Source organism: Bradyrhizobium sp. T-12, from assembly GCF_058314695.1.
In genome coordinates, this window is sequence record NZ_CM177756.1 from 3,670,519 (window position 1) to 3,726,762 (window position 56,244).

Annotated in this window: 51 protein-coding genes, 1 tRNA gene and 1 pseudogene (2 of these 53 cut by a window edge); 40 read left to right on the forward strand and 13 right to left on the reverse strand. The window is 64.5% G+C overall.

Annotated features, from left to right (window positions below):
* The 9 genes and pseudogenes from AC0WRY_RS17255 to AC0WRY_RS17295 form a co-directional block, all read left to right on the forward strand.
* A protein-coding gene (locus AC0WRY_RS17255; RefSeq protein WP_491120063.1) for an ABC transporter substrate-binding protein crosses the window boundary here: on the forward strand, positions 1-837 show its 3' portion. 801 nt of this gene lie to the left of the window's left edge; only the last 837 of its 1,638 coding nucleotides appear in the window; its start codon lies beyond the left edge, outside the window; it ends in the stop codon at positions 835-837.
* Between the two features lie 3 nt (positions 838-840).
* The gene (locus AC0WRY_RS17260) at positions 841-1,824 is read left to right on the forward strand and encodes an ABC transporter ATP-binding protein (protein ID WP_491120065.1); all 984 of its coding nucleotides are present in this window, start codon (positions 841-843) and stop codon (positions 1,822-1,824) included.
* On the forward strand, positions 1,821-2,807 hold the full coding sequence (locus AC0WRY_RS17265; protein WP_491120067.1) for an ABC transporter ATP-binding protein: 987 nt from the start codon (positions 1,821-1,823) through the stop codon (positions 2,805-2,807). Before AC0WRY_RS17260 ends, AC0WRY_RS17265 begins: the two co-directional genes overlap by 4 nt.
* A pseudogene (locus tag AC0WRY_RS17270) lies at positions 2,807-3,737 on the forward strand (ABC transporter permease). The gene AC0WRY_RS17265 and the pseudogene AC0WRY_RS17270 overlap by 1 nt, the downstream one beginning before the upstream one ends.
* Positions 3,734-4,594: an ABC transporter permease gene (locus AC0WRY_RS17275; protein ID WP_491120070.1), complete on the forward strand. Its 861-nt coding sequence runs from the start codon at positions 3,734-3,736 to the stop codon at positions 4,592-4,594. Before AC0WRY_RS17270 ends, AC0WRY_RS17275 begins: the two are co-directional and overlap by 4 nt.
* Positions 4,595-4,869: 275 nt before the next feature.
* Positions 4,870-6,720, forward strand: coding sequence for a dihydroxy-acid dehydratase (ilvD, locus tag AC0WRY_RS17280; RefSeq protein WP_194402041.1), 1,851 nt, complete (start codon positions 4,870-4,872; stop codon positions 6,718-6,720).
* 221 nt (positions 6,721-6,941) lie between these two features.
* Positions 6,942-7,265, forward strand: a complete 324-nt coding sequence (locus AC0WRY_RS17285; protein WP_194408298.1) for a hypothetical protein — start codon at positions 6,942-6,944, stop codon at positions 7,263-7,265.
* 308 nt (positions 7,266-7,573) lie between these two features.
* A tRNA-Ser gene (locus tag AC0WRY_RS17290) sits at positions 7,574-7,663 on the forward strand.
* Between the two features lie 466 nt (positions 7,664-8,129).
* The gene (locus AC0WRY_RS17295) at positions 8,130-8,585 is read left to right on the forward strand and encodes a potassium channel family protein (protein WP_194402042.1); all 456 of its coding nucleotides are present in this window, start codon (positions 8,130-8,132) and stop codon (positions 8,583-8,585) included.
* A gap of 29 nt (positions 8,586-8,614) precedes the next feature.
* On the opposite strand, the gene AC0WRY_RS17300 is transcribed toward AC0WRY_RS17295, so the two are convergent.
* On the reverse strand, positions 8,615-9,298 hold the full coding sequence (locus AC0WRY_RS17300) for a helix-turn-helix domain-containing protein (protein WP_491120073.1): 684 nt from the start codon (positions 9,296-9,298) through the stop codon (positions 8,615-8,617).
* A 303-nt stretch (positions 9,299-9,601) separates the two neighbouring features.
* Between AC0WRY_RS17300 and AC0WRY_RS17305 the strand changes: the two genes are divergently transcribed.
* Entirely contained in the window at positions 9,602-10,225 is a 624-nt protein-coding gene (locus AC0WRY_RS17305; protein WP_491120075.1) for a response regulator transcription factor, read from the forward strand.
* A 234-nt stretch (positions 10,226-10,459) separates the two neighbouring features.
* A complete protein-coding gene (locus tag AC0WRY_RS17310; RefSeq protein WP_491120077.1) occupies positions 10,460-10,783 on the forward strand; it encodes a response regulator transcription factor in 324 nt (107 codons plus the stop codon).
* A gap of 12 nt (positions 10,784-10,795) precedes the next feature.
* Here AC0WRY_RS17310 and AC0WRY_RS17315 read toward each other — a convergent pair whose 3' ends face one another.
* From AC0WRY_RS17315 to AC0WRY_RS17325, 3 genes are read right to left on the reverse strand one after another with little or no spacing between them, the layout of a single operon-like run.
* Complete coding sequence (locus AC0WRY_RS17315; protein WP_194402046.1) at positions 10,796-11,380, reverse strand: invasion associated locus B family protein; 585 nt, start codon at positions 11,378-11,380, stop codon at positions 10,796-10,798.
* A 23-nt stretch (positions 11,381-11,403) separates the two neighbouring features.
* Positions 11,404-12,291, reverse strand: coding sequence for an alpha/beta hydrolase family protein (locus AC0WRY_RS17320; protein ID WP_491120080.1), 888 nt, complete (start codon positions 12,289-12,291; stop codon positions 11,404-11,406).
* A gap of 10 nt (positions 12,292-12,301) precedes the next feature.
* Positions 12,302-13,990 carry an aspartate:alanine exchanger family transporter gene (locus AC0WRY_RS17325; protein WP_491120082.1) on the reverse strand — a complete coding sequence of 563 codons (1,689 nt, stop codon included), beginning with the start codon at positions 13,988-13,990 and terminating at the stop codon, positions 12,302-12,304.
* A 137-nt stretch (positions 13,991-14,127) separates the two neighbouring features.
* Between AC0WRY_RS17325 and AC0WRY_RS17330 the strand changes: the two genes are divergently transcribed.
* The 5 genes from AC0WRY_RS17330 (at position 14,128) to AC0WRY_RS17350 (ending at position 21,568) form a co-directional block, all read left to right on the forward strand.
* A complete protein-coding gene (locus tag AC0WRY_RS17330; protein WP_491123479.1) occupies positions 14,128-14,808 on the forward strand; it encodes a YoaK family protein in 681 nt (226 codons plus the stop codon).
* A complete protein-coding gene (locus tag AC0WRY_RS17335; RefSeq protein ID WP_491120084.1) occupies positions 14,805-16,508 on the forward strand; it encodes a SulP family inorganic anion transporter in 1,704 nt (567 codons plus the stop codon). Before AC0WRY_RS17330 ends, AC0WRY_RS17335 begins: the two co-directional genes overlap by 4 nt.
* 135 nt (positions 16,509-16,643) lie before the next feature.
* Positions 16,644-19,397 carry a decarboxylase gene (locus tag AC0WRY_RS17340; protein WP_491120086.1) on the forward strand — a complete coding sequence of 918 codons (2,754 nt, stop codon included), beginning with the start codon at positions 16,644-16,646 and terminating at the stop codon, positions 19,395-19,397.
* 15 nt (positions 19,398-19,412) lie between these two features.
* Entirely contained in the window at positions 19,413-21,113 is a 1,701-nt protein-coding gene (locus tag AC0WRY_RS17345) for an aspartate:alanine exchanger family transporter (RefSeq protein WP_491120088.1), read from the forward strand.
* 20 nt (positions 21,114-21,133) lie between these two features.
* Complete coding sequence (locus tag AC0WRY_RS17350; RefSeq protein ID WP_194402052.1) at positions 21,134-21,568, forward strand: hypothetical protein; 435 nt, start codon at positions 21,134-21,136, stop codon at positions 21,566-21,568.
* A 71-nt stretch (positions 21,569-21,639) separates the two neighbouring features.
* On the opposite strand, the gene ppk2 is transcribed toward AC0WRY_RS17350, so the two are convergent.
* Both ppk2 and AC0WRY_RS17360 read right to left on the reverse strand, forming a co-directional pair.
* Positions 21,640-22,440, reverse strand: a complete 801-nt coding sequence (ppk2, locus tag AC0WRY_RS17355) for a polyphosphate kinase 2 (RefSeq protein WP_194402053.1) — start codon at positions 22,438-22,440, stop codon at positions 21,640-21,642.
* A 21-nt stretch (positions 22,441-22,461) separates the two neighbouring features.
* Positions 22,462-22,914: a hypothetical protein gene (locus tag AC0WRY_RS17360; protein ID WP_194402054.1), complete on the reverse strand. Its 453-nt coding sequence runs from the start codon at positions 22,912-22,914 to the stop codon at positions 22,462-22,464.
* Positions 22,915-23,080: 166 nt separating this feature from the next.
* Between AC0WRY_RS17360 and AC0WRY_RS17365 the strand changes: the two genes are divergently transcribed.
* The 11 genes from AC0WRY_RS17365 to AC0WRY_RS17415 all read left to right on the forward strand — a co-directional run bounded on the left by AC0WRY_RS17365 (position 23,081) and on the right by AC0WRY_RS17415 (position 33,958).
* Positions 23,081-23,506 carry a hypothetical protein gene (locus AC0WRY_RS17365; protein WP_491123480.1) on the forward strand — a complete coding sequence of 142 codons (426 nt, stop codon included), beginning with the start codon at positions 23,081-23,083 and terminating at the stop codon, positions 23,504-23,506.
* Entirely contained in the window at positions 23,499-24,731 is a 1,233-nt protein-coding gene (locus tag AC0WRY_RS17370) for an HlyD family secretion protein (protein WP_491120091.1), read from the forward strand. Before AC0WRY_RS17365 ends, AC0WRY_RS17370 begins: the two co-directional genes overlap by 8 nt.
* Before the next feature lie 104 nt (positions 24,732-24,835).
* Positions 24,836-25,696: a hypothetical protein gene (locus AC0WRY_RS17375; RefSeq protein WP_491120092.1), complete on the forward strand. Its 861-nt coding sequence runs from the start codon at positions 24,836-24,838 to the stop codon at positions 25,694-25,696.
* Positions 25,687-26,718 (forward strand): sensor histidine kinase, encoded by a 1,032-nt coding sequence (locus tag AC0WRY_RS17380; protein ID WP_491120094.1) that lies wholly within the window; start codon positions 25,687-25,689, stop codon positions 26,716-26,718. Before AC0WRY_RS17375 ends, AC0WRY_RS17380 begins: the two co-directional genes overlap by 10 nt.
* 249 nt (positions 26,719-26,967) lie before the next feature.
* Positions 26,968-28,647 (forward strand): DUF3300 domain-containing protein, encoded by a 1,680-nt coding sequence (locus tag AC0WRY_RS17385; protein WP_491120096.1) that lies wholly within the window; start codon positions 26,968-26,970, stop codon positions 28,645-28,647.
* Positions 28,644-29,561: a DUF2950 domain-containing protein gene (locus AC0WRY_RS17390; protein ID WP_491120098.1), complete on the forward strand. Its 918-nt coding sequence runs from the start codon at positions 28,644-28,646 to the stop codon at positions 29,559-29,561. Before AC0WRY_RS17385 ends, AC0WRY_RS17390 begins: the two co-directional genes overlap by 4 nt.
* Positions 29,545-30,009, forward strand: a complete 465-nt coding sequence (locus AC0WRY_RS17395; protein WP_491120100.1) for a hypothetical protein — start codon at positions 29,545-29,547, stop codon at positions 30,007-30,009. The genes AC0WRY_RS17390 and AC0WRY_RS17395 overlap by 17 nt, the downstream gene beginning before the upstream one ends.
* A gap of 171 nt (positions 30,010-30,180) precedes the next feature.
* Complete coding sequence (locus AC0WRY_RS17400) at positions 30,181-30,351, forward strand: hypothetical protein (RefSeq protein WP_194402060.1); 171 nt, start codon at positions 30,181-30,183, stop codon at positions 30,349-30,351.
* Between the two features lie 431 nt (positions 30,352-30,782).
* Positions 30,783-32,975 carry a VTT domain-containing protein gene (locus tag AC0WRY_RS17405; RefSeq protein WP_491120102.1) on the forward strand — a complete coding sequence of 731 codons (2,193 nt, stop codon included), beginning with the start codon at positions 30,783-30,785 and terminating at the stop codon, positions 32,973-32,975.
* 47 nt (positions 32,976-33,022) lie between these two features.
* Positions 33,023-33,640: an endonuclease/exonuclease/phosphatase family protein gene (locus AC0WRY_RS17410; RefSeq protein ID WP_491120104.1), complete on the forward strand. Its 618-nt coding sequence runs from the start codon at positions 33,023-33,025 to the stop codon at positions 33,638-33,640.
* Between the two features lie 126 nt (positions 33,641-33,766).
* The gene (locus AC0WRY_RS17415) at positions 33,767-33,958 is read left to right on the forward strand and encodes a hypothetical protein (protein WP_194402062.1); all 192 of its coding nucleotides are present in this window, start codon (positions 33,767-33,769) and stop codon (positions 33,956-33,958) included.
* A gap of 54 nt (positions 33,959-34,012) precedes the next feature.
* Here AC0WRY_RS17415 and AC0WRY_RS17420 read toward each other — a convergent pair whose 3' ends face one another.
* Positions 34,013-34,237, reverse strand: coding sequence for a hypothetical protein (locus AC0WRY_RS17420; protein ID WP_491120106.1), 225 nt, complete (start codon positions 34,235-34,237; stop codon positions 34,013-34,015).
* 256 nt (positions 34,238-34,493) lie between these two features.
* Between AC0WRY_RS17420 and AC0WRY_RS17425 the strand changes: the two genes are divergently transcribed.
* Entirely contained in the window at positions 34,494-34,811 is a 318-nt protein-coding gene (locus AC0WRY_RS17425; RefSeq protein ID WP_491120108.1) for a DUF1476 domain-containing protein, read from the forward strand.
* A gap of 15 nt (positions 34,812-34,826) precedes the next feature.
* Here AC0WRY_RS17425 and AC0WRY_RS17430 read toward each other — a convergent pair whose 3' ends face one another.
* A complete protein-coding gene (locus AC0WRY_RS17430) occupies positions 34,827-35,417 on the reverse strand; it encodes a TIGR00645 family protein (RefSeq protein WP_491120110.1) in 591 nt (196 codons plus the stop codon).
* A gap of 211 nt (positions 35,418-35,628) precedes the next feature.
* Here AC0WRY_RS17430 and AC0WRY_RS17435 point away from each other — a divergent pair, with 211 nt between their 5' ends.
* A complete protein-coding gene (locus tag AC0WRY_RS17435; protein ID WP_371746362.1) occupies positions 35,629-35,862 on the forward strand; it encodes a hypothetical protein in 234 nt (77 codons plus the stop codon).
* Between the two features lie 751 nt (positions 35,863-36,613).
* On the forward strand, positions 36,614-37,540 hold the full coding sequence (locus tag AC0WRY_RS17440; protein ID WP_194402067.1) for a septal ring lytic transglycosylase RlpA family protein: 927 nt from the start codon (positions 36,614-36,616) through the stop codon (positions 37,538-37,540).
* Here the strand turns inward: AC0WRY_RS17440 and AC0WRY_RS17445 are convergent.
* Complete coding sequence (locus tag AC0WRY_RS17445; RefSeq protein WP_491120112.1) at positions 37,537-38,490, reverse strand: alpha/beta fold hydrolase; 954 nt, start codon at positions 38,488-38,490, stop codon at positions 37,537-37,539. The two genes, AC0WRY_RS17440 and AC0WRY_RS17445, sit on opposite strands and share 4 nt — an antisense overlap.
* Positions 38,491-38,643: 153 nt before the next feature.
* Between AC0WRY_RS17445 and AC0WRY_RS17450 the strand changes: the two genes are divergently transcribed.
* From AC0WRY_RS17450 to AC0WRY_RS17490, 9 genes are all read left to right on the forward strand, one after another.
* Positions 38,644-39,906, forward strand: a complete 1,263-nt coding sequence (locus AC0WRY_RS17450; RefSeq protein ID WP_491120114.1) for a D-alanyl-D-alanine carboxypeptidase family protein — start codon at positions 38,644-38,646, stop codon at positions 39,904-39,906.
* Positions 39,907-39,908: 2 nt separating this feature from the next.
* Positions 39,909-40,595, forward strand: a complete 687-nt coding sequence (gene tmk / locus AC0WRY_RS17455; RefSeq protein WP_194402070.1) for a dTMP kinase — start codon at positions 39,909-39,911, stop codon at positions 40,593-40,595.
* Positions 40,592-41,638 carry a DNA polymerase III subunit delta' gene (locus AC0WRY_RS17460; protein WP_194402071.1) on the forward strand — a complete coding sequence of 349 codons (1,047 nt, stop codon included), beginning with the start codon at positions 40,592-40,594 and terminating at the stop codon, positions 41,636-41,638. Before tmk ends, AC0WRY_RS17460 begins: the two co-directional genes overlap by 4 nt.
* A gap of 107 nt (positions 41,639-41,745) precedes the next feature.
* Positions 41,746-43,764: a methionine--tRNA ligase gene (metG, locus tag AC0WRY_RS17465; RefSeq protein ID WP_491120117.1), complete on the forward strand. Its 2,019-nt coding sequence runs from the start codon at positions 41,746-41,748 to the stop codon at positions 43,762-43,764.
* An 11-nt stretch (positions 43,765-43,775) separates the two neighbouring features.
* The gene (locus tag AC0WRY_RS17470) at positions 43,776-44,552 is read left to right on the forward strand and encodes a TatD family hydrolase (RefSeq protein ID WP_491120119.1); all 777 of its coding nucleotides are present in this window, start codon (positions 43,776-43,778) and stop codon (positions 44,550-44,552) included.
* A gap of 13 nt (positions 44,553-44,565) precedes the next feature.
* Complete coding sequence (locus tag AC0WRY_RS17475) at positions 44,566-45,363, forward strand: MBL fold metallo-hydrolase (protein ID WP_491120121.1); 798 nt, start codon at positions 44,566-44,568, stop codon at positions 45,361-45,363.
* Positions 45,364-45,541: 178 nt separating this feature from the next.
* Entirely contained in the window at positions 45,542-46,123 is a 582-nt protein-coding gene (locus tag AC0WRY_RS17480; protein ID WP_194402075.1) for a TRAP transporter small permease, read from the forward strand.
* A 2-nt stretch (positions 46,124-46,125) separates the two neighbouring features.
* Positions 46,126-47,439 carry a TRAP transporter large permease gene (locus AC0WRY_RS17485; RefSeq protein ID WP_194402076.1) on the forward strand — a complete coding sequence of 438 codons (1,314 nt, stop codon included), beginning with the start codon at positions 46,126-46,128 and terminating at the stop codon, positions 47,437-47,439.
* Between the two features lie 39 nt (positions 47,440-47,478).
* A complete protein-coding gene (locus AC0WRY_RS17490; RefSeq protein WP_491120123.1) occupies positions 47,479-48,456 on the forward strand; it encodes a TRAP transporter substrate-binding protein in 978 nt (325 codons plus the stop codon).
* A gap of 70 nt (positions 48,457-48,526) precedes the next feature.
* On the opposite strand, the gene AC0WRY_RS17495 is transcribed toward AC0WRY_RS17490, so the two are convergent.
* The 4 genes from AC0WRY_RS17495 to AC0WRY_RS17510 all read right to left on the reverse strand — a co-directional run bounded on the left by AC0WRY_RS17495 (position 48,527) and on the right by AC0WRY_RS17510 (position 54,742).
* Positions 48,527-49,885, reverse strand: coding sequence for an autotransporter outer membrane beta-barrel domain-containing protein (locus AC0WRY_RS17495; RefSeq protein ID WP_491120125.1), 1,359 nt, complete (start codon positions 49,883-49,885; stop codon positions 48,527-48,529).
* 249 nt (positions 49,886-50,134) lie between these two features.
* Complete coding sequence (locus tag AC0WRY_RS17500) at positions 50,135-51,784, reverse strand: acyl-CoA synthetase (RefSeq protein ID WP_491120127.1); 1,650 nt, start codon at positions 51,782-51,784, stop codon at positions 50,135-50,137.
* A 21-nt stretch (positions 51,785-51,805) separates the two neighbouring features.
* Positions 51,806-53,695: a TRAP transporter large permease gene (locus AC0WRY_RS17505; RefSeq protein WP_491120129.1), complete on the reverse strand. Its 1,890-nt coding sequence runs from the start codon at positions 53,693-53,695 to the stop codon at positions 51,806-51,808.
* Positions 53,696-53,710: 15 nt separating this feature from the next.
* Positions 53,711-54,742: a TRAP transporter substrate-binding protein gene (locus AC0WRY_RS17510; RefSeq protein WP_194402081.1), complete on the reverse strand. Its 1,032-nt coding sequence runs from the start codon at positions 54,740-54,742 to the stop codon at positions 53,711-53,713.
* Between the two features lie 466 nt (positions 54,743-55,208).
* On the opposite strand from AC0WRY_RS17510, the gene AC0WRY_RS17515 reads away from it, so the two are divergent.
* On the forward strand, positions 55,209-56,244 hold the 5' portion of the coding sequence (locus tag AC0WRY_RS17515; RefSeq protein WP_491120131.1) for a M24 family metallopeptidase. It continues 161 nt past the right edge of the window; 1,036 of the gene's 1,197 nt are visible here — the first part of the coding sequence; its start codon is at positions 55,209-55,211; the stop codon falls past the right edge of the window.

Sequence of the window (56,244 nt, forward strand, 5' to 3'; positions counted from 1 at the left end):
CGCATCAACGGGCTCTTGTCGGGCGAATACCAGTTCGCCTGCGACATCCCGCCGGACCAGATCGCCGGCATTGAGAAGAATGCCGCGTTCGAAGTGCAGGGCGGCACCATCCTCAATCACCGCCTGACCGTGTTCGACAAGAACCACGCCGTACTCGCCAATCCGCTCGTCAGGCGCGCCTTCACCCACGCGATCGACCGCCAGGCCATCGTGGACAGCCTGTGGGCCGGCCGCACCCGCGTGCCGAAAGGCCTGCAGTGGGAGTTCTACGGCGACATGTTCAACGCCGACTGGAGCGTGCCGGCTTACGATCCGAAGCTCGCGCAGGATCTGTTGAAGCAGGCCAATTACAAGGGAGATCCGATTCCGTATCGCCTGCTCAACAACTACTACACCAATCAGGTCGCGACCGCGCAGGTGCTGGTCGAGATGTGGAAATCGGTCGGCCTCAACGTCCAGATCGAGACCAAGGAGAACTGGTCGCAGATCATGGAGCGTGCGCCGACACGCGCCGTGCGCGACTGGTCGAACTCGGCGGCCTTCAACGATCCGGTCTCCTCGCTGGTCGCCCAGCACGGCCCGAACGGCCAGCAGCAGCAGATCGGCGAATGGACCAATGCCGAGCTGAACAAGCTCTCGGAGTTCCTGGAGACCTCGACCGACCGCGCGGCGCGCAAGAAGGCGTTCCGTCGCATGCTGGAGATCGCCGAGCGCGAGGACCCCGCCTTCACGGTGCTGCACCAGAACGCGACCTTCACGGCCAAGCCGAAATCGATCAAGTGGAAGGCATCGCCGGCCTTCGCGATGGATTTCCGCGCTGGCAATTTCGAGGCCTAGGCCGTGACACCACTGGTCAGCATTCAGGATCTGCGCGTCGCCTTTGGCAGCGTGCCGGTCCTGCGCGGGATCGATCTCGCGCTCGGCAAGGGCGAGGCCGTCGGCCTCGTCGGCGAGTCCGGCTCCGGCAAGTCGGTCACTTGGCTTGCCGCCCTCGGGCTTCTGCCACGGCATGCGCAGGTCTCCGGCTCGGTGCGGCTCGAGGGGCGCGAGATCCTCGGCGCGCCCGCGGCTGCGCTTGACCAGGTCAGGGGCGGGCGCATTGCCATGATCTTCCAGGATCCGGCGAGCGCGCTCAACCCGGTGCTGACCATCCGCAGGCAGCTCTGCGAAGCATTGGCGCTGCATCGCGATCTCCAAGGCAATGCCGTGAAGGCGGAAGCGCGGCGGCTGCTCGATCTTGTCGGCATCCCCGATGCAGGCCGGCGGCTGGAAGCCTATCCGCACGAATTCTCCGGCGGCCAGGTCCAGCGCATCATGATCGCGATGGCGCTCGCCGGAAATCCGGACCTCCTGATCGCGGACGAGCCGACCACCGCCCTCGATGCCACCATCCAGGCGCAGATCCTGGAGTTGCTGTCGACAGTCCGCCGCGAATTCGGCATGGCAATGGTCCTGATTAGCCACGATCTTGGCGTCGTCGCGGAGAACTGCGACCGCGTCGCGGTGATGTATGCCGGCCGCATCGTCGAGCAGGCCCCCAGCAACCAGCTCTTCGCCGATCCCGTGCATCCCTATGCGCAGGGCCTGATCGGCGCGCTGCCGCCGCTCGACGGACCCCGCCGGCGCCTCACCGCCATTCCAGGCACGGTGCCTGATCCCGCGAAGATGCCGTCCGGTTGCGCCTTTGCGCCGCGTTGCACGTTGGCCGTAGAGTCGTGCGGCCTTGCGGCACCAACCCTTGCACCGATCGCGAATGACCGCAGCGTTGCCTGCATCCGCGCCGAGGCCTCGCGCCGCGCGCTGCTCGGGATCGCTGCCGAATGAGCGCGCCGCTCGTTGAGGTGTCTGCGATCTCGCGCAGCTACGCGATGCGCTCCGGCATGTTCGGCCGCGCTACGGCCGTGCACGCCGTCGACGGCGTATCGCTGACGATTGCCAGGGGCGAGACGCTCGGTCTCGTGGGCGAGTCCGGCTCGGGCAAGTCGACCACCGGCCGCATCGTGCTCGGCCTCGAGCCGCCCGATCGCGGCGAGGTGCACTTCGACGGCAAGCCGATGGCCGTGCAGGGAACGGCCGCGTGGCGTGCGCAGCGGGCACGCATGCAGATGATCTTTCAGGACCCGCTCGGCGCGCTCGACCGGCGCCTGCCGGTCGCGGCGCAAATCTGCGAGCCCCTCGACATTCACGGCGTCGGCACGCTGGCGATGCGCGACGAGCGTGTCCGCGAGCTCCTGCGCGCGGTCGAGCTGACGCCCGCGCATGGCGCGCGCTATCCCGGCGCGCTGTCCGGCGGCCAGCGTCAGCGCATCGTGCTGGCGCGGGCGCTCGCCACGAAGCCCGATTTCTTGGTCTGCGACGAGCCGGTCAGCGCGCTCGACGTCTCGATCCAGGCCCAGGTGGTGAACCTGCTCTGCGATCTCCAGGCCGAGCTGTCGCTGACGCTGCTGTTCATCAGCCACGATCTGCGCGTCGTCAGGCAAATCAGCGATGTCGTCGCCGTGATGTATCTCGGCCGCATCGTCGAGATCGGCAGCGCCGATGATCTCTTTGCTCGTCCCGAGCACCCCTACACCCAGGCGCTCGTCTCGGCATCGCCGGCGCCGGGTCGCCGCAGCGCCGGCCGCGTCGTGCTTTCAGGCGATCCGCCGAATCCGGCGGCGCGGCCGCAAGGCTGCGCTTTCCATCCGCGCTGCCCGCGCGCCATCGCACGCTGCGCAAGCGAGGTGCCGGCGCTGTCTGCCGTCGGCGGTGACAGGCAGGTGGCCTGCCATCTCGTGACGAGCGCTCAAACGCAGGACGCCGCGTGATGGGACGCTATGTCGCCATTCGCGTTGGACGGGCCGCGCTCACGATCGTGCTTGTCGTCACCTTCGCCTTCGTCGTGCTGCGGCTGTCAGGCGATCCCGCGCTGATGATCCTGGGGCCCGAGGCGCCGCCCGAGGTGCTCGCTGCGTTCCGCAAGGCCTGGGGCCTCGATGATCCCATCTGGTTTCAATATCTCGATTATTTCGGCGCCATCGCCAAGGGCGAGCTTGGCCGCTCCATGCGTGATGGCCGGCCCGCGATCGAGCTGGTGCTGGAACGGATCCCGGCGACGCTGGCGCTGACGCTGCCGGCGTTCTTCTTCAAGGTCGCGCTCGGCGTTCCCGCCGGCATCTACGCCGCGCTGCACCGGGGCTCCGCCATCGACCGAGCCGTGATGACGACGGCGGTTGCGGGCTTTACCGTGCCGAGCTTCGTGCTCGCGCTGATCCTGGTGCTCGTCTTCTCCGTGCAACTCGGCTGGCTGCCCTCGGGCGGGCAGGACAGCTGGCGTCACGCCATCCTGCCGATCGCGACACTGAGCCTGGGGGGCGCCGCCGTGCTGGCGCGCTTTACCCGCAGCGCGATGCTGGAGGTGCTGGGCCAGCCCTATATCCGCACCGCATCTGCCAAGGGCGTGCCGTGGCGCAACGTGGTGACGTCGCACGCGTTGCCGAATGCAGCGATCCCGACCGTGACCATTTTGGGATTCATGGTGGGCACCCTGATCGCGGGCGCGGTGGTGGTGGAGAGCGTGTTCGCTTGGCCGGGAGTAGGGCGGCTGCTCGTCGTTGCGGTTGCCAACCGTGACCTCGCCGTCGTGCAATGCATCCTCTTGCTGGTCGCGATGACCATGGTCACCTCGAACCTGGTCGTCGATTTCCTCTATGGCTTCCTCCGATCCGCGCCTGCGCGCCAAGGGGGCGCACGCATGACCGACGCCACGTTGAAGGACGCAGGCGTACGTCGCCGCATCAGCCTGCCGGCGATCCCGGTCTCGGTTGCGCTCGCCATCACCTGGATCGTTGCGATGCTGGTGATCGCGGCCTTCGCCGAGAAGATCGCGCCCTACGGCTATACCCAGCTCGATTTGCGCAACCGGCTGGCCGCGCCCGGCAATTTCGCGCACTGGCTTGGCACCGACGAGCTCGGCCGCGACGTGCTGTCGCGTCTGCTCGTCTCGATCCGCATCTCGCTGCTGATCGCGTTCGGCGCCACCGCGATCTCGGCCGTGGTCGGCACCATGCTTGGCTTCCTCGCCGCGCATTTCCGCGGGGTTGTCGAGCAGCTCGTGCTGATGCTGACCGACTTCCAGGCCAGCATGCCCTTTCTGATCATGGCGCTGGCCGTGCTCGCCTTCTTCGGCAATTCGCTGCCGCTCTTGATCGGCCTGATGGGATTGTTCGGCTGGGAGCGCTACGCCCGCATCGCGCGCGGCCTTGCCATCTCCGCCAACGCGCAAGGCTACGCCGCCGCGGTCCGCCAGCTGGGCGCGACACCGCCGCGGATTTACCTTCGCCACATCCTGCCCAACATCGCCTCCACCCTGATCGTCTCGACGACGCTGGTCTTTCCCGAGGTGATCCTGATGGAATCGGGCTTGTCCTTCCTCGGCCTCGGCGTGCAGCCGCCGATGACCAGCCTCGGCAACATGGTCGGCTATGGCCGGGAATACTTGACGAGGGCGCCCTGGATCATGCTGGCCCCGGCGACCACGATCGTGGTCACGACGCTGGCCGTCTCCGTCATCGGCGACTGGCTGCGCGACCGGCTGGACCCGACCTTGCATTAGGTCTCGTGTCCCGGACGCGGTGCGGCGCGTAGTGCCGCTCCGCAGAGCCGGGACCCGTGCCTCCGCGAGATTCTGGGCCCCGGCTCAGCAGCGCACCGTCGAAGTGACGCTGCGCTGCGTCCGGGGCACGACAGAGAGCCCGCGCCGGGAGCAGGGGAGCCCTGTCATGCCCAAGTTCCCGTTGCGCGCGTTCCCCGGCTGCGCTATCCGGCCACAAAGGCCTGAGGCGGCTTCCATTTTCCCGCTCAGGCACCAACCCGAGGACGGAAACCGCCATGCCAGCCTATCGCTCCCGCACCACCACCCACGGCCGCAACATGGCGGGCGCCCGCGGCCTCTGGCGCGCGACCGGCATGAAGGATGCGGATTTCGGCAAGCCGATCATCGCGGTCGTCAACTCCTTCACCCAGTTCGTGCCCGGCCACGTCCATCTCAAGGACCTCGGCCAGCTCGTCGCCCGCGAGATCGAGCAGGCCGGCGGCGTGGCCAAGGAGTTCAACACCATCGCGGTCGACGACGGTATCGCCATGGGTCATGACGGCATGCTCTACAGCCTGCCGTCGCGCGAGCTGATCGCCGACAGCGTCGAGTACATGGCCAATGCGCATTGCGCCGACGGCCTCGTCTGCATCTCCAATTGCGACAAGATCACCCCGGGCATGCTGATGGCAGCGCTGCGGCTCAACATCCCCGCCGTGTTCGTCTCGGGCGGCCCGATGGAGGCCGGCAAGGTCAAGCTGGCCGGCAAGACCAAGGCCGTCGACCTCATCGACGCCATGGTGGCCGCCGCGGACTCCAAGGTCAGCGACGAGGACGTCAAGGTTATCGAGCGCTCGGCGTGTCCGACCTGCGGCTCCTGCTCGGGCATGTTCACCGCCAATTCGATGAACTGCCTGACCGAAGCGCTCGGCCTGGCGCTCCCTGGCAACGGCACGGTCGTCGCGACCCATGCCGACCGCAAGCGCCTGTTCGTCGAGGCCGGCCACACCATCGTCGATCTGGTCCGCCGCTATTACGAGCAGGACGACGCATCCGTGCTGCCGCGCAACGTCGCGAACTTCAGGGCGTTCGAGAACGCGATGACGCTCGACATCGCGATGGGCGGCTCGACCAACACCGTGCTGCATCTGCTCGCCGCCGCCCACGAAGGCGAGGTGAAGTTCTCCATGCAGGACATCGATCGTCTCTCGCGCCGCGTGCCCGTGCTCTGCAAGGTCGCGCCCTCGGTCGCCGACGTGCATGTCGAGGACGTGCATCGCGCCGGCGGCATCATGGGCATTCTGGGCGAACTCGATCGCGCCGGCCTGATCGACACCTCGGTCTCGACCGTGCATGCGCCGACCATGAACGATGCGCTGGAGCGCTGGGACATCAAGCGCACCAAGAGCGATGCGGTGCGCACCTTCTTCCGCGCCTCGCCCGGCGGGATCCCGACCCAGGTCGCCTTCAGCCAGGAGCGCCGCTACGACGAGCTCGATGCCGACCGCGAGAAGGGCGTCGTGCGCGATCTCGAGCACGCCTTCAGCAAGGACGGCGGTCTCGCCGTGCTCTACGGCAACCTCGCGCAGGACGGCTGCATCGTGAAGACCGCGGGCGTCGACGCCTCGATTCTGAAGTTCTCCGGCCCCGCGCGCGTGTTCGAAAGCCAGGACGCAGCGGTGGAGGGCATTCTCGGCGGCAAGGTCGTCGCCGGCGAGGTCGTGGTCATCATCTACGAGGGGCCGCGCGGCGGCCCCGGCATGCAGGAGATGCTCTATCCCACGAGCTACCTGAAATCGATGGGCCTCGGCAAAGCCTGCGCGCTCGTCACTGACGGCCGTTTCTCCGGCGGCTCGTCGGGCCTCTCAATCGGCCACCTGTCGCCTGAAGCGGCCGAAGGTGGCAACATCGGTCTCGTCCGCACCGGCGACGTCATCGCGATCGACATCCCGAACCGCAGCATCAGCCTGGAGGTCTCCGACGAGGAGCTCGCCAAGCGCCGCGCGGCGGAAGAGGCGAAGGGCGATGCGGCCTGGCAGGCGCAGGGGCGCAAGCGCAACGTCTCGACCGCGTTGCAGGCTTACGCCGCGCTCACCACCAGCGCCGCGCGCGGCGCGGTACGCGAGGTAAAGCGTCGCTCGAAGTAAGCTTCGCATCATCCGCGCAGTCTGCGGATGGTCAACAAGTCCTGAACGGCCGGCGCAAGCCGGCCGTTCGCGTTAAGGATGCCCCGATGAACTTCGGCGGCCCTGGATTTTGCGGCGTATAATGCGGCCACCTTCGCAAATCCATTTCGGGCAACTGGGGCACCATCGCAATGTCTCGTACTCTCGCCGTTGTTTTCTCGACCGCAGTCGCAGCAATTTCCATGACGGGCGCGGCTTCCGCCGGCTGCTACAATTGCTACGCGCCGCCGCCGTGCCAGACCTGCTATCAGCAGCAATACGTCGCGCCGCAATACCGCACCGTCGACGAGACCGTGATGGTCTCGCCGGGCTCCGTCGTCGCGCACCGCACGCCCGCGCAATACCGCACCGTGATGGTGCCGCAGACCGTGATGGTTGCGCCGCCCAGCGTCCAGTATCAGCGCATCCCGCCGCAATACGCCACGCGCCAGCGCGTCGAGATGGTCTCGCCCGGCTATTCCTATTACGCCCCGGTGCAGATGAACTGCGCGTCCTGCGGGTACTGAGCCAGCGGAAGCAGACCGGCTTTGAGCGGCGCTCCTCACGGGGCGCCGTTTTCTTTTGCGAGCAAAAAAAGAGGCCCGGCCATGGAGACCAATCCTGCCGGGCCTCGCAACCGGCGACGCCCTGGGAGATGTCGCCAGTGTCCGGATTGCCGAAGTGTCGGCGCGCAGCGGCGCCGTGCCTGGCATCAAGCTAGTGGAACAGGCTGACGCTCGCCTGACAGGGCCGGCGGGAGGAGCTTGAGGCGAGGGGGCCAACTTCGCGTTGCCTTACGCGGTCGACTGCGTTAAGCGACAGCCGTTCCGGACTTGGAAGGGTGGCCGAGTGGTTTAAGGCACCGGTCTTGAAAACCGGCGTGCCCGCAAGGGTACCGTGGGTTCGAATCCCACCCCTTCCGCCAATACGGCCCCCCTCCAACGGGAATGGCTAAGCCATTGAGTTGACGTCAATTTGCGCCAGCTGGCCCCAAGAACAACGTGAGCAGCCCCGGTGAGAAGCTACAGATCGGGGCGCGGCGAATTCCGACATTGCACAGAATTGAAGAGTTGGGCACTTTGGTCCGCATGAGCTCGGGCGCTCGCGTCCGATGCAGCGGTGCAAAAGCGATGATGGTCGTGCGGTAACTGTCGATCCTGCAGATCGGAGTTGCCATCGTTCTCCTGCCTGAGGTCGTCTGGATCTCGATCGACAAGCCGGTCGTCGTGGCCTTGCTCTTCTGGAACCGCACGTCATGGAGCGCTGGCTGACGACGCCGACGCTCGTTATCCTGATTGACGTGATTGGCGGAACGCTGGCGACCGCCGCATTCGCCGGTTGGCAGGCGTTGCTATCCAAGACATCGATCGTTAGGCCACAAGGGCTGAGCTATGCTCCTACAGTTGCTGGTCGGCACGCTCGTCAGCGTCATCAACATCGGCCTTCATGCACTCGTCACGGTTCTGGCGGTGGCGATTGCCCGTCGTGCCGGTCTGCAGCCGACCAGACGGCCGAGGCTGCATCTGATGGGTGTGATGATTGCGACTGCGGTCGTCCTGATGATCTCGCATGCGTTTGAAGTCCTGGTGTGGGCCGCAGCATACCTCGGTCTGCGCGCTGTTGCGGCCGATAGCGATATTCTCTACTTCGCCTTCGTCAATTACACGACGCTCGGCTACGGCGATATCACGCCTGTTCCTGAATGGCGGCTGATTGGGCCCATGACAGCCATGAACGGCGTTCTGCTGTTCGGCTGGTCTGCCGCGATCCTGTTCGAGGTGCTGCGCAAGACATTGGAGCACCTCGGGATCACCGAAGTTCACGGATATCGGTCCCCGGAGGCCTAAACGAGCACAATCGCAGCGAGCCCGGCCATTCACGACTGCAGATCGAGAGTGGCGAGCTGTTGCCGGTCGAGCAGCACGATCTGGCGCTGCGTGTTGCCCACGAAGCCGAGAACGCCGAGTTCATGCAGGCGTGACAGCGCGCGCGAGACGGTTTCCAGCGTCAGGCCGAGATAGTCGGCGATATCGCGCCGCGACATCGGCAGCGCCAGCACACCCGCCGCCGTCAGACGCTTGTCCATTTCCAGCAGGAAGGCCGCAACTCGCTCCAGCGAGGTTTTACGTCCTAGAAGCAGCATGTGGTCTTCGGCATGTTGGAGATTGCTGGTGGTCATGCTCAGCAGATTCTTGGCAACCATTGCGTCGCTGTCGGCGACCGTCTCCAGACTCTGCCGCTTCACGAGGCGCACGGTGGTGTTGACGATCGCCTCGGTCGTGAAACGGTGTTCGCTGCCATTTTCGAGCCCGAAGATGTCGCCCGCGAGGTGGAATGCTCCGATCTGCCGCCGGCCGTCCGTCAGCAGCTTGTAACTTCGTACGGCTCCTGACTTGACCTGGTAGACATATTCCGCCGGCTCTTTCTCGCCGTAGATCTCGGTGCCCTTCCGATAGGAAAATTCGCTTAAACTGACCCGCGCATTTGATTCACTATCCATGCCAAAGACGCGAAGAGAATGAGGACGGAGCGGGGAATCCGTTGTGATGCGAACAAACATAGGCCAACTCCTCAGCTCACCGCCGAATTGGTCCGTCAGACGAAAAAATCCCAAGTCCGAAACGCGCCGCGCTGTCCCGCTCCCGCCGAAGTTGATTTACGCCGTCGGTAGTGGTTCAATCCATTGTCCCAAGGTTCATTGTCCCAAGGGACAGGAAGCGGTTTGGTGCGCAGGATGAGAGGCGCTGCCCCTGCGAGAAATTGGCTCATTGCCAGGCAGGAATTTTATCCTCCAATCTGTTGGAAATGACTGCTCCAAGATGAGAGGACCTCAACGGTCCCGTTGGAAGTCTGGAGGTGGAAGGTGCCGGGCCTCGTTCACGTTGTTGATGACGACGAGTCCTTTCGTACGGCGATCGAACGCCGCCTGAAGCTTGCGGGCTACGACGTCGTCACTTACGCGTCGTCACAAGCGTTGCTGGAGATGACACCGAACGACGAACAGGCGGGCTGCATCCTGCTCGACGTACAGATACCCGGACTGAGCGGCCCCGAATTGCAGACCCGGTTGATCGAGTCGGGCTCGAATTTGCCGATCATCTTCCTGACGGGACATGCAGACACGCCGACCACCGTGCGAGCGATCAAGGCAGGTGCGGAAGACTTCCTGACCAAACCGATATGCTCCGAGCAGTTGATCGAGGCAATCGAGCGCGCGTTGGCGACCCAGCGGGCGGCGCGGGTTCGCCGCAGCAGGCTCGATGCACTTCGCGGTGATCTGGCCAGGCTGACACACCGCGAGCGGCAGGTGTTCGATCTCATCGTGCGCGGCTGGATCAACAAGCAGATCGCGCATGAGCTTGGGACGACCGAACGCACGGTGAAAGCGCATCGCCAGCAGGTGATGGAGAAGATGCAGGTTCATTCACTTGCGGAACTCGTTTCGATCGCGGAGCGGCTTGGAATGATTGATCCGAACGAGCATTAGCTGGCGCGTCGGCCAGGTTCGGTCCCACGACACAAACCTGCACCAAAGGACAATCCAGAGGCGCGTTGACAGCGTTGGGCCTGCCGTGTGCAATAGTGCACGGATGGTGCGCTCGGAATGCGAAGCCTTCAAAGGTGATGTCTCGTAACCGCCGCCGCTTTTCATTGACTTGCTGAAAGGCAGCTTGCCTTGCCCCTGCGAAAGTCCGTCTTTATCGTTGATGACGATCCGTCCGTGCGTGCCAGCATGGACCGGCTTTTGCGTGGCCGCGGCTTCGACACCAAGTTGTTCGGCAATGCGGCGGCCTTGCTCGATCATGGCAGGTTCAACACCGCGGTCTGCATCATCCTCGACGTCAATCTTGGTGAAAAGTCCGGCATCGACTTGCGGCGAACATTGGCCGAGAAGGGCGTCGAAGTGCCTGTGATCTATGTGACCGGCAACGACTGCCCCGCAAACCGCGCGGCGGCCCTTGCGTCCGGCTGCGTTGCCTATCTGACCAAACCTTTTGCCGCCCAGTCGTTGATCGATTCCATCGAGCGCGCCCGATTCTCGTAGCTGCTCGAACCGTCATTCGTCGATATATTGCTCGAGAGTCCTGGCCGGCGCACCCCGGTGGACGGAGGCGAATTGCGCCAACGGGATCGAGGTCGTCAGAGCGAGAAGATTTGAATCGACGACTTCCAGCACAAGCGCCTTGCCGGCTTCCATCTCCTTGATCATTTTTGGCGTTGCGATGTCGGCAGCGACGCACAGATTGGCGAGACACCAAGTATAGGGCAGGCGGACGACCCCGCCGTTGTCGACGCTCAATTTCGGCACGTGTTGCAGATACATGCCGGCAGGTACGAACAGTTGCAGGCGGGCCGTGGGGGCGTCCTCCCGCTGGATCAGATCGAGGCGAACGGCCGTCTGTCCGGTCGCGAATTGGCCGGTGATGGAGGTCCGGCACAGGATGGGCGCACCGCCCGCCCTGAAGCAGAGTTTCTCCCAACTGCCATAGCGGATGTCCTTTGCTTCGCGCTGGCCGCGCGTTGCGACTTCGCCGGGTTTGCCGGCTTGCGCCGCCTTTGGCGCGGCGACGCCCGAACTCGTCGCAGCCCCGGCGATTGCAACCATCACGAGGCCAAAGAGACAATCAAGCGGGCGGGGCATCGGCGCATCTCCGGGATCTGAACTCACTTCGGCGCATCGAGGAACTTCGTGACCAGCGGCGACCAGAGCGGGATCGCATCGGGCGAGCCGATGAAGAAGTGGCCTTCATTGCCGAACGGCGGCATCAGATGATATTCGGCCCGGCCGCCCGCGGCGGTGAATGCGTCATGCATGCGCTTTGACAGGTCGGGCCCGAAAAACGTGTCGTTCTCGATGTAGATCCACAGCATCGGCACGCGCGAGGTGCGGCCGAAATCCGCAGTGGCTTCAACGAGCTTGTCCGGCGCGCAATTGTTGTTCGGCTTGCCGCCGACGCGCCCCCCACGGCCGGCGGCGAAAGTGATGATCGCCTTCACCTGGGGCGGGTTCACGCTCGACAACGCGATCGACGCCCAGCCGCCGGCGGACTGTCCGACCACGATCACGTCCTTCGGGATGATCCGCTTTTCCGCAGCCAAATAATCGATGATCCAGAGATCGACCTGGGCGACGGCCATGCCTGCATCACGGAAGTTCGGATTGCTGCACTTGCCGATCTTGGAGAAGAACGGACCGAAGATCGCACGTTCCGGAATGTCGATGGCGGCTGCGCCATAGCCGCTGCCGACCGGCGCCACCACCAGATAGCCCCGTTTTGCGAACCATGTGGCGGCATCGCGAAACTCCACCAGCGGAAAGAAGCTGCGATCGGTCGGATTGAGCGAGACGCCGTGGTTCATGATCACCAGCGGGAAGGGGCCGTCACCGACCGGGCGGACCAGATAGGCGAACATCGGCAGCGGCAGCGGCAGGGCCCAGATCTCCTCCTGGATGCGGATCTCGTCCTCCGCATGCGCCGGTGCCGCAAGCGCGCCGAGAAGGGACAGGATGACTGCAAGGACTTGTCCGATTGCGGGGAGAAGAGGGCGCATGCCGGCCTCGTCACCCGTTGAACGTGGCGGCCACGACGATCGGGCCCAGCACGGTGAGGACGACATTGCCGACCGCATAGGGCACAGCGACGCCGAGCACCGGCGTCTGGCTCTCGGCAACGTCACATGCGCCGGTGACGGCGGCATCGACGGTCATGGCACCGGCCAGCGCACCGCAGGTCACCACAGGGTTCATGCGCAGCAGATGATAGGCGACGAGCGTCCCGATCGTCATCGGGACCAACGTGACGACGGTGCCCATCCCGACCAGCAGCAGACCGTGCGCCTGGATCGCAGACCAGGCGGCAAGCCCGTTGCCGAGTCCGATCGCCGCGATGAAGCCGCCAAGCCCGAGATCGCTCAAGGTTTGCTGCGCCGCCGGCGGAATGGCGCCGATACCGGGCCTGCGCGTCCGCAGCCAGCCGCAGACGAGCCCCGCGATCAATGCACCGCCACCGCCGCCGAGCGTCAGAGCGACAGTGCCGACCTTGAAGCTGGCAAGTCCGGCCAGCAGGCCCACGGCGATGCCCGCGGCAACGAAGGCGATGTCGGTCCGGTCGCTGGTATTGAGGGCGTGTCCGACCTTCGCCGCGGCCCGCGCGATGTTGCCGGTGCTTCCGACCAACGTCATGACGTCGCCGATATAGACCCGCGTATCGGGACCGAGAGGGACCTCCCGACCCATCCGGGTGAGCGCTCGCAGGAAGACGCCACGCGCATTGTCGCCAAGCCGCTCAACGATGTCCCGGAGCGATCGGCCGTGCAGGTGGCGACTTTCCACGAGCACCTCGATCACATTGCCCGGCAGGCTGCGCAGCAATTCCCCCGCGTCGATTTCGTCCCCGATGACGGGTTCGGCGGCGACGATCGCAGCGGTTGGACCGGTAATGACGAGGTCGTCGCCGGCCTCGAGCAACGTGTCATGCTGCGGTTTGAGGTCGGCTCCGCGGCGCACGATGCGTTCCACGACCGTGCGGCTGCCGATCTCGCCCTCGATCTCAGCAATGCTACGGCCCGCCCCCGCCGAGACACGATAGGCGCGCGCCTGGAATTTGCGATAGGAAAGGTTTTCCGTCTTCGGCGGCGCGCCGCCGGCGAGCTCGGCTTCGAGCTTCTTCGCCTCCGCCTTCAGATCGATGCCCATCAGCCGGGGGGCAACGAACGGGACGAACAGCAGCGTCAGGATGTAGCCGAGCACGTAGGTCACGGCGTAGCCGGCGGCGATATTGGCTTCCTGCTGCTTCAGCACGTCGGGGGGCAGGCCGAGCTGAGACAACGCGCCCGAGGCCGTCCCGATCACGGAGGACTGGGTCAGCGCGCCGGCAGTTAGGCCTGCTGCCGTCCCGGTATCCAGCGCGAAGAGCCGCGCGAAGATGAGGACAATGACGAGACCGGTCCCTCCGATTACCAGCGTCAGCACGACCTGCGCCAGGGTCCGCACGCTCAGGGAGGCGAAGAACTCCGGCCCGGAACGGTAGCCAATCGTGAACACGAACAGGCTGAACAGGATCGCCCTGAGGATCGGCGGGAATGAGAAACTCCCGAGCTGGCCGATCAGCACCGCGACGACCAGGATACAGGCGGTGGTCCCGATCGAGAAGCCGCGCACCTTGATCCGGCCGAGGATGGTCCCGATCGCGATGGCGAGCAGCAGGAAGATTTCCGGTGCGGCGGAGATGATCCACCTGACGGTAGCCATGGTCGCAGTTCCCCCGGCGCTTTAGTGCGATTTGATTGGCCGCGCGCGGGACATTGCTTGATCCAGATCAAGCTCCGGCAGGCACGGAGCGATCCCTATGACTTGATGATGCGTTTGCGACAGCCCTCATGACGGACATGAGTACGATGGACGTCGCTGCCGGCGCGATCCGCCGGGACGAGACGGTCGAGATCGTGCTGCTGCTCGCCTTCACCGGCGGCTTCATCGACGCTTATACCTGGATCATCCATGGCGTGTTGGCCAATGCGCAGACCGCCAATCTGATCTTCCTCTGGGTCTATGCGATGGCCGGCAATTGGGCGAAGGCCTTGCACTTCGTGCCGCCGATCCTGGCCTTCGCAGTCGGCATCGTGATCGCGGCCTGGCTGCGCCGTGTCGCCGGCCAGCGTGCCGGGGCCATTAGTACCGTCGTCGAGATCGTGCTCTTGATCGCGATCGCCGTTCTGCACAACCGGTTGCCGGACCTCGCGGGAACGCTTGGCATCTCCGTGGTCGCAGCCATGCAATCGGCGATGTTCGCAAGGGTCGAAGGCACTCTTTGCAGCACGGTGATGATTACGGGAAACATGCGTCAAGCCATCGAGAACGTTTTCTCGGTTGTGCATGGCGGTGCACCGCTCGGGACGTTGCGCAAGTCGGCGATCCTTTTTGCGTTGTGTGCGGTTTTCGGTTTCGGCGCGGCCGCCGGCGCATACGCGACAAAGATCATTCCTGATCTCGCACTCGGGATTCCCGTGGTCGCGCTGTTGATCGTTCTGTTGCGTTGCGAAGCGACCCCGCAGGAGGTAACCAGATGAGCTCGCCTTCGGAGCCGACGTGGATGCGATTCTTTCCACCGGCTCAGTGGCTTGCAGCATACCGAAGCGAATGGTTGCGATCCGACGCGATCGCCGGCGTCACGCTCGCCGCTTACGCGATCCCGGTCTCGCTCGCCTATGCCGCGCTCGCCGGCTTGCCGCCGCAGATCGGCGTCTACGGCTACATGCTCGGCGGCATCGGCTACGCCTTGCTCGGGACGTCGCGCCAACTCGCGATCGGTCCAACGTCGGCGATTTCCCTGATGATCGCGGGGACCGTGGCCGCGCTCGCAGGGGGCGATGCGGTCCGCTATGCGCAGATCGCGAGCCTTGCGGCGTTTGCCGTGGCGGTGCTGTGCCTCATCGCCTGGCTGTTCAAGCTCAGCGTCCTCGTCCGGCTGGTCAGCGACAGTATTCTGGTCGGCTTCAAGGCGGGGGCGGGGCTCACCATCATCATGAGCCAGTTGCCGAGCCTGCTCGGAGTTGCCGGTGGCGGCCACAATTTCTTCGATCGCGCCGTCAAGCTGGCCGGGCAGCTCGGCGGCATTGACCCGCTTGTGCTCGCCATTGGGGCAGTCGCGCTGATGTTGCTGCTACTCGGCGAGCGGCTTCTGCCCGGCAAGCCGGTTGGCATCACCGTCGTCGCGCTCGCGATCCTCCTGGCAACGTTGTTGGGCCTCCCGGCATTGGGTGTGCCCGTTACGGGGAAGATACCGGAAGGGCTGCCAGCGCTGGGAATTCCGACGTTCGGTTTGCTGGAATTCGACGATCTCTTTCCGCTCGCAGCCGGTTGCGTCCTGCTGGCTTATATCGAGGGCGTATCGGCGGCCCGCAGCTTTGCTGCCAAGCACGGCTATCCGCTCGATGTTCGCCAGGAGTTTCTGGGGTTGGGCGCGGCAAACCTCGCCGCTGCGTTCGGCCATGGTTATCCCGTCGCCGGGGGCTTGTCGCAATCAGCCGTCAACGACAACGCGGGAGCGCGGACGCCGCTCGCGCTGGTCATCTGCTCGGTGACGCTCGGGCTGTGCCTGTTGTTCTTCACGGGGCTGCTGACCAATCTGCCCAAGGCGGTGCTCGCGGCAATCGTCTTCGCCGCCGTCTACAGGCTGGTCGATGTTCGTGCACTGCTCCGAATGTGGCGTGTCAGCCGGATCGATTTTCACGCGGCGGCGATCGCGCTGATCTCCGTGCTGCTGCTCGGCATTCTCCAGGGCGTCCTGCTGGCGTCGATCGCGTCGATTTTCCTGCTGCTGGCGCGGGCTTCGCGACCGAACGTCGCGTTCCTGGGCCGGTTGCCGGGCAGCGGCCGCTATTCGGACAGCGCCAGACATGAAGGCGTGGAGCCCTTGGAGGGCGTCATCGCATTCCGGCCCGAAGCCTCGCTGCTCTACATCAACGCCGAGACGATCCTGGACACCGTCCTGACGGCGTTGCGGACCTCACCGGCCGTGCGCCTGGTCGCCTGCGACCTCTCGGCCTCACCCTATATCGATCTGGCTGGCGCCCGCATGCTGCGTGATCTCCACGGCGAACTTGCGTCACGCAAGGTGACGTTCTGCATCGTCGGCGCCCACGCGCAGCTGCGCGACCTCCTTCGCGCCGAAGGACTTGCGGACAGGACCGACAGCACCCAGTGGCTGCGGTCGCTCGACAAGCTGCTTGCCGATGATCAGGCAAGGAGCGGGCAAGGAACAGCCTGACGCCTCGTATTGCGTCGCGAGCGGCATGGCATCGTCCGTCAGAATGCACGGGACCGTTGACTTGGATCAATGGAACGACCGGCACCGCACTCACGATCCGGCATCACCTTTGCCCTCATGGATCGGGAGAGATACATGTCCAAAGAGCCCAAGGCCGCGCTGAAGCGCATTGACCAGTTCTTCTCCGGACCCGGCGCACGGGCGGACGACTGGCGCGATCTGGTCGAAGCCGCCAAGACCTGGGCTCGGGTCGGCAATCGCGCGGCCTACGACGCGGCGCTGGCCGATCTCTCGGTGACCGAGGAGTTTCACGGCTATCCCGGCCTGCAACTGATGGCAACGCTGCGGGAGGCCGCGTCCGCGGGCGACGGCGCAGCCTCGTTCGCCCTTGCAACGCGGATCGCCCAGGCGCTGGCGACGCGATCTTTTCGCCAGCATGCCGGCGACTGGAGCGCCAAGGACGACGGCAATGGCGATACGCCCGAACTGGTGCCGCCGTCTTTTGGCGCGCACAGCGCGCGTCGCCCCTATTTCGAGACGCTGATCGTCACCGGCCTGTCGCCCGGCCAATGGCCTGCGCTCGCGGCCGAATGGCGCAAGCTGCGGCGCCCGGTCGATGCCTTCATCTATGAACCGGTCATCGTCGGAAGCTTGGAGGACGCCTTCTGCGCGACGATGCTCAATCCCAACCTCGGCGCTGTGATCATCAACGAAGGCTTCGGGCTGCGCTCACGCCACGATGCGCCGGTCCTGCGTTCGATCATGGCTGGGGCAGGGCTCAACGACGAAACCGACGCTTCGGCGCTGCGGCTCGCCCAGATCATCAAGCGCGTTCGGCCCGAGCTCGATCTCTACATGATCTCGAATCGCGACGTCGAGGAACTGGCAGGCAATCCCGAGGCGGCCGTGGTGCGCCGCATCTTCTATTCGGTGGAAGAGCTCCTGGAGCTGCACCTGTCGATCCTTGAGGGCATCCAGGATCGATACGACACGCCATTTTTCGACAATCTCAAGAAATACGCGCAACGCCCGATCGGCACGTTCCACGCGTTGCCGATCGCGCGCGGCAAGTCGATCTTCAAGTCCGACTGGATCCGCGACATGGGCGAGTTCTACGGCCCGAACCTGTTCCTGGCCGAGAGCAGTGCCACCACGGGCGGCCTCGACAGCATGCTCGAGCCGACCGGCAACATCAAGAAGGCGCAGGAGAAGGCGGCGAGGGCGCTCGGCGCCGACCGCGTCTTCTTCGTCACCAATGGCACCTCGACCTCGAACAAGATGGCGGTGCAGGCGCTGCTCGCGCCGGGAGACATCGCGATCGTCGATCGCAACTGCCACAAGTCGCATCACTACGGCATGGTGCTGGCGGGTGCGCAGCCGCTCTATGTCGAAGCCTTCCCGATGACGGAATATTCGATGTACGGCGCGGTACCGCTGAAGACCATCAAGCAGGCGCTCCTGAGCGCAAAGGCCGACGGCCGGCTCGACCGCGTCAAGATGGTCGATCTCACCAATTGCACTTTCGACGGCCACATCTACAACACTCGCCGGGTGATGGAGGAATGTCTCGCCATCAAGCCCGACCTGATCTTCCTGTGGGACGAGGCCTGGTTCGGCTTCGCGCGTTTCTCGCCCTTCCTGCGCCGACGCACCGCCATGGGCGCCGCCAACGAGATCGAGGCGTGGATGCGGGATCCGAAGTCGGTCGCGGCCTATGACAAGCAGCAGGCCGAGCTTGGCAAGACCCCGTCCAACGAGGTGCTGCTCAAGACCAGGCTGATCCCGGATCCGCGACAGATTCGGCTGCGCGTCTACCAGACCAATTCGACCCACAAGTCGATGTCGGCGATCCGCCAGGGCTCGATGCTGTCGGTCAAGGACGTCGAATTCCACACCGTCGAGCAGCAGTTCAAGGAGGCGGTGTTCACCCATGCCTCGACCAGTCCGAACCAGCAGCTGATCGCGAGCCTCGACATCTCGCGGCGGCAGATGGAGCTCGAAGGCTATGGCCTTGTCGCCAATGCCATCGAGATCGCGTTCGCGATCCGTCAGGCGGTCAACAACAATCCGCTGATCTCGAAATACTTCCGCATTCTCGGCGCCGACGCCATGGTGCCGGCGCAATACCGCCAGAGCGGCTTCACCGATTTTCTGGCACCCGGCGTCAATTGGGCGAATACGCTCAAGAGCCTGGACGAGGACGAGTTCTGCCTCGATCCGACCCGCATGACGCTGGTGTGCGGCACGGCCGGCTATGACGGGACGCAGTTCAAGGGCATTCTCGCCAACGATTACAACATCCAGGTCAACAAGACTTCTCGCAACTCGGTCCTGGTCCAGTCCAACATCAACAACACCCGCAGTGACGTCGCGCATCTCATCCGCGTGCTCGCCGAGATCGCGGGCGAGATCGACCGCGGCCTTACCCAGGGCGGTGCCAATGCCAGGAAGACGTTCGAAGCTCGGGTCACGAGCCTGATGAAAGATGTGCCGGATCTGCCGAACTTCTCGCATTTCCACCCGAGCTTCCGCGGCGATGCCGGCACCAAGACCAACGAGGGCGATATTCGCACCGGCTTCTATGCAGCCTACGACGCCGCGGGCTGCGAGCACATCCGCCTCAGCGATCCCGAGATCGACCGGCGGCTGAAGGCCGGCCCCGAACTCGTCTCCGCCAACTTCGTGATCCCGTATCCGCCGGGCTTCCCGATCATGGTGCCGGGCCAAGTGATCACTCAGGAGACCATCGACTTCATGCGCAAGCTCGATGTGAAGGAGATCCATGGCTATGACGCCAAGGAAGGGTTGAAGCTCGTGCGCAGCGAAGCTTTGGCGAAGCTCGGCCGGCCGAAGGCCGACGCGAAGCCGAAGCTCAAGGCCGCATCTTAGCGCTTGGAGGGGACCATGCAGACATTTTTCGAGTTTCTGCGGCAGTACCCGTATCTGCTGCTGTTCTTTGTCGTCGGTCTCGCCGTCTATATCGGCCGGGCCAGCATCAAGGGTTATGGCCTCGGCATGGTTGCCGGAGCCATCGTGGTCGGGGCGGGCCTGTCGGTTTGGGCCTCGACTTACGGCGTGAAGCTCGAGCTGAACAACTTCGCCAAGAGCCTGTTTTACTATCTGTTCATGTACGGCGTGGGCTTGCGCGTCGGCCCCTCCTTTATCAACAGCCTGAAGGGCGATGGCCTCAAGTTCTGCATCCTCGCCCTCGTATCGAGCGTGCTCGGCCTGGCGCTTGTAGTCATCGGCGCAAAGCTGTTTGCGCTTCCGCCCGGTGCTGCCGGCGGCATGCTGGCGGGTTCCCAGACCATGTCGGCGGCGATCGGCTCCGCCGAGCAGGCCGTCACGTCCGGCGTCGTAAAGCTGCCCGCGGGCATGAAGCCTGAGGACGCATCCGGCATGATCGCGCTGTCCTACGGCATCACCTATATCTGGGGCACCGTCGGCATCATCCTGATCTGCAAATATCTGCCGCGCTGGTGGGGCGTCGACGCCAAGGCCGCCGCGAAGCAGTACGAGCAGGAGTTCGGCGTCAAGGATCTCGAAGGTGGCGGCCTGACCGGCTATCGCCAGTTCGGCCTGCGCGCGTACCGGCTGGAGAACCCGGCAACCGTCGGGATGAGCATCGCAAAATTCCGGACGGTCAATCCCGAGTACCGGATCGTCAATGTGGGGCGGAACGGTGAGCCCCAAGGCGCCGATCCCGACTTCGTGCTGCAAAAGGGCGATATCGTCGCCCTTGGCGGATCGACCGAGCACCTCACGGAAAAGATGGGCATTATCGGCCCGGAGGTCGCTGACGCCAAGACGCTCGGCATTCCCATGGACCAGGCGGACATCCTCGTCATCAACAAGGACATGGTAGGGCGGACGTTCGAGTCCTTCCGCGACACGGCGATCGCCGGCCAGCTGCAGGTCACCAAGGTCGAGCGCGGTGGTGTGCAGATTCCGGCTGGTCTCAAGACCAAGCTGGAACGCATGGACATCGTCTCGGTGGTCGGCTTGAAGTCGGCCGTCAACGAGCTCGGGGAGATGTGGGGCCGCATCGCGCGCGCCAATACGTCGACCGATCTTTTGACCCTGTCCGTCGGCATGATCATCGGCTTCCTGATCGGCATGATCGAATTTCCGGCTTTCGGCGCCAAGGTCGGCCTAGGCAACGCAGGTGGCTTGCTCCTCTCGGGCGTGATCGTGTCCTCGGTCGTGTCGCGGCTGCGCTTCTTCGGCAACACGCCGAATGCGGCGCGCAACGTCCTCGAGGATCTCGGCCTCGTCGTCTTCGTCGCCATCGTCGGCGTCAATGCGGGCGCAGGATTGTTGTCGCAGTTGACGGGCGCCATCGCCTTGAAGATCTTCATCGTCGGCTTCATCGCCTGCACCATCCCGCCGTTCATCGTCTGGGCGATCGGTTTCCACGTCTTCAAGATCAACCCGGCCGTCTTGATGGGCGGCGTTGCCGGCGCGCGATCGCATTCCGGTCCGTGCCGCGAAGCCGCGGTCGAGATCCAGAGCTCGGTGCCATGGATCGGATTCCCGGTCGGCTATGCCGTCTCGGGCATCCTCCTGACGATCTTCGGCTACTTCGCGATGCTCCTGGCGCAATGATGAAAAGGGAAAACAGCCTCATGAGAAAAGTCAGCTTCGGTGCGGTTGCGGCCGCCATGCTCGTAACGGCCATCACCGTGAGTACGCCGGCGCGTGCCGATACCGGCCAGGTCGCGGTCGTCTTCACCAAAGGCGGTTTCATCGTCGGCGTTGGCGGAGGGGAAGGCGTGCTGCTCTACAGGGGCAAGAAGTATCCGTTCACCGTCTCCGGCATGAGCGTCGGCCTCACGGTCGGCGCCTCGACGACGAAGTTCGTCGGCAAGGCCATCGGTCTGAAGGGACCCGCGTCGATCGAAGGATCGTATGCGGTTGGAGGCGCTGGCGGTGCGGTCGCGGCCGGCGCGGGCGCGGTTCAACTTCAGAACGCCAATGGCGTGATCCTTCAGCTCAGCGGACCCAGGGTCGGCGCGGAAGTGTCGGCCGCGGTTGGCGGCGTCACGATAAAGCTCAAATAGTCAGAGCCGGAGGTCGCAAACAGAACGGGCTGCGTCGTCGCAGCCCGTTTCGTATTTCATCATGCTGGGTTTCAGTAACGCTCTTCCACGAACTTGAGACCGCGCAGGCTTGCCTGGTCGTTGTAGCGTCCCTTGTGAGACCGCGGTGGCAGCTTGACCTTGTCCCGCTTGACTTTCTTGTAGGGGATCGTCCTCAAAACGTGCGAGATGCCGTTGAGCCGCGCGCGGCGCTTGTCGTCGGAGCGGATCAATCGCCACGGCGCATGCTTGGTGTCGGTCGCCTCGAACATCATGTCGCGCGCGCGCGAATAATCGTACCAGCGCCCGAACGATTCGGTGTCCATCGGGCTCAGCTTCCACTGCCGCAGCGGGTCCTCGATCCGTGCCATGAAGCGGCGTTCCTGCTCCTCCATCCCGACCTCCAGCCAGAGCTTGATCAGGATGATGCCGGCGTCGACGGCGAATTTCTCCACCAGCGGGCACAATTCCAGGAAACGCTTGTGCTCGGTCGGCGAGCAGAAGCCCATGACGTATTCGACCCCGGCGCGATTGTACCAACTGCGATCAAAGATCACGATCTCGCCGCCGGCGGGAAATTGCTCGATATAGCGCTGCATGAACAGCTGCGACTTCTGCCGGTCGGAGGGGGCGGGCAGGGCGCAGACACGGAAGACGCGCGGAGACACCTTCTCGGTCAGGGCCTTGATGGTGCCGCCCTTGCCGGCGGCGTCGCGCCCCTCGAAAATGATGATCACTTTCAGCTTCTGGACCTTGACCCATTCCTGCAAGTGACAGAGCTCGACCTGGAGTTTGCCGAGCTCCTTCTCGTAGTCCTTGCGCTTCATCCGCTCCGCAGGCGCGTCCTTGGCCATGCCGTTGCCTCCTGTTGCGCGTCATTCGTCCCAGGAGATGGTCACGCCGATATCGCCGGGCACGCCGCCGGGAAAATCGATGACCTGGTAGGAAATGCGATAGCCGCGCGGCTTGAGATAGTTGACCCACAGCTGGAATATTTCCTTGGGAATTCCGGTCAGGGTGTTCTCCCAGCCTTTTTCCATCTGATTGATGGCGCGGCCCTTGTCCGTGCAGAGCGAGTTGGGGAAGCGATAGACCAGCACTTCGGTCAGGCCATTTCGCACCGCACGCTTGATGATGGTGGAGGCGAGCTGGATCTTCTCCTCCTCGCTCTTGCCCGAGGGCTTGCTCAGACGCTCGATCAGAGCGCGCTTCTCCGCATCGGCCGCCGCAGCGAGGCGGACATATTCGTCAGCCTTCTCCGCCTCCTTGAGAGCGGCTTCTTGTCGAATCTGGGCGGCGTTGGGGATGAGATCGTCGAGACCCGGCATGGCTGGCGGCTCCTGATGATTATCCAATCAGCATCGGGAAGACGCTAGGTCGGGCGAAAGGCGTTCCCTTGATTCAAATCAAGCAAACAGCGAGACTACCTGAACAGGGTACCAGAAGTGCCGTTTCACTGACCGGGAGAGACGTTTGAGCGATCAGCTTCACCCGATGGCTCCGCACCATTTGCCGTTTTATCTCGCGCCGGGAAGCGGGATCGACACGCTCATGGTCGTCATGGGAATTTTCCTGCTCGGTACCGTGTTCTGGGTCGGTACGCTCTATTGGAAGCTGCACAGCCTGCCGGAGCGGATGGCGCACAAGTCGCAGAAGCTGCAATTCGAGTTCGTCGCCGTGCTCGGTCTGATCTCGCTGTTCACGCATATGCACATCTTCTGGATTGCAGGACTCTTGCTCGCAATGATCGATCTGCCCGATTTTGGCACGCCGCTGCGCAGCATTGCCGGCTCTGTCGAGAGGATCGCGGACGCCACGCCGGCCGGCGAGGACGTTGAGCCGGAGAGGGAGGCGGTGACCACGCCGCCTCCGGCAGACAAGCCAGTGCCGGCCAAGGCGAAGGAGCCCGGCCATGCTTGAGCTCCTGATCTGCTCCCTGGTCACGATCCTGCCGGACTACCTCTACCGCCGCTATGCTCAGGGCAAGCGCTTCGGCAAGGAGATCACCTTCTTCTCCATCTGGTACGAGCTGCGCTGGGGCATCACCGGCTGCCTGATGCTGACGGTGTCGCTGATCACCATGATCTTCTATTTCCATCCGGCGACGTCATCGGCGACGCTGTATTTCCGCACGGTTCCAATCCTGCCTGAAGGCTCCGGCCGCGTGGCCGAGGTCAAATTCGGCTTCAGCGCGCCGGTCAAGAAGGGGGACGTGCTGTTCACCCTGGACAGCTCGAAGCAGCAGGCCGCGCTCGAAACTGCCAAACGGAAGGTTGCGGAGGTCGATGCGACCATGCAGACGGCGCAAGCCGATGTGGCCAAGGCCGAGGCGCAGGTCGGGGAGGCGAGAGCCAACTATCAGCAGGCCAAGGACGAGTTGGAGACCAAGAGCGAGCTCCAGCGCCGCAATCCCGGAATCGTTCCGCAGCGCGACATCGACAAGCTCCAGGTCCTGGTCGATCAGCGCCAGTCGGGTATCGATGCGGCGACGGCCGCGAGGCAGTCAGCGTCGCTCCAGATCTCGATTCTGCTGCCGGCGCAGAAGGCGAGTGCGGAGGCTGCGCTGGCCCAGGCTCAGGTCGATCTCGACAAGACACTCGTCCGCGCCGGCGTGGATGGGCGGGTCGAGCAGTTCCTGGTTCGACCGGGCGACGTCGTCAACCAGCTGATGCGGCCGGCCGGCGTGCTCGTTCCGGAAGGCGCCGGCCGCAAGGCGCTGCAAGCGGGCTTCGGCCAGATCGAGGCCCAGGTGATGAAGGAGGGTATGGTGGCGGAGGCAACCTGCATTTCGAAGCCATGGGTGATCATCCCCATGGTGATCACGACAGTGCAGGACTACATCGCGGCCGGGCAGTTTCGATCCGGCGAGCAACTGATCGATCCGCAGAACGCCGTGCGTCCCGGCACCATCCTGGTGTTCCTGGAGCCGCTCTACAAAGGGGGCCTGGACGGGGTCACACCGGGCTCGAGCTGCATCGTCAATGCCTATACCAGCAATCATGAGGAGATCTCCGCCAAGGGCACGTCGACCAGCCGGAAGATCGCGCTCCACGTCGTGGATGGCGTCGGCCTCGTCCACGCGCTGCTGCTGCGTATCCAGGCGCTGCTGCTGCCCATCCAGACGCTGGTACTAAGCGGGCATTGAACGGAGCGCATCGCACTTTCAAGCCTGTCCGCGTGCCGCAATACTCGGTAGACTTGCCTGAAAAGCAGCCGTCGGAAGCTGCGGCAATGGAGCTGAGCAGGCGCATGAGCGGTGTTTCCGTCAGGCCGTGGCCAGCCGTGGCCGCACTGCTGTATCTCGGCCTGTTCGTCGCCATGAGCCTGCTGTCCTGGCGCGCGGAAGCGGGCGAGCGAAGCCGGCGCGGCGAGCTCAAGCGCGTGCTGGTGTTGCACTCTTTCGGCCGCGAGTTTCGGCCATGGAGCGAATATGCCCGCGACATCAAGAACGAGCTCGAGCGACAGTCGCTCTGGCCGCTCGACATCCAGGAGCACGCGCTGCTCACAGCGCGCTTCAACAATCCTGGTCCCGAGGCGCCATTCGTCGAATATCTGCACTCGCTGTACCAGGGCGCGACGCCCGACGTGGTGTTGAGCATCGGCGCGCCTGCCGCCCGGTTTGCGCAGAGATACCGTGCAAGACTGTTCCCAGATACGCCGCTCATTCTCACCGCGGTCGAGAGTCGGCTGATTGATCGCGCAGGTCTCAGCTCCAACGATGTGGTCGTGGCAGTTCGCAACGATTTTATGGCGGCATTCGAGAACATCCTGCAGCTTCTGCCGGGCACCAAGTCCGTTGCCGTCGTGGTTGGAGCCTCGCCACTCGAGAAGTTCTGGGTCGAGGAGGTCAAGCGGGAGCTGAAACCTCTCGACGGGCGAGTCGAGCTGGTCTGGTATTCGGATCTGTCATTCGAGGAGATCCTGAAGCGCGCATCGAAGCTCCCGCCGGAGACCGTGCTGTTCTGGGGGCTGATGTCGGTGATGCGGCCGGCGTCGTCCACGAGAGCGACATTGCCCTGCGCAGCCTTCATGCAGTCGCGAATGCTCCGATCTTCTCCTATCAGGAGCCTTTTTTCGGTGACGGTCCCGTCGGAGGACCGATGCATTTGATCGCGGAAACGACTTCAAGGACTGTTCGCGCCGCGATCGGCATCCTCGGCGGCGCCAAACCGGAGAGCGTCAACTATGAGCCTATCGGCTTCGCAGCCCCCCGATACGACTGGCGGGAATTGAAGCGCTGGGGCATCAGCGAGAGCCGTTTGCCTCCTGACAGCCAGATCCTGTTTCGCGAGCCGAACATCTGGGAGCGTTATCGCTGGGAGATGTTGATGATCGCTGCTGCGTTCCTCGTGCAGGGCGGTCTCATCAGCGGGCTGCTGCACGAGCGGCGGCGGCGGCGCCTTGCCGAGGTCGAATCGCGCCAGCGTCTCGCCGAGCTCGCTCACGCCAATCGCTATTCCGCCGTCGGCGAGTTGACCACGTCCATCGCCCACGAACTGAACCAACCACTCGGCTCCATCCTGACCAATGCCGAGACGGCAGAACTCATGCTGAGCGCCAAGGCGCCCGACATCAACGAGGTTCGTCAGATTCTCGCCGACATCAGGCGCGACGACCAACGGGCAAGCGAGGTGATCCGCCGGCTGCGCTCCATCCTGAAAAGGACGCCGTTTGAAATCAAGGACACCGAGCTCAACGGTACCGTTCGCGAAGCGCTCGACCTTCTGAAGGCCGTTGCCGACGGACGCCGCGTCGCCTTGACCTACGCGCCTGTCCTGACCGATCTCCATGTCAAGGGCGATCCAGTCCAGCTTCAGCAGGTCATCCTCAACCTGGTCATCAACGCGATGGATGCGGTGTCGGATGCGGGCGCCGGAAGGCGGGAGATCAGCGTCTCGACCCTTCGGGCCGGCAATCAGGCTGAGATCAGGATCGCCGATACCGGACCCGGAATAGCCCCGGCCGACCTCGCTCAGGTTTTCGATCCGTTTTTCACGACCAAGCCGCTAGGCATGGGAATGGGACTGGCGATCGTCAAAACCATCATCGAGGCCCATCACGGCGAAATTGTCGCGGCAAACCGCGCCGCTGGCGGCGCCTTGTTCACGATGCGGCTCCCGATCGCGGGCTGAAGAGGCGATACCCTTGATCTTGATCGAGCCTCCGGGGCGCCGCGGCCGTTTCTCCTCCGCGGTCGCGAAATGACGATTACCCTGTTGGCGCAGCGTCGCGTGCCGGCTCATGATGGATGCCGAACTGATCGAATGAGGGTTTGGTCTTGCGCTGCAGCAGTCCCGTGGATCTCGTTTCGTTGATCTCGATCAACGAACGCCTCCGATCCGGCTCGATCTTCCCCAGTTGGAAGTACGAAGGAGGGTGTGATGTTTCGCTGCGGCAAGATCCTGATGGCGCTTGCGTTCACAATGGCGACCTCGTTCGCTGCAATGGCGCAGACCCCAACGACGCCTGCGGTCCCGACTCCGCAGGCGCAGCCGGCAAGTCCCGCGGCGCCGTCGGCCGAGCTTCTGAAACCCGAGCAGCTCGAAGCCCTCGTTGCGCCGATCGCGCTCTATCCGGATGAACTCCTCGCCAACGTTCTGGCCGCCTCGACCTATCCGCTCGAGGTGGTGCAGGCTGACCGCTGGCTGAAGGAGCGCAAGACCCTCAAGGGTGACGCACTGAAGGCGGAGGTGGACAAGCAGGCCTGGGACGACAGCGTCAAGGCGCTCGCCAGCACCGCCGACGTCCTGACCATGATGAGCGACCAGCTCGACTGGACCAAGAAGCTCGGCGATGCCTTTCTCGCGCAGCAGCCCGATGTGATGGATGCGATCCAGCGCCTGCGCACCAAGGCCTATGACAACAAGAAGCTGGTCACCACCAAGCAGCAGAAGGTCAGCGTTCAGTCTCAGGAAGGCAAGCAGGTCGTCGTGATCCAGCAGGCCAATCCCGCGGAGATGTATGTGCCGTACTACGATCCGGCCACGGTCTATGGCGGCTGGCCCTATGCGGAATATCCGCCTTATTACTGGGGCTATCCGTCCTATATCGGCGCGGGTGTGGTCGCGGCGGGGCTTGCTTTCGGCACCGCATGGGCGATCGGGCGGTGGGGCAATTACTGGGGCGGCGGCTGCAACTGGGGCAATCGCAACGTTTACGTCAACCACCGCACCACCAACATCGGCAATGGTTGGCAGCACAATCCGGCGCATCGCGGCGGCGTCCGCTACAACAACAGCAACGTTCAGCAGCGTTTCGGCAACAACAATTTGAAGGCCGGCGTGTCGGACCGCATGGATTTCCGCGGTCGTGATGGCAATCAGGTGCTGCGTCCCAATCAGGCCGCGGGAGATCGGGCAGGCGACCGTGCCGGTGATCGTGCTGGTGATCGCGGTGACCGGGCAGGAGACCGCGCGGGCGATCGTGCGGGAGATCGTGCAGGCAACCGCGGTGATCGGCCCGGCGGTGGTGATCGTGCCGGAGCCGCGGATCGCGCCAAGGGCGGCGGCGACCGCGCCAAGGCTGCAAACAAGGCCGGCGGCGATCGCGCAAAGGCTGCTAACCGCGCCGGCGGCGCTGCGGCCAATCGTGGCAGCGGCGGCAATCGTGGCGGTGCCATGAACGTCTCCTCCGGCCGCTCGGCAGCTGCAGCATCCGCCCGTGGACGGTCGAGCATGGCGAGCATGCCGCGCGGTGGCGGCGGCGGCCCGAGCTTTGCCGGCCGCGGCGGCGGTGGCGGAGCGGCGATGCGTGGAGGCGGGGGCGGCTTCCGTGGCGGTGGCGGCGGTGGTCGGCGCTCCGATATCGCGCTGAAGCACGACATCACGCTCCTCGGCCATCTCTCGAGCGGCATCGGCTACTATCGCTTCAGCTACATCGGTAGCGACAAGGCCTATGTCGGCGTCATGGCCCAGGAGGTCGAGCAGGTGATGCCTGCCGCGGTGAGGCGCGGCAGCGATGGCTATCTGCGGGTCCATTACGAAAAGCTGGGGCTGACATTCCGCACCTACCGCGACTGGCTCGCCGGCGGCGCGAAGGTCCCTGCGGAGGTGACGCCATGACCGTCCTAGACACATTCCGTCGCGCAATGTTGCCGGGCATCATCACGCTGGTGTTGCTCGGCTCCGAGCTGCAGGCGCAGCAATCCTTCAAGACGCCGGAGGATGCGGCGGCTGCGCTCGCCGCCGCGGTCAAGAGCGGACCGGACGACATCCTGAAAGTGCTTGGGCGTGCCGCCGACGACATCGTCTCCTCTGGCGACGAGATCGCCGACAACGACATCCGAGCGCGCTTCACGTCGATGTATGACGCCCGGCACGCCATCAAGGCTGAAGGCAACAAGACCGCGACGTTGGTGCTCGGTCCGGATGACTTCCCGTTCCCCATTCCGCTGGTCAACACCAAGGCCGGCTGGGAATTCGACACCGACGAGGGACGCATCGAAGTGCTGCGCCGGCGTATCGGCCGCAACGAGCTCGATGCGATCCAGACCGCGCTCGCCTTTGTCGACGCGCAGAATGAATATGCCGACAAGGACCGCGGCGAGGGCGCCGGCGTCTATGCGCAGCGCATCGTCTCCTCGCCGGGCAAGAAGGACGGCCTGTTCTGGCGCGACGACAACGACCCGAGCCCACTCGGCGCGCTGGCGGCCGAGGCCTCGAAAGAGGGCTACCGCGCCGGCGATGTCGGACCTGCGCCCTATCACGGCTACTACTTCCGGATTCTCAAAGGGCAGGGCCGGGACGCTCCCGGCGGCGCGCTCAATTACGTCGTCAAGGGCAAGATGATCGGGGGCTTCGCCTTGATCGCCTGGCCTGCCGAATACGGCAATTCGGGCATCATGACCTTCCTGGTCAATCATGCGGGTACCGTCTACCAGAAGGATCTCGGCAAGCGCACGGCCTTCGTCGCCGAGCGTACCTCGCTGTTCGATCCTGATGAGACCTGGAAGAAGGTCGATGCCCCGGCAAAGTGAGGTGAGAGCTGCGCTTCTGTCGATCGCGCGTTGTCTTATTGCGGGCGCGCTGCTCGCCTTTGCCGCGCCTGCCACCCCGTCGTTCGCCCAAGCAGCGGGGCAAGTGCGCGTCAAGATCGTGAAGGCTGGCCTGCTGATCGGAGGCGGCGCCGGCAACGGCGTTCTGACCTATCGCGGCCGCAACTATCCATTCCGCGTAACCGGAGCGAGCCTCGGCATCACGGCAGGGGCAAGTGTCGCACGACTGCAGGGCTGGGCCTCCGGCATAAAGGATGTGAGCGACTTCGCCGGCGTCTATAGCTCGGTCGGTGGTGGTGCGGCTGTTGTCGGGGGCATCAACGGCGCTCACCTGCGGAACGACAAAGGGGTGACAATGGTCCTGCAAGGAGGAAAGCTGGGCGCAGAATTCGCCGCCAATCTGAGCGCGATCATGATTTCCTTGAGGTGAGGGAGTATTCGTCGTTATGGCGGTACGTGAGCTGCTGGAGAAGCATGCAGACGTAACGATGGGCTTCGCCCGGCCAGTGTAATCCAGCCTCGTGCGCGCCGAAGAAACTCGCCGACGCTCAGTCGCAAGCGAAGACCGATACATAACGTCGAGGCCCGCAACGATCGCAACATGTTTGTCATCGCCGGGGCGCTCGGCGCGATTGGGGGCGCCTATGGCATAGCCACAAGCTCCGGCCCCTGGACTGCGACGCTGTTCGGAATTGCATACGGGCTTGCGGGCATCTTGATCGGAGTGCCACTCGCCGGTTTCCTGAACATCACGCGCCGACTTTGGCATTAGCTGCCGGCGACAAGCGCGGGGCTATTGCGGCGGGCCTTCGCCCTAGTAGCGGTCGTAATACCGATGCCGGTGAGGGCGGTAATAGCGTTCACCGTAGCCGTAAGGTGCGTAACGCGGTCGCGCGTAGGCGCCGGGGGCGTGATAGTCGTTCGGAAAGCAGCGACCATTCGAATAGTTGAAGTCGTAGCCGTGCGGACAAGAGCGGCCTCTTCCCGGGAATTGGACCAGTTGAACTTGAGCTTCCTGGGCAGGCGGGGCCGGCAATGGTCCAAGCGTAGCCAGCGACAAGATCACAGCTTGGATAAGCACCATTTCTCTCCCTCTTGGTCGATCTCTAACGAAAGATAAGGGAGCGAGTTCCCGCGAGATTGCTTTTCGGAGCCAACGTACCGCCAATCTTTGACGTGGATACGCCTGGGTCTGATGGGCGTATGGGCGACATGAGCACGCGCCACTCCTCCCAAGCGATGGAACCCCTTGAGCGTTCAGCGCGTTTAGACGCGAACGCGAATTGCGAGGTCCACCTGCTTCAGAGCTCATCGACCCTGATCCCCGGCGATACCGTCTGGCGACGCTGCAAGACGCGGCGCGTGGCGGTTTTGAACGACGCTGCCGCATACTTTGCCGCCCTGCGCGAGGCGCTGCTCGATGCGCAGGATCTCGTCTACATCGTCGGATGGGACATCCATAGCGAGACGAATTTGGTCGGGGCCGCCGGGCGGGCGGATGACGGCTTGCCCGAGCAACTGGGTCCATTTCTGCGCGCGCTGGTGCATCGCCGGCCGGGCTTGCGGATCAACATTCTGGTCTGGGACTTCGTCTCGTTCTACGCCTCCGAAAGGGAGTGGAATTCCGCGGCGAAATTCACCGCCGATACCGATGGCCGAATCCAGTTTGTGCTGGATTCCACTCTTCCGTTCGGTTCAGCGCAGCACCAGAAGATTGTCTGCATCGACGGTTCACTGGCGTTCATCGGCGGCCTCGATCTGACGATCCGTCGCTGGGACACCAGCGAGCATCGCGCCGATCTGCCGTTGCGCTGCGATCCGCAAGGCAAGCCATACCCGCCGTTTCATGATGTTCAATGCCTGGTCGACGGCGATGCCGCCGCCTCACTGTTCGAACTCGTAGAGGCGCGCTGGCGCGCGGCAGGCCAACTGACGCACGAGCGGCAACCGACAAAGCGTGCGCGCTGGCCGGCGCATGTGCCGGTCGAGGCCGAGCACATGCCCGTGGGCATCGCCAGGACCGACGTCGTGTGCCCCATCGATTCGACCATCAGGGAGGTCGAGCGTTCGCTGATCGCAGCGATCCGGTCCGCGACGAGCTTCATCTACATCGAAAATCAGTTCACCAGCGCCACCAGGATGGCTCAGGAATTGGCCGCGCAGATGCAGCGCGTGCCGGCGCTGCGGGTCTTGGTCGTTGCGCCGAAACTGCATTCCTCGTGGCTGGAATCCCAGGCCATGCAGAACGGCCGCGGCGCCTTCATCGCCTGTTTCAGCGAGGCCGGAGTCGCCGATCGTATCCGCTTCGTCTACCCGGTCTCGCGCGATGGGGAGACGGAAGCGGCCGTCATGGTGCACAGCAAGCTCATGATCGTTGACGACAGGATCTTGCGCATCGGATCGGCCAATCTCAACAACCGGTCGATGGGGGCCGATAGCGAATGTGACCTGATCTTTGAAGCCGCGTCCGATGAGCATCGGGATTTCGTCGTATCGGTTCGCCATCGCCTGATCGCGCATTTCTGCGGCGTCGACGAACACACCATCGTGCAAAACGACGCTCGTCTCTTTGACTTCCTGGACGAGGTCTCGACGGCCGATGGGGCGAAGACGCTGCGGGAAGTGGAAGCCTCGGTCCTGACCAGCACGCTGGCCACGATGGTTCAACCGGTGGCGGATCCCGAGCGACCCCTTCACCTCGAGCGGGCGGCCTCTCGCATGTGGAGCACCAAGACCATCATCGGGATCGTCTCGATCGCCGTGGCGCTCCTTGGCCTGGCGATGGCGTGGTCGTACACGTCCTTGAGCGGTTTCGCCGACACCGGGCGCATCTCGAATTTGCTGTCCGCCTATTCGCAGTCGGTCTGGGGGCCTCCACTTGCGGTCGTGGCTTTTGTCGTCGGCGGCCTGGTGGTGTTTCCGGTGCTCGTGCTCATTGCGGCCACGGCGGCCGCGCTTGGGCCATGGCTGGGCTTCGTCACGGCGATCGCCGGGGTCTTGCTCAGCGCCTTCATCCTGTTCGTGATCGGACGGGCACTCGGACGACAGCGGCTCCAGCAACTGCTCGGACGGCGTGCGGCGCGCATCCAGGACCGCGTAGTCGGCAAGGGCATCCTGGCTGTCGTCGTGATCCGGATGATCCCCATCGCACCGTTCTCGGTGGTGAATGTCGTGGCCGGTGCGAGCACGCTGCCTCTGCGTGACTTCCTGGTCGGCACCCTGCTGGGCATGACCCCTGGCATCCTTGCCATGGCGGTTCTCGGGGCGCAGATCGCGGATGTGGCCCGCAATGCGTCCTGGAGCAGCATGTTGCTGCTCGTGCTGGCGTTCCTGGGCTGGCTCGGCATCTGCGCCGGCGCGCAATTCGTCGCGACCTGGCTCGCCGGGAGGCGCTGATGCGCTTCATGACCTGGAACGTGCATGGCACGTTCAACCTCAATCCGATGTTCGATCTCGAGGGCGTGTGCTCCATTATTCGCAAATGGGCTCCCGATGTCGTCGCGCTCCAGGAGGTGGATTCGCGATCGAGGTCGGACGATCCGTTTTCGAAGCTCGCAAGTGTCGTCGGCGATCACCGCGTTCACGCCAAGTCGATCGTCACTGCGGATGGCGATTACGGTCAGATGCTCCTGAGCCGCTTTCCATTCTCCGGTGCGCCCGAGATCGCCGACGTGTCATATCGAGAGCGTGAGCCGCGCAGAGCCATTGCGACAAGCCTGCTGACCCCCGCGGGCGACGTGCGGGTCGTCGCCACGCATCTGGGCTTGAGCATCCACGAGCGCTATGCGCAGGCTCAGGCCTTGGTGAGCCTCGTCAAGCCGGCGAGGACCGTCGTGCTCGGCGACTTCAACGACTGGTTTTGGGTCAAGTCAGTGCGGCGCGTGCTCGCACAGGTCTGCCCGAACCGCACGCGATTGCGAACTTTCCCGTCGCGTTTGCCGCTCCTGCGGCTTGACCGGATCTATGCGACGTCCGACAGCGAAATCGTGAAAGTTTGGACCGACGAGGAGGCACGAGCCTTCTCGGATCATCTGCCCGTCATTGCCGAAATCGAGCTTTAGAGGCATATAGAAAGTCTTTATTTTACAATAGCATAGCTACTGTGCATGGGGTTGTTTTTCCACATTTGCGTCAGGCGCGTTCAGAGGGGGTAAGGAACTCTTTCCTCACAGCGGCGTTATCTTCCCATGGCTGAAGATCTTTCCTTCCGACGCAAACCCCTGACCCCCGAGCAGCGCCAGGCGCGCGATGCGACTCGCCGGATCGAGGCCGAAAAGGCCATGCGCGATCATGAAGAGGCGCAGAAGGCGTTTTACGCCAACAAGGAGCGGCTGAAAGCCGAACGACTGGCGCGTGAAGCCGCGGCGGCAAAGGACTGAGCTCGCGCGGGCTCTCGTCCGCAATCCTCCGACACGATCGTCAGGCCGCCGGCGCTAGTGCCGGGGGGAGATCCGCGCGGTGCTCAAAACCAGCATGAGCGTCTGGACGGCCCCTGTGAAGTTGCGGCGCGGCATTTGCGCTTCGATCGCCTCGGCTGCGATGCGACAATCGTCGGCGACCTTGAGCAGCCCGCTTCGCGTGAGGTCCATGTTGGAGAGGGCGGCCTGCTCCAGGCAGACCCGTTCAAGCCGTCGAAATTCCCGAAGCTCTCTGTTCATGCGTCAGCTCCCGGTGTGCCCAAGGCCATGCGGCGCTGAGTCTGCTTAACGAACGGTAAACGACATCCACTTAGCCGGGCTGGCTGGCGCTGAGCTTGTGCAGCCATGCGCGCGCCGAGCCAAGGGGGCATTGGCAGGCTTGACGGCGTCTTCCTTCCGCCGGAAGCTTCAAATGATCTTAAACCAGCGTGAACCGCGGAGACGTTCGCCCCCAGCCAGTCCGACCCACATCAGCGAAAGCGCAATGGAGCTGACCATGACCACGTTCGACAAGCGCGAGCAGGGCTTTGAGGCCAAATTCGTCCACGACGAGGAACTCACGTTCAGGGCCACGGCCCGGTCCAACAAGCTGCTCGGTCTCTGGGCCGCAAGCAGGCTCGGTCTGAACGGCGATGCCGCGACGAGCTATGCAACGACGCTGGTGACGGACCATCTGCAAGACAGGACGATGGACGAGGTGCTCGACAGGGTGTCAGGCGATCTTGCCGGCACGGGCCTTGCGCGCGAGCAGATCGCGGTCAAGCTGCAGGAATGCCTGCATCAGGCCATGCAGCAGCTCGAGACAGACAGGTAAGTCGGCCGTCAGGCGCTATTCGGCCTGCTTGCGCGCGCCGGAATCGCCGAGCTTGTCGACATAGGCAATGCCGATCGCCGAGACCACGAAGGTGAGGTGGATCAGCACCTGCCACATCACGCCGGTCTCGGTGTAGCCGGCGCGGTTCGAGCCGAGATTGCCGGCCTCGATGAAGGTGCGCAGCAGCGCGATCGAGGAGATGCCGATGATGGCCATGGCGAGCTTGATCTTGAGGACGCTCGCGTTGACGTGGCCGAGCCATTCCGGCTCGTCGGGATGGCCCTGCAGGTCGAGCCGCGAGACGAAGGTCTCGTAGCCGCCGACGATCACCATCACGAGCAAATTGGAGATCATCACGACGTCGATCAGCGCAAGCACGCTCATCATGATCTGCTGCTCGGTGAGATCGATCGCGTGCCACGAGAGGTGCCAGAGCTCCTTCAGGAACAGCACGATGTAGACGCATTGCGCCACGATCAGTCCGAGATAGAGCGGCAGCTGCAGCCAGCGCGAGCCGAAGATGATCATCGGCAGCACGCCGAGGCGCGGCAAGGGCGGGCGCGGTTCGGTCCGAGGTTCGGATTGGGGTGAAGGCTCAACCGACATTCAGGCCGCATCCTCGCAATCGAGACGATCGCTTTCTAACCCGGCAAGATGGCCGGCGGAAGACGCGGCGCGCCAGCCGCCTTCGGCGGATCGCGCCATCCGTGGTAGCGTGCCGCGCGGCCGTCGCGCGACGGCCCGGATTGGGAGGCGGGGAGTGAGGGGAAGCGGCTTCGGCAGATGGGCCAGTGGGGTGGCGCTCGCCGGCGCAATCATGGTGGGCGCTGGCTCTGCGGAGGTGTCGGCGACACCGCTGACGCCGTTTCGCTACGAGGCGCAGGCGCAGCGTCATTGTCCGCACGACAAGGTGGTCTGGCTCGATTTCAGGAAGGGCGTCTACTACCGCAAGGGTCAGAAGCGGTACGGCCAGGGCTTCGACGGCAGCTTCGTCTGCCAGAACGAAGCCCGCGGCGGCCTGTATCGCCGCTCGCTGCTGGGCCTGCGCTGAGCGGCGCCTGCGCAGTCCAAATTCAAGCGGAGGTGAGATCGGCAACGTTGCGAGCTGAGTCGCGGCGGTGCCGCGGATGGAAATGCCGAGGAGAGGAGGGGCTCAGGCGAAGGCCAGGGCCATGAGGCTCGAGCAGAGCAGGACCAAACCGCCGGCGGTCAATGCCAGGAAGCCGTCGGATACCAGGTCATGGTTGCGCATGGGACACCTGCCGCTCTCGTCTTCGATGCTCGGTCGGATCGATTAAAATTGTCCGAACATGCCGTCTTGAAAGAGGTGATGCTTGTCTCCCGCGCGAGTGCCCTCAGGCCCGCGTGCGGTAGCCTTCAAACGCATGGGCCAGGAAGATCCCCGCGCTTACTAGACCCATCAGTGCCGAAACCGTCTCGATCATCGTTAAATTCCAAATCCCGCCCTTGCATCCGAGAGAACGCGTGCGGCCTTGCACAGTCAAAAGAATTCCAGTGAAGGCAGCGACAATGGGGGTGGAGTGAGGATTTGGCGCAACAGAATGTCCAGCCCTGAGACAGCGCGGGCGCCATCGCTCCGTAGAACAACGGAAAAATGCGAACGTCTCGTTTACCATCCCGGCGGGATCGCTGAGGCCTCCCCATTTCCGCCGCGTTCCGGTTGCGTTATCGTTACCGCTTCCGAGACGGTGGTGGGCCGCCTTGGATCAGATGACCGGACGGCGCTCCCCGTAGCCAAAGCGGGGTTGGGTACGTCTCCGGCAAAGTGGTATTTGGGGCGAATGGGGATCCGACGGTCAGATTCGGTTTTGCGGGCCGCGCGCGGTGTTGCGGCGGTCGCGGCCTGCGTAGCGCTTGCCAATTGCGCCTCCTCCAACAAATTCGCCAGCCGCGTCGATCCCAAATACGGCGTGTCGTCGAGCCCCCGGGTTGTGGCGTTCGGGGAGCCGGTCCCGAAGGGCGGCGGCACCTACCGCGTCGGCAAGCCCTATGTCGTGGCAGGCAGGACCTACGTGCCGGAGGAGGACGTCAACTATCGCGCCGAGGGCATGGCGTCCTGGTATGGCGATGATTTCCACGGTCGCCTGACCGCCAATGGCGAAGTGTTCGACATGACGTCGCTGACCGCGGCGCATCCGACCCTGCCGATGCCGTCCTACGCCCGGGTGACCAACGTCTCGAACGGCAAGTCGCTGATCGTCCGCGTCAATGACCGCGGACCCTATCACGGCAACCGCCTCATCGACGTCTCGAACAAGGCCGCCGAACTCCTTGAATTCAAAGGAAATGGTGTCGCCAAGGTCCGCGTCGAATATGTCGGCCGGGCGCCGCTGGAAGGCTCCGACGACCGCCAGCTCCTGGCGACCCTGCGCACCGGCGTTCCGGCGCCGTCGCCTTCGATGGTCCGGGTCGCCTCGGCAAAGCCGTTCGTGCCGGAATTGCCGGGATCGAGCCGCGGCGCCATTCGCGGCGACGTGCCGATGCCGGAGGGGCGGCCCTACAATCTCGGCAACACCTCCGCCGACATGGCCTCGCTCAATGCGACCTCGGAAATGTCAGCCTCAAGCCGCAACCGGGGCCGGGCGGTCCAGAACGCCCGCGCGGTATCCTATGACGAGGACGGCCGTTACGCGCCGGAGCGCGCTGCTTCGTCGGCCGACGGCGCCGCCGAGGCTCGCAGCATCCTGAGCGGCCGCGGGCTCTACTAAGCCGCGCTGGCCTTCAGGAACGCTACCAGCGCCGTGTTCACCTCGTCGGGTCGTTCCTGCTGGATCCAGTGGCCGGCACCCTCGATGATCAGCTTTTGCTTCAGGTTGGGCAGGACGCGCTCGAGCTCGTTGACGCGCTTGGCGCCGATCAGGCCGGTGATGACGGCGTCCTTGGAGCCGGCGATGAACAGCGAGGGCTGACGGATCTGCGCGTCCTGCCAGGGCGCCGTCAGCTCCCAATTGCGGTCGATGTTGCGGTACCAGTTCAGCCCACCGCGAAAGCCGGACTTGCGGAAGCTTTCGGTGAAGTAGGCGAGATCAGCCTCGCTGAGCCAGCCGGGCAGTGGTTCCTCTGTCGTCGCGTGGCTGAGAAAGCCCTTGCCCTCCTGCACGAACATGGCGGCGGTGGGCTCGGCAAGGCCTCGCCCCCCGAGCACGATGCGCATGGTGCGGGCGACGTCGCGCTCCAGCTCGGCCTCGGCGACACCGGGGGCCTGGAAATACTGCCAGTAGAAATTGGTGACGCCGCCCTGCCGCAGCAGGTCGAGCGGCTTGCCGCGGCCGCGGAACGGCGGCGGCACGCTCAGGCCAGCGACCGCCGTGAAGATGTCGGGCCGGAACAGCGCGGCATGCCAGGCGACCGGCGCGCCCCAATCGTGGCCGACCACCATCGCCTTGCTCTCGCCCAGCGCCTGCACGAGGCCGACCACGTCGCCGACCGTGTCGAAGATCGAATAGGCGGCAGCGTCAGGCGGCGCGGCGCTCTGGCCGTAGCCACGCATGTCGGGGGCGACGACGTGAAACCCGGCCGCGGCGAGGGCGGAGATCTGGTGGCGCCAGGAATAGGACAGCTCCGGCCAGCCATGGCACAGCACGACCAGTGGACCCTGGCCGGCTTCGCGGATGAAGAGATCGATGCCGTTGGCCTTGATCACGCGGGTGGAGGACATCGCTTTTCCGCCTTGTTTCAGGGGTTTGGTCGAAAAACATAAGACGCCACGATAGGGGCGCGGCGAGAATCGTGCAATCTCGGGGACAGGTATCGAACCGCGTGTTGTTCGCATCTGTTCCAACTGTTAGAACGCCTCTCTCAGGGCTTCGCCATGGCATTTCGTCTTCCTTTGCTTGGTCGCAACCGGCTCACCGCCGGAACGCTGGCGCGCGGGCTGGTCGCTGCAATTCTGGTTGTCGGCATCGGCTGGAGCGGGACGCTTCTCGCCGCCAACCAGAGCATCCAGGGCGCCAAGAAAACGGAGGATGCCGGCTTCGACGGCGATGCTCCGACCGCGATCCTGATCGAAGCCTCCTCGGGCAGCGTGCTGTTCGAGAAGAACGCCGACGAGCTGCGCGCGCCTTCCAGCATGATGAAGTTGATGACGGCTGAGGTCGTCTTCAACGCCATCAAGAAGGGCGACATCAAGCTGACCGACGAGTATCGGATCAGCGAGAACGCGTGGCGGCGGGGCGGTGCGCCCTCGGGCGGCTCGACCATGTTTGCCGCCATCAACAGCAAGGTCTCGGTCGACGATCTCCTGCACGGCGCGATCATCCAGAGCGGCAACGATGCCTGCATCGCGCTCGCCGAGGCCATGGCCGGCAACGAGAAGATCTTCGCGGCCGACTTCATGACCAAGCGCGCCCGCGAGCTTGGCATGACCAGATCGACCTTCGGCAATTCCAACGGGCTGCCCGATCCCGCCAACAAGATGACGGTGCGCGAGCTCGGCATGCTCGCCCGGCACATCATCCTGGACTTCCCGGAGTTCTACAAACTGTTCGGCGAGAAGGAGTACACCTGGAACAAGATCCGCCAGCCCAACCGCAATCCGCTGCTCAATTCGATGGAAGGCGCCGACGGCCTCAAGACCGGCTACACCAAGGAAGGCGGCTACGGCATGGTCGGCTCGGCCGTGCAGAACGGAACGCGGCTGATCGTCGTCGTCAACGGGCTGGAAGACCCCGAGGATCGCGCCACGGAAGCCAAGAAGATGCTGGAATGGGGTTTTCGCAATTTCGAGACCCGTACGCTGATCGCGACCGACCAGCCTGTCGGTTACGCCAAGGTGTTCGGCGGCGAGAGCCGCTCGGTCAAGCTCGTCGCCAAGACGCCGGTGAAGGTGATGGTGCACAAGAACGGCAGCGACAAGCTGATCGCGCGCGTTGTCTATAGCGGTCCGGTACGAGCGCCGATCGAGGCCGGCCAGCAGGTCGGCGTGGTCAGGGTCTGGCGCAGCGGCAACATCGCGGTGGAGACGCCGGTCTACGCGGCCGAAGCGATCGGCACCGGCTCGACCGTGCGACGCGCGATCGACGGCGCCAGCGAGCTCGTGATCGGCATGTTCCGCGCAGGCGCCGAGAAGCTCTGATCATGAGTGAGAGCGCGGGACAGCGGCCGTCCGGACGCGGACGCTTCATCACCTTTGAAGGCGGCGAGGGCACCGGCAAGTCGACCCAGATCAAGAAGCTCGCCGACCGCCTCAAGGCCGCCAAGCTCCGCATCCGCGTCACCCGTGAGCCGGGCGGCTCGCCGGGCGCCGAGATCATGCGTCATCTGGTGCTGTCGGGCATGGGCAGGCTGCTCGGTCCCGAGGCGGAGACGCTGCTGTTTGCCGCCGCGCGCGATGACCATGTCCGTACCGTGATCCTGCCTGCGCTGAACCAGGGCACCTGGGTGCTGTGCGACCGGTTCGCGGACTCGACGCGGGCCTATCAGGGCAGCCTCGGCCGCGTGCCTGAAGGGCTGATCAACGCGATGCAGCGGGTCACGATTGGCGATCTCAAGCCGGATCTCACCATCATCCTCGATTTGCCGGTCGAGATCGGCTTGCAGCGCGCCGCCGCGCGCCGCGGCAACGGCACGCCCGACAGGTTCGAGGGCGAGAAACTCAGCTTCCACCAGGGTCTGCGCGAGGCTTATCGCAAGATCGCCGCGCAGGATCCAGCGCGCTGCGTGCTGATCGACGCCAATTCCGACCCTGACACGGTCGCGGCCCGGGTCTGGGCGGCGCTGCGCGATCGTCTCCTGCCCACACCGGCCTCGGTGGTTTCCGCATGAGCCGGCGTCCGACCGAGCGCGAAAGCGCCATTCCGCATCCGCGCGAGACCAGCCGTCTGTTCGGCCATCGCGAGGCCGAGACGGCACTGCTGACGGCCTATCGCAGTGGGCGGATCCCGCATGCCTGGCTGATCGGCGGGCCGCAAGGGATCGGCAAGGCGACGCTGGCCTATCGCATGGCGCGCTTCGTGCTCGCTCACGGCCAGCCGCTCGCGAATGCCGTGCAGCGGGCCGAAGACCTTGCGATCGATCCTGATGACGCCGTGGCGCGCCAGGTCGCGGCGAGCTCGCATGGCGGCCTCTTGACGCTGGAGCGTACTGCCAACGACCGCGGCGTGATGCGCACCGTGATCACCGTGGACGAGACGCGCGAGACGATTGGTTTCTTCGGCTCGACCGCGGCGGCCGAAGGCTGGCGTGTCTGCATCGTCGACACCGTCGACGAGCTCAATCCGAACGCCGCCAACGCGCTTCTGAAAATTCTCGAGGAGCCGCCGCAGCAATCGCTGTTCCTGCTGGTGAGCCACGCACCCGCGCGCGTGCTCGCCACCATCCAGTCGCGTTGCCGCAAGCTGCGCCTGCGGCCGCTCGCGACGGACGACGTGATCAGTGCCGCAGCTTCGGCCGCCGAGCTCGATCCGAAAGACCCCGCGCTGCGCGAGGCGGCGGAGGCCTCCGAGGGAAGCGTTGCACGGGCCCTGACGCTGCTCGGCGGCGACGCGCTGAAGCTTCAGCAACGCACGGCCGCACTGCTGGCGCGCCTGCCGCAGGTGGATCCGCGCGAGTTGCACACGCTAGGCGATTCGCTTGGCACCAGCGACCGCGTCGCGCTCGCCGCCTTCATCGACGGCATCGATCGCTGGATCGCGGAACGCCTGCACGCGGACGAGGCCAATGCCAACCAGAACCTGCCGCGCCTTGCGCGGCTAGCTGAGGTATGGGAAAAGATCGTCCGCGCCGCGCGCGACACCGAAACCTACAATCTGGAGCGCAAGCCCTTGGTTTTCTCGGTGTTCGGCTGGCTGGCGGACGCAACGCGCTAAAGCATGATCCGGAAAGGTGCGCAGCGGTTTTCCGACGGGATCATGTGCAAACAACGGCCTGACGCAGGCTCGTTTCCAATTTTGAGAAGCCGGTAAAGGAATTCGTCGTGGCAACGCGAGCTAAGAAAACAGCTAAAGGCAAGAGCCGCAAGAAGGCTGCGAAGAAGGCCGCAAAGACGGCGGTGAAGGCGCGTGCGCGCAAAGCTGCCAAGGCCGTCAAGAAGGCCGCGAAGTCGAAGAAGGCTGCCGCCAAGAAGGGCGTGAAGAAGAGCGCCGCGAAGGCATCAAAGAAGGCCGGCAAGAAGTCCGCGAAGAAGCAGGCCGTCGCCTCGAAGGCGGTTAAGAAAGCGGTCAAAAAGCCAACCAAGAAACCAGCCAAGAAGCCGACCAAGACTCCGGCGAGGAAAGTGGCCAAGAAGGCCAGAGTGACGCCGCCCGCTGTGATCGCAGCGCCTGCGCCCGTCGTCGCGCCGCCGAAGGCTGTCAAGCCGAAGGCGCCGCGCGCGCCGAAGCCCGCGGCGGCTCCGCAAGCCTCAGCGCCCGTAGCTGCACCGAAGCCTGCCGCGCCCGTTGCCGCCCCCGCGCGCGACAACGTCTTCTACGTCACGACCGCGATCGCCTATCCCAACGGCAGCCCGCATATTGGCCACGCCTATGAGGCGATCGCGACCGACGTGCTGGCGCGCTTTGCGCGGCTCGACGGCAAGGACGTGTTCTTCCTGACCGGCACCGACGAGCACGGCCAGAAGATGGTGCAGACGGCGGCCGGCGAGGGCATGTCCGCAGCAGCCCTCGCAACCCGCAATGCCGGCCGCTTCAAGGAGATGGACGAGCGTCTGAACGTATCGTTCGATCGCTTCATCCGCACCACCGAAGAGCAGCATCATCGCTCCAGCCAGGAGATCTGGCGGCGCATGGAGGCGAATGGCGACATCTATGCCGACACCTATGCCGGCTGGTACTCGGTGCGCGATGAGGCCTATTACGCCGAGGACGAGACGCGTCTCAATGACGATGGCGTTCGGCTCGGACCGCAGGGCACGCCGGTCGAATGGGTTGAGGAGAAGAGCTATTTCTTCCGCCTGTCGGCGTACCAGGACAAGCTGCTCGAGCTGTACGCGGATCACCCCGATTTCATCGGCCCGGACTCGCGCCGCAACGAGGTGGTGAGCTTCGTCAAGGGTGGCCTGCGCGATCTCTCGATCTCGCGCACCACGTTCGACTGGGGCGTGAAGGTGCCCGGCGACGAAGAGCATGTGATGTATGTCTGGGTCGATGCGCTGACCAACTACATCACCGGCGTCGGCTTCCCCGACGAGAGCGACAAGAACTGGCGTTACTGGCCGGCCGACGTGCACATCATCGGCAAGGACATCATCCGTTTCCACGCGGTGTATTGGCCGGCGTTCCTCCTGTCGGCCGGGATTCCGCTGCCGAAGCGGGTCTATGCCCACGGCTTCCTGTTCAACAGGGGCGAGAAGATGTCGAAGTCGGTCGGCAACGTCGTCGATCCCTTCAACCTTGCCGACCAGTACGGCGTCGACCAGATGCGCTATTTCTTCCTGCGCGAAGTGCCGTTCGGGCAGGATGGCAATTACAACCACGAGGCCATCGTCGCGCGCATCAATGCCGACCTGGCCAATGATCTCGGTAACCTCGCCCAACGCTCGCTGTCGATGATCGCCAAGCAGCTCGGCGGTGTGTTGCCCGAGCCCGGCGAATTCAGCGACAGCGACAAGGCGATCCTGGCGATGGCCGACGGCATGATCGCCGCGTCACGTGAGGCGATGGCGACGCAGCAGATCCATCATTGGCTCAACGCCGTCTGGGCCGTGGTCGCGGAGGCCAACCGTTATTTCGCGGGCGAGGCGCCGTGGGCGCTCGCCAAGACCGATCCGGCCAGGCAGAAGACGGTGCTCTACGTCACCGCTGAAGTCGTGCGCCAGATCGCGATCCTGGCTCAGCCCGCGATGCCGGCCGCATCCAACAAGCTGCTCGACTCTCTTGGTATCCCCGAGGGCGAGCGCAGCTTTGCCATGCTCGGCGGGGCCAAGCGGATCGCGCCGGGCTCGACGCTGCCGGCGCCGACGCCGGCGTTCCCGCGCTACATCGAGCCGGCGGCCTGAAGGCGCTCGCGATGCTGGTCGACAGCCACTGCCATCTGGATTTTCCGGACTTTGCGGAAGATCTCGACGGGATCGTGTCGCGGGCACGCGCGGCCGGCATCGGGCGCATGGTCACGATCTCGACGCGGGTGCGAAAGCTGGAGGGCCTGCTCGCGATCGCGGAGCGCTATGACGACGTCTACTGCTCGGTCGGCACCCATCCACACAACGCGGACGAGGAGGACGGCATCGCACCGGACGAGCTGATCGCGCTCACGGAGCATCCCAAAGTCGTCGCGCTCGGCGAGGCCGGGCTCGACTATTTCTACGACAACGGCTCGCCGGAAGCGCAGGCGAGGGGCTTTCGCGCCCACATCGCCGCGGCCCGCGCCACCGGCCTGCCGCTCGTGATCCACACCCGCGAAGCCGACGAGGACTGCGCCCGCATCCTGGAAGAGGAGGCGGGACGCGGATCGTTTCGCGCCGTGCTGCATTGTTACACGGGCGGGCGCGAGCTGGCGCTGAAGGCGGTGTCGCTCGGGCTCTATATCGGTTTCACGGGCATCCTGACCTTCAAGAAGTCGGAAGCGTTGCGCGCGCTCGCGGCCGAACTGCCGGCCGATCGTATCCTGGTCGAAACGGACTCGCCCTATCTTGCGCCGGGCAAGTTCCGCGGCAAACGCAACGAGCCTGCCTATGTGGTGGAGGTCGCAAAGGTGCTGGCAGAGACGCGCGGGGTGTCGTTCGACGAAATCTCGCGCCAGACCAGCGAAAACTTCTTCCGCCTGTTCTCGAAGGTGAAGGCTTGAAACTGGAAACCGCATGACGCTGACGCTGACGATCCTGGGTTGCGGCTCCTCCGCCGGCGTGCCGCGTCCGGCGCTCGGCTGGGGCGCCTGCGATCCCGACAATCCCAAAAACCGCCGCCGGCGCTGCTCGCTGCTGGTCGAACGGATCTCCGAGCATGGCACCACGCGCATCCTGATCGACACCTCGCCGGACCTGCGCGAGCAATTGCTCTCGACCAATGTCGATCACATCGACGCGGTGTTCCTGACGCATGAGCACGCCGACCAGACCCACGGCATGGACGATCTGCGCCCGGTCGTGATGCACATGCGCCGCCGGATCCCGACCTATCTCAACCAGTCGACGGCCAAGGATATCCTGGCGCGCTTCTCCTACTGCTTCATTTCGCCGGAGGGCAGCGACTACCCGCCGATCCTGACGCGGCATTCAATCGAGGCGGGCGAAAGCCAGACCATCCTGGGGAAGGGAGGCGCCGTGACGATGACGGCCTTCCTGGTGCAGCATGGCGCCATACCCGCGCTGGGCTATCGGATCGGGGATGCCGCCTACACACCCGATCTCAACGACATCCCGCGCGAGAGCTGGGGCGCCCTGGAAAACCTCGACCTCTGGATCGTCGACGGCCTGCGCTACACCAGCCATGTCAGCCATTTCAGCATCAACGACGCGCTGTCCTGGATCGAGCGGTTCAAGCCGAAGCGCGCGGTCATCACCAACATGACGGCCGACGTCGACTACGAGGTGATCCGGCAATCGTTGCCCGCGGGCATCGTGCCCGCCTTTGACGGGCTGCGGCTGGAGACGCATTGAACCTGCGGTAGAAATTCCGTCGCGAGCAGGCATAGTCCTTGCTTGCACCGGCTGCATCATGTTGATCTAACGTCTGAAAGACAGGCGGTTGGCCAGGGGCGATATTCAGGCGGATCGGCGGCGAGCGACATGCGATCGCCGGGCCGGCTGAATCGCCTCGTGCGATGATGGGGATGGTGTGGCAGGGAACGACGTAAAGGCCGGGGGACCAGTGCGCCGCGCGCTCGATCTCCTTTATCTCGGGGCAGGCTACGCCGCCGGCGTCTTCCTGGTTGCGATCTTTGCAATCATGATGATCATGTCGGTCGGGCGCCAATTTGCGATCAACATCCCCGCAGGTGATGATTTCGCCTCCTGGTGCATGGCCGCGCTGGCTTTCCTCGGCCTTGCGCATACCTTCAAGCGCGGAGAGATGATCCGTGTCGGCCTTCTGCTCGAACGGCTGCGCGGGCGGACCAAGTGGATCGCGGAGATCGTAGCACTCGGGATCGCGACCGCCTTCGTCCTCTATTTCACCCGCTATGCCGTGCAGATGACGTACGATTCCTGGCGCTTCAACGATGTGGCGCAGGGCGTCGTCGCGCTTCCGCTCTGGATTCCGCAGCTCGGTTTCGCCGGTGGTCTTGCGATCCTGTCGATCGCGCTGATCGACGAGATGGTCAATGTCATCGGCGGTAACCGGCCCACCTACGAGAGGGGCTCGCCGGACGAGACGCCGGAAGAATTCGTCGAACGCATCTCGCAAGGCGGCGGAGGTTGACCGTGGCCAATCTCGGCATGATCGAGCTGTCATTCGTCCTGCTCGGCGTCATGATCCTGCTGCTGGGAAGCGGCGTCTGGATCGCCGTCTCGCTCGGGCTCGTCGGCTTCGTGGCGATGGCACTGACCACCAGCCTGCCGCTCGGCGCCGTGCTCGCCACCACCACCTGGAGCGCCAGCTCGTCGTGGACACTGGCCGCGCTGCCGCTGTTCATCTGGATGGGCGAGATCCTCTTCCGCACCAAATTGTCGGAAGAGATGTTCCGTGGCCTGTCGCCCTGGGTTCAGTGGCTGCCCGGGCGCCTGACCCATGTCAACGTGATCGGCTGCGGAATCTTCGCGGCGGTCTCGGGCTCGTCGGCCGCGACCTGCGCAACGATCGGCAAGATCGCGCTGCCCGAGCTCGACAAGCGCGGCTACGACAAGGGCCTGAGCCTGGGCTCGCTGGCGGGCTCCGGCACCCTCGGCCTGCTGATTCCGCCATCAATTCCGATGGTCGTCTATGCCGTCACGGCCAACGTCTCGGTGCTTCAAGTCTTCCTCGGCGGCTTCCTGCCGGGCCTGCTCGTGGTCGTGCTCTATTCGGGCTACATCATCATCTGGTCGCTGCTGAACCCGAAGAAGATCCCGCCGCGCGACCCGCCGATGCCGTTCCGGGAGAAGCTGCGGCAATCCGCCAAGCTCGCACCGTGTCTGCTGCTGATCCTCGCGGTCTTCCTGTCACTCGTGCTGGGCTTCGCGACGGCGACGGAATGCGCTGCGTGGGGTGTGTCGGGCGCTTTGCTGCTGGCGTGGTGGAGCGGCACGCTGACGCGCAAGACCCTGTTTGAGAGCATCATGAGCGCAACGCGCTTGACGTGCATGATCATGCTGATCCTGGCCGGCGCGGCCTATACCACTGCGGCGATGGCCTATACGGGTATCCCCGCGGCGCTCGCCACCTGGGTGCAGGGGCAGGAGCTCACGCCCGGCATGCTCGCGCTGTATCTGAGCATCATGTACATCATCCTCGGATGCCTGATCGACGGCATCTCGATGATCGTCCTCACTGCCGTCATCGTGCTGCCGATGGTCAAGCAGGCCGGGCTCGATCTGGTCTGGTTCGGCGTCTATCTCATCATCCATGTTGAGATGGCGCAGATCACGCCGCCCGTCGGGTTCAATCTCTTCGTGCTGCAGAACATGAGCGGTCGCGATACGTTGACGGTCGCGCGGGCGGCGTTTCCGTTCTTCGTGCTGTTGCTGGCCGCCGTGTTCATCATCACCGAGTATCCGCAGATCGTGATGTTCCTGCCGAAGCTTGCCTTTCCAGATTGATCACGCCACGCTTTCAATTCGACCGTGAGGAGAAGTCCGATGAAGTCTCGTTTAGTTCGCGCAGGTCTGATTGCCGGCGCCATGCTGGCCACAACGCCCGCTTTGGCCCAAACCAAATGGAATCTGCCGGCCGCGTATCCTGCGGATAATCCGCACTCCGAAAACCTGGTCGCCTTCGCCAAGGACGTGGAAGCCGCGACGTCCGGAAAACTTCAGATCACGGTTCATCCCGGCGCCTCGCTGTTCAAGGCACCCGACATCAAGCGCGCGGTGGTGACCGGGCAGGCGCAGATGGGCGAGGTGCTGCTCTCGATCCACGAGAACGAGGATCCGCTGTTCGGCGTCGACGTCGTGCCGTTCCTCGCGACCAGCTTCCCGGACGCGATGAAGCTTTATCAGGCATCCAAGCCCGCGATCGCCAAGAAGCTCGATGCGCAGGGTCTCAAGCTGCTGTTCGTGGTGCCGTGGGCGCCGCAAGGCGTCTATGTCAACAAGCCGCTCGCCTCCATCGAGGACATGAAGGGCCTGAAATGGCGGGCCTACAACGTAGGGACGGCGCGCATCGGCGAGCTGGTCGGGGCGCAATCGGTCACGATCCAGGCCGCCGAACTGCCGCAGGCGCTTGCGACCGGCGTCGTGAATTCCTTCATGTCGTCGGGCGGCACCGGCTACGACGCGAAGGCCTGGGAGTCGCTGAAGTATTTCTACGACGTGCAGGCCTGGATTCCCAAGGACTACACCTTCGTCAACAAGGCCGCGTTCGATGCGCTCGACAAGCCGACCCAGGAGGCCATCCTCAAGGCGGCGGCAACGGCGGAAACCCGCGGCTGGAAGGCCTGGCAGGACAAGAGCACCTGGTACCTCGACCAGCTCAAGGCGAAAGGCATGAACGTCGAGCCGCCGAGCCCGGCGCTCAAGGCCGGCTTCCAGAAGATCGGCGAACAGCTCACGGCCGACTGGCTCAAGAAGGCTGGCGCCGACGGTCAGGTCATCGTCGACGCCTACAAGAAGATGTGAGGACGAGCCGCTTTTCGTCCGGCGTCTTTCCGGCGCCGGCGGAAATCGGTCACTTGATCGTAGGGCAGGGTCACCAGGCGTAACGTAGCGTGGCCCTGCCGGTGTAAGAGCGCACCAGGTCCGACACTTCGCTGTCGAAGTTCGCAACGGCAGACCAGCCGTTCAAATCGCGAAGCTCGACCGCAACGCCTGCCAGCGCTGCGTTCGGCGCCAATGACACGCCGCCTGTGACGAGCCGCTGGCCCGGCAACGACTGGAACGCCGCTGGAATCGACTGTCCCGCGCTGAAATCACGGGCCCAGGCGAGCCGTCCGCGCAGGCTGATCAGGCTGCCGAACAGCAGAACGGAGGTGCTCGCGCGCAGACCGAGCTCGGTGCGGCTGTCGGTGAAGCTGTTGCTGCCGGCCGCCGTCGGGAATCTGTCGGCCACGGAGGCGGGCTGCGGCGTGTCTGAGGGCAGGCGGAAATTGGTGATCTGTGCACCCGCATAGGGCGTGATGCCAAGCCAGCGCGTGGCCAAACGATAACCGCCTTCGAGGCGGCCGGAATAGGCATGGGCGTTGACCGCCGTGTTGAGCTGGTCGGTGCCGGCCGGCGTGACCTGATAGTCGCCGGTGATGGCCTGCCAGCCGTAAGCGAGCGCGGTCGTGACATAGGCCGACCCAGCCGAGTGCCTGACGAAGCCGCCGGCCTGGAACAGGTCGGAGCGGCCGCTCGAGAAATTGCTGGCAAAGCCGGTGCCGCCGCCGGCGAGGGCAAAGCCGATCCGCGTCTGCGGCGAGAGCGAATAATCCGCGCCGGCGACCGTGCCAAAACTCCGAGTGGCTGATCCGTTGCCGCCGGTCGACATCTGCGAACCGCCAAAGCCGGCAGCCCAGACCCGCCATTGCGGGGCCGCGAGCGAGGGCTTGCCATACAGCGCCCCATAGGCTTCGCGTCCGATGCCGCCATGCGTCCGCTCGTTTCCGATATCGGCGTAGGCCGTAAGCTCCGCATCGACCTCGGCGGGCCCGATGCCGCGCCCGTCGATGGCAGGATCGAGCAGGGTCTGCGTGAACTGCGTCATCGCAAGAAATGTCGCCTGTGCCGTCTCGGCCTGCGGGACGCGATCGGCGCCGCCGCCGAAGGCCTGCCGCATGTCGAAGCGTGCCGCGCTGGCAAGTCCGGGCGGTTCGGCATTCCAGCCATAGGCCGACTGCACGCCGCCTCCGCCGCCATTGCCGAACGAAGCTCCCGGGAAACCTGCCGGCTGCGGTCCGCCAAATGCTGCGGCCGAGAAACTGTTGAACCCTGCTGGGGCATTCGGACTGCCGGGGCCAAACCCTTGCGTGCCCGCGAATGCGCCGAACTCGCGCGTGGCTTGCGCAGCGGCCGCGTCCGGCAGCAGCAGCCAGGCCACCGATAGCAGCAGCGCCAGACGCACACGCACGTCCGTGCTCACGACACCAACCGCATGAAGCGCCCCAACCGCGCCGGTCGCCAGCCGTGCAGCCCGCACGGCGAATCATCTGGAATCAGCGAATCCGGTGAAGTGGAATCGTAAATGCGTCTCTAACGCTTTCCAATCTTTTCCTGGCGTGTCGCGATGTCGTCAAAGCCGCGCAATCGATGTCGGACGACGCAGGCTTGCCGCGAACACGCGGCTTATGTTTCCAAATGTTTCTACGACCGAACGACCTCAGGCCGTAATCGCCTTCGCGGATCCCACTTCGTTGCGCAGCAGGAATTTCTGGATCTTGCCCGTGGACGTCTTCGGGATCGGTCCGAACACGACGGCCTTCGGCGTCTTGAAGCCACTCATGTGCGAGCGGCAGAACGCGATGATGTCGGCTTCGCTGGCGCTGGCGCCGTCCTTCAGCTCGACGAAGGCGCAGGGCACTTCGCCCCATTTCGGATCGGGCTTTGCGACCACGGCGGCGAACAGCACGGCCGGGTGCTTGTAGAGAATGTCCTCGACCTCGACGGAGGAGATGTTCTCGCCGCCGGAGATGATGATGTCCTTGGAACGATCCTTGATGATGACGTAGCCATGCTCGTCGAGCACGCCGAGATCGCCGGTGTGAAACCAGCCGCCCTCGAACGCTTCCTTGGTCGCCTTCTCGTTCTTGAGATAGCCCTTCATCACGATGTTGCCGCGGAACATGACCTCGCCGATGGTCTCGCCGTCGCGCGGCACCTCCTGCATGGTCTGCGGGTTGATGACGGTGACGCCTTCCTCGAGCGGGTAGGGCACGCCCTGCCGGCGGTTCATGCGCGCGCGCTCGGCGGGCGGAAGCTCGTCCCAGCCGGGCTGCTCGGCGCAGACGGAGGCGGGGCCGTAGACCTCGGTCAGGCCATAGACATGTGTCAGCTTGATGCCGATGCTCTCGGCGCCCTCGAGCACCGCGACGGGCGGCGCGGCGCCGGCGATCAGGCCGACGACGCGGCGGGCCGCATTGCCTTTGGGCGCGTCGGGCGCGTTGATCAGCGTGTTGTAGACGATCGGCGCGCCGCACATGTGGGTGACGCCATGGCGCTTGATCAGCTCGAAGATCCTGGTCGGCTCGACCTTGCGCAGGCAGACATTGATGCCGGCCGCGGCCGCGATGGTCCAGGGGAAGCACCATCCGTTGCAGTGGAACATCGGCAGCGTCCAGAGATAGACCGGATGCTGGCCGAGATTGCCGGCGAGGATGTTGCTGACGGCGTTGAGATACGCGCCGCGATGATGGGTGACGACACCCTTGGGATTGCCCGTGGTGCCCGAGGTGTAGCTCAGCGCGATCGCGTCCCATTCATCGCTCGGCGGGATCGCCGTGAAAGCGGGATCGCCTTGCGCGACCGCCGCCTCATACTCGATCTCACCGATGCGGCTGCCGCCCTTGAACGATGCGTCGTCGACGTCGACCACGAACGGCCGAGGGCCTGTCATCTGCGCCAGCGCGTCGGTGATGACACCCGAAAACTCGGGATCGACCAGGATGATTTTCGCGCCGCCATGGTCGAGCTGAAACGCGATCGATGGCGCATCGAGGCGGATGTTGAGCGCGTTGAGCACGGCGCCGGTCATGGGCACCGCGAAATGCGCCTCGTTCATAGCCGGGATGTTCGGCAGCATCGCTGCTACGGTGTCGCCGACGCCGATGCCCTTGCGCGCAAGCCAGGACGCAAAGCGCCTGCAGCGCTCATAGGTCTGCGCCCACGTGAAGCTGCGTCCCTCATAGACCGTGCTGACATGATCGGGATAGACGGCGGCGCTGCGCGCGAGGAAGCTTAGGGGGCTCAGCGGCACGTAGTTGGCGGGCGTCTTGTCGAGGCCGATATTGTACTGGTTCTGCCGCTCACTCATCGACACCCTCCGTCAAACGTCTCAAAGGAATCCGATCGAGATCCAGGGGAAGATCGCGACGATGATCAATCCCACCAGCAGCGCCAGCAGATAACCCCAGATCGGCCGGATACCCTCCGCCGGATCGACGCGTCCGATGGCGCAGGCGGCATAATAGCCGACGCCGAAGGGCGGCGCGAATAGTCCGATGCCCATGGCGAGGATGATCACCATGGCGTAGTGCACCTCGTGCACCCCAACAGCGCGGGCGATCGGAAACAGCAGCGGTCCGAACAGCACGATCGCCGGGATGCCCTCCAGCACGCTGCCGAGGATCGTGAAGGCCAGGATCGAGACGGCGATGAAGGTCGCAGCTCCGCCCGGCAATCCGGTCATGGCGGCGGCCAGCGAGCGCGAGAAGCCGGATTGCGTCAACCCCCAGGCCATGCCGGTCGCCGTGCCGATGATCAGCAGAATGGCGCCCGACAGCGCGGCCGTCTCGACCAGCATTGGAAGCAGCCGCCGCCAGTCGAAGCGGCGATAGACGAGGAGGCCGACGATCGCGCCATAGACGATGCCGATGGTGGAAACCTCGGTCGCGGTGGCGATGCCCTCGACCACGGCGTAGCGGATCACGAAGGGCAGCGCGAGCGCGGGCAGGGCGACGACGAAGGTCTTGCCGATCTCGCTACCCGTGGCGCGGCGGACATGGCTCATGTCCTCGTGGCGGTAGCGCCACCACACCAGCATGCAGAGCGTGAACGCGAGCACGACGCCGGGCAGAAGACCGCCGGTGAATAGGGCGGCGATCGACACGCCGGTGACCGAGCCGATCGTGATCAGCACGAGGCTCGGCGGAATCGTCTCGGTCTGGGCGCCGGTCGCCGCCAGCAGCGCGACGAGATCGCCGGGCTTGGCGCCGCGCTGCTTCATCTCCGGAAACAGCACGGGCGCGACGGCCGCCATGTCCGCGGCCTTGGCGCCTGATATGCCCGAGACCAGGTACATGGCGCCGACCAGCACGTAATGCAGGCCGCCGCGGACATGGCCGAGCAGGCTCGCCAGGAACGCCACCATGGCGCGCGCCATGCCGGTCATCTCGATCAGCAGCCCGAGGAAGACGAACAGCGGCACCGAGAGCAGGATGAGGTGGCTCATGCCCTCGTCCATCCGCCCGACCAGCACCATGACAGGCGTGCGCGTGGTCAGTGCAAGATAGCCGAAGATCGCAAGGCCAAAGCCAAACGCAATGGGAACGCCGGCGAAGACGCAGAAGCCGGCGACGCCGACGAAGAAGATGACGAGGTTGAGATTGCCGAGCGGCCGCAGCGACGGCTCCGCCAGCCAGAACAGCCCGATCACGACGGCAACGGTGGCGACGGCCTTCGCGACCATCCGCCAATCGGCGGCGCGCATCAGCCGCAGCAAGGCAAAGGCCGCCATCAGGCCGATGCCGGCCGGCAGCGCGGCGGCGCGCCACATGTTGGAGATCTGCAGCGCCGGCGTCGTGATGTAGCTTTCCTCATAGGCGTAGTCGCAGGCGGGCCAGACGATCAGGGCCAGGAACGCCAGGGCTGCACAGGTTGCGACCAGATCGAGATAGGCCCGCATGGCCGGCCGCGCGCTGGCGACGACCGCGGTCATGCGCATGTGCTCGGATCGGCGGAACGCAACCGCCGCGCCCAGCATGGCGAGCCAGAGGAACAGGATCGAGGCGAGCTCGTCCGACCAGATCAGCGGCCGGTGCAGGCCGTAGCGCGCGACCACGCCGGCAAACAGGATCACGATCTCGGCGACGACCAGGATCGCCGCCGGGATTTCGACGAGGAGACCGAGCGCGCGCTCGACCGAAGTCAGCAACGAAGGTCGGCGAGGGGACTGCAACGCCGCCTCGCCCACCACTGCGGTCACCTCGACCTCGATATGAGCCATGATGGCCCCAACGCGTTACGACAGCTTGCCGACGGCCTTCTCCAGGAGGTCCCAGGCCTGATCGCCATACTTGCCCTTCCACTCGGCATAGAAGCCGGCGGTGCGCAGCTTGTCGCGGAACGGCGCCACGGCGGGCTGGTTGAAGGTCAGGCCTTTGCCCGCGAGCTCCTGCTGCAAATTGGCATTGAGCTTGGCGGTATCCTCACGCTCCTTGACCGCAGCGGCGTTGATGTTCTTGGCGACGATGGTGCGCACGTCCTGCGGCAGCTTTTCCCAGGCCCTGCGGTTCGCCAGGAACCAGAAGCCATCCCACATGTGGTTGGTCAGCGAGCAGTATTTCTGGACCTCGTAGAGCTTGGCGGTCGAGATGATCGCCAGCGGGTTCTCCTGGCCTTCGACGATCTTGGTCTGCAGCGCCGAATACACTTCGCTGAAATTGATCGAGGCGGGCGCCGCGTCGAACGCCTTGAACATCGAGGTCCACAGCGGCGACACCGGCACGCGGATCTTGAAACCCTTGAGGTCGTCGGGACCGGTGATCGGCTTGCTCGACGACGTGGTCTGGCGGAAGCCGTTGTCCCAGATCTTGTCCATGACCTCGAGGCCGGCCTTCTTGATCTCGCCGCGGACATGGGCGCCGAGGTCGCCGTCCATGGCCTTCCAGACCGTGTCGTAGTCCGGGAACGCGAAGCCGATGCCGTTGATGGACGCGGCCGGCACCAGGGTCGACAGGATCAGGCCGGACAGCGTGAAGAACTCGACGCCGCCGGAGCGGATCTGGCTCAGCATGTCGGTGTCGGACCCAAGCTGGTTGTTCGGGAAGATCTGGAGGTCAAACTTGCCGTTGGTCTCGCTCTTGATCGCCGCCGCCATCTCCTTGGCGCGGACGTTCAACGGATGGGTGTCGGGCAGATTATTGGCGTATTTGTAGGTGAACTCGGCACTCTGGGCGCGGGCCACATGGGGCGCGCCGAGGCCGCCCAGGACCGCGGTCGCGGCGGAGGCCTTGAGAAGCGTGCGTCGGGAAAAGCGCGTCGAAAAGACCATGGGTCTGCTTCCTCGGAAAGTTTGTTGTTGTTCTGAGATGCAAACCTATACGGACGTCAGGTCAGAAGGTCATCTGCGATCTCGCGGAAGCCTCGCTTATTGCAGCCGGACAAGGTCACGGCAATATCGGCTTTCGGAGGCATCGGGCCGATTCAAAATCTGAAAAACAACCCCATGCACAGTAGCCGCCGACGACCGGGACGAGGCGCGAGGCTCGGTGCGAAAAACCAGCACAAGCGAAGGCGCCATGGCAGGAAAGTCGCCTAAATATCTGATCTGATTGTATATAAATATATTCCATAATATACCTTATGCGAATTACGGATTAGGCGTGGGATGAATCGATCGGCCAGCTGCCTGGGCCCTCCTTCCAGCCACATCAGGAGCTAACCGACCGTCCGGCAGTTAACTCCGAGGTCGCAGACATCCAGGACAGATCAGATCAGCGGCGACCCGGAGGTCCGCCATGCAGGAAACTGTTGCTCGTGCCGCCTCGCGCGCCATTCCGTTCGATACTGCCAAGCTCGACCGTCTCATGGAGGCGGCAGGCCTCGACGTCCTGATCGCGACGTCCAAGCACAACGTGCAATACCTGCTGGGGGCCGAACGGGCGATCTTCTTCGACTACATGGATGCCTTGGGCGTCAGCCGCTATCTGCCAGTGCTGGTCTATGCCAAGGGCGCTCCGGAGAAGTCGATCTATGTCGGGCATCGGCTGGAAACCCACCAGCGCACTGTCGCGCCACCTTGGGTGCCGCTGGTCCGGACCGAATCGAATGGTTCGATGGACGCCGTTCTGCGCGCCTCAGAGCTGATCCGTCAGGCGGGCGTGCCCTGGAAGCGGGTCGGGGTGGAGATGCCGTTTATGCCGATGGATGCAGGAAAGGCGCTGGCCGACGCCCTGCCCGGCGCCGAGCTCGGGGACGCAGTGTTGGTGCTGGAGCGGCTGCGGGCAGTCAAATCGAGGGAGGAATTGGCGAAGTTGAAGACGGCGTCCGAGCTCGTCATTGCATCCATGTTGGCAGTGATCTGGGGTCACGGTCGGGGTACGACCAAACAGCAATTGTCGGAGGCGTTGCGCCTTGCCGAAGTCAACCGCGGCCTGACGTTCGAGTATTGTCTGCTTGCCTGCGGCAGCAGCCATAATCGGGCGCCGTCATCGCAGCGCTGGGAGCAAGGCGAGGTGTTGTCGCTGGATTCGGGTGGCAATTACCTCGGCTATATCGGCGACGTCGCGCGCATGGCGGTCCTGGGCGAGCCGGATGCCGAGTTGAAGGACTATCTGGCCGAGATCGAGGCGGTCCAGCAAGCCGCCTTTGCTGCGGTCAGGCCCGGCGCGATGGGCGGCGACATCTATGTTGCGGCCGAGCGCCAGCTTGCGCAGATCACCCAACGCGACTGCACGGATTTCCTCGCCCACGGTATGGGCCTCGTCAGCCATGAGGCCCCTCGCCTGACCGCAACGGGTCCGGTTCCCTATGACGACAGCGACGCCCGCCGCC

What these genes read in the sequence shown, in the direction of transcription:
- ppk2 (WP_194402053.1), bottom strand. Translation starts at nt 22,440, where the DNA reads ATGGCCAAGGACGCGCCTGCGGAGCGGATGAAGCGCAAGGACTACGAG.
- AC0WRY_RS17370 (WP_491120091.1), top strand. Translation starts at nt 23,499, where the DNA reads ATGCTTGAGCTCCTGATCTGCTCCCTGGTCACGATCCTGCCGGACTAC.
- AC0WRY_RS17490 (WP_491120123.1), top strand. Translation starts at nt 47,479, where the DNA reads ATGAAGTCTCGTTTAGTTCGCGCAGGTCTGATTGCCGGCGCCATGCTG.
- AC0WRY_RS17375 (WP_491120092.1), top strand. Translation starts at nt 24,836, where the DNA reads ATGAGCGGTGTTTCCGTCAGGCCGTGGCCAGCCGTGGCCGCACTGCTG.
- AC0WRY_RS17295 (WP_194402042.1), top strand. Translation starts at nt 8,130, where the DNA reads ATGCTCCTACAGTTGCTGGTCGGCACGCTCGTCAGCGTCATCAACATC.
- AC0WRY_RS17275 (WP_491120070.1), top strand. Translation starts at nt 3,734, where the DNA reads ATGACCGACGCCACGTTGAAGGACGCAGGCGTACGTCGCCGCATCAGC.
- AC0WRY_RS17410 (WP_491120104.1), top strand. Translation starts at nt 33,023, where the DNA reads ATGTTCGATCTCGAGGGCGTGTGCTCCATTATTCGCAAATGGGCTCCC.
- AC0WRY_RS17400 (WP_194402060.1), top strand. Translation starts at nt 30,181, where the DNA reads ATGTTTGTCATCGCCGGGGCGCTCGGCGCGATTGGGGGCGCCTATGGC.
- AC0WRY_RS17365 (WP_491123480.1), top strand. Translation starts at nt 23,081, where the DNA reads ATGGCTCCGCACCATTTGCCGTTTTATCTCGCGCCGGGAAGCGGGATC.
- AC0WRY_RS17505 (WP_491120129.1), bottom strand. Translation starts at nt 53,695, where the DNA reads ATGGCTCATATCGAGGTCGAGGTGACCGCAGTGGTGGGCGAGGCGGCG.
- AC0WRY_RS17330 (WP_491123479.1), top strand. Translation starts at nt 14,128, where the DNA reads ATGAGTACGATGGACGTCGCTGCCGGCGCGATCCGCCGGGACGAGACG.
- AC0WRY_RS17265 (WP_491120067.1), top strand. Translation starts at nt 1,821, where the DNA reads ATGAGCGCGCCGCTCGTTGAGGTGTCTGCGATCTCGCGCAGCTACGCG.
- AC0WRY_RS17325 (WP_491120082.1), bottom strand. Translation starts at nt 13,990, where the DNA reads ATGGCTACCGTCAGGTGGATCATCTCCGCCGCACCGGAAATCTTCCTG.
- AC0WRY_RS17320 (WP_491120080.1), bottom strand. Translation starts at nt 12,291, where the DNA reads ATGCGCCCTCTTCTCCCCGCAATCGGACAAGTCCTTGCAGTCATCCTG.
- AC0WRY_RS17450 (WP_491120114.1), top strand. Translation starts at nt 38,644, where the DNA reads ATGGCATTTCGTCTTCCTTTGCTTGGTCGCAACCGGCTCACCGCCGGA.
- AC0WRY_RS17315 (WP_194402046.1), bottom strand. Translation starts at nt 11,380, where the DNA reads ATGCCCCGCCCGCTTGATTGTCTCTTTGGCCTCGTGATGGTTGCAATC.
- AC0WRY_RS17445 (WP_491120112.1), bottom strand. Translation starts at nt 38,490, where the DNA reads ATGTCCTCCACCCGCGTGATCAAGGCCAACGGCATCGATCTCTTCATC.
- AC0WRY_RS17395 (WP_491120100.1), top strand. Translation starts at nt 29,545, where the DNA reads ATGCCCCGGCAAAGTGAGGTGAGAGCTGCGCTTCTGTCGATCGCGCGT.
- AC0WRY_RS17470 (WP_491120119.1), top strand. Translation starts at nt 43,776, where the DNA reads ATGCTGGTCGACAGCCACTGCCATCTGGATTTTCCGGACTTTGCGGAA.
- AC0WRY_RS17475 (WP_491120121.1), top strand. Translation starts at nt 44,566, where the DNA reads ATGACGCTGACGCTGACGATCCTGGGTTGCGGCTCCTCCGCCGGCGTG.
- AC0WRY_RS17345 (WP_491120088.1), top strand. Translation starts at nt 19,413, where the DNA reads ATGCAGACATTTTTCGAGTTTCTGCGGCAGTACCCGTATCTGCTGCTG.
- ilvD (WP_194402041.1), top strand. Translation starts at nt 4,870, where the DNA reads ATGCCAGCCTATCGCTCCCGCACCACCACCCACGGCCGCAACATGGCG.
- AC0WRY_RS17380 (WP_491120094.1), top strand. Translation starts at nt 25,687, where the DNA reads ATGCATTTGATCGCGGAAACGACTTCAAGGACTGTTCGCGCCGCGATC.
- AC0WRY_RS17510 (WP_194402081.1), bottom strand. Translation starts at nt 54,742, where the DNA reads ATGGTCTTTTCGACGCGCTTTTCCCGACGCACGCTTCTCAAGGCCTCC.
- AC0WRY_RS17385 (WP_491120096.1), top strand. Translation starts at nt 26,968, where the DNA reads ATGTTTCGCTGCGGCAAGATCCTGATGGCGCTTGCGTTCACAATGGCG.
- AC0WRY_RS17430 (WP_491120110.1), bottom strand. Translation starts at nt 35,417, where the DNA reads ATGTCGGTTGAGCCTTCACCCCAATCCGAACCTCGGACCGAACCGCGC.
- AC0WRY_RS17350 (WP_194402052.1), top strand. Translation starts at nt 21,134, where the DNA reads ATGAGAAAAGTCAGCTTCGGTGCGGTTGCGGCCGCCATGCTCGTAACG.
- AC0WRY_RS17390 (WP_491120098.1), top strand. Translation starts at nt 28,644, where the DNA reads ATGACCGTCCTAGACACATTCCGTCGCGCAATGTTGCCGGGCATCATC.
- AC0WRY_RS17405 (WP_491120102.1), top strand. Translation starts at nt 30,783, where the DNA reads ATGGGCGACATGAGCACGCGCCACTCCTCCCAAGCGATGGAACCCCTT.
- AC0WRY_RS17440 (WP_194402067.1), top strand. Translation starts at nt 36,614, where the DNA reads ATGGGGATCCGACGGTCAGATTCGGTTTTGCGGGCCGCGCGCGGTGTT.
- AC0WRY_RS17360 (WP_194402054.1), bottom strand. Translation starts at nt 22,914, where the DNA reads ATGCCGGGTCTCGACGATCTCATCCCCAACGCCGCCCAGATTCGACAA.
- AC0WRY_RS17425 (WP_491120108.1), top strand. Translation starts at nt 34,494, where the DNA reads ATGACCACGTTCGACAAGCGCGAGCAGGGCTTTGAGGCCAAATTCGTC.
- AC0WRY_RS17415 (WP_194402062.1), top strand. Translation starts at nt 33,767, where the DNA reads ATGGCTGAAGATCTTTCCTTCCGACGCAAACCCCTGACCCCCGAGCAG.
- AC0WRY_RS17435 (WP_371746362.1), top strand. Translation starts at nt 35,629, where the DNA reads ATGGTGGGCGCTGGCTCTGCGGAGGTGTCGGCGACACCGCTGACGCCG.
- tmk (WP_194402070.1), top strand. Translation starts at nt 39,909, where the DNA reads ATGAGTGAGAGCGCGGGACAGCGGCCGTCCGGACGCGGACGCTTCATC.
- AC0WRY_RS17460 (WP_194402071.1), top strand. Translation starts at nt 40,592, where the DNA reads ATGAGCCGGCGTCCGACCGAGCGCGAAAGCGCCATTCCGCATCCGCGC.
- AC0WRY_RS17300 (WP_491120073.1), bottom strand. Translation starts at nt 9,298, where the DNA reads ATGTTTGTTCGCATCACAACGGATTCCCCGCTCCGTCCTCATTCTCTT.
- AC0WRY_RS17420 (WP_491120106.1), bottom strand. Translation starts at nt 34,237, where the DNA reads ATGAACAGAGAGCTTCGGGAATTTCGACGGCTTGAACGGGTCTGCCTG.
- AC0WRY_RS17335 (WP_491120084.1), top strand. Translation starts at nt 14,805, where the DNA reads ATGAGCTCGCCTTCGGAGCCGACGTGGATGCGATTCTTTCCACCGGCT.
- AC0WRY_RS17500 (WP_491120127.1), bottom strand. Translation starts at nt 51,784, where the DNA reads ATGAGTGAGCGGCAGAACCAGTACAATATCGGCCTCGACAAGACGCCC.
- AC0WRY_RS17340 (WP_491120086.1), top strand. Translation starts at nt 16,644, where the DNA reads ATGTCCAAAGAGCCCAAGGCCGCGCTGAAGCGCATTGACCAGTTCTTC.
- AC0WRY_RS17285 (WP_194408298.1), top strand. Translation starts at nt 6,942, where the DNA reads ATGACGGGCGCGGCTTCCGCCGGCTGCTACAATTGCTACGCGCCGCCG.